This is a genomic window from Mesorhizobium sp. A623, assembly GCF_054489405.1.
On the sequence record NZ_JBTMXB010000018.1, the window covers coordinates 1 to 54385 of the forward strand.

Sequence of the window (54385 nt, forward strand, 5' to 3'; positions counted from 1 at the left end):
AATGGCGCTGGAAAAGCAGGCCGCATGACGCCACAAATCAATCTCCGGATTCTCCAATAGGCTGGAGGAAACACGGGACTCAGGTCACACTGGCCCACCAAGCCGGTGGGCTTTATGTTTGGCGTTATGGTAACGAACAGTATACCTAGCAAAATCAACTACTTAACAGGCCAGAACGGCGCCACAAGGGCGCCGTTGGCAGGAAAAGCGAACCGGGCTCAATACCAGCGGCGGCTGCTGGAACCCGAAGATTGCGCGACAAGCATGCCGAGAACAAACCCGATAGCGCCGCCAAGCGCCAAAGCCGTCGAGACCGTGCCGGGGTTTTCCTGAACCGTCTCGGAAACCGTCTGGGCCTTGGCCCGCAACTGGCTGGCGGCGCGCGACGCGCCATCGGATGCGCTGTCGTACCAGCCCGAGGCCTGTTCCGCGACGTCTTCGGCACGCGCTGCCAGCGTCTTGTTGATCTTGTTCATCTCGCGGCGAAGATCGGCAATCTGCTTCTTCATCGCATCCTGGATGTCTTCTGCCTTGGGAGTATCAGCCATGGGTAATTCCTTATGTATGAGATTGTGGCAGACATAATGCTGCTATGCCCGCGATCCGCTGTCCGAAGGCCTAGAAAACAGAGAGGTATTTCAGCAGCGAAATGATGCCGATGATGATGATGACCACCTGCACGATCTGGCGCGTGCGCCCGTCGATCGGCAGTCTCTGGACGAGATAGAGTACGAGAACGATTACAAGAAACGTAATGAGAATACTGATCAGAAGACTTGCAGCCATGTGTCCCTCCTTGATGGTGCTTCAATCAAGGCGGGTAACGGCTGGGTCCGTCAAAAAGTTCCGAACGTGTTTCTCCGAAGCCTCAGCCGCGGGCGGTTCGACGCAACGAGCCTAGCCGGCCCGTTCGATGCGGATGACCTGCGGCTTCGAGGTCAAGTGACCGTCCCTGGTGACACCGTCAACGGCCTTCCGCACCGCAGACTCCGTCGTTTCGTGGGTGACGAGGATGACGGTCTTTTGCTGCGGCGTCTGCAAACCCGTGGCGTGCTGGACGATGGATTCCAGCGAAATGTCGCTGTCGGCCATGCGCTTGGCGATTGCCGCGAAGACGCCGATGCGATCGTGCACCGTCAGCCGGATGAAATATCCGCCCGCATGGGCCCGCATCTGCGCCTTTTTATACGGCGTCAATTCCTTTGCCGGACGGCCGAATACTGGCCCGTGCTGGAAGCCAGGGCGGCTTTTGGCAATATCGGCGATGTCGCCGATGACTGCCGATGCGGTAGCGTTTCCACCCGCGCCGGGGCCAGATAGCAGCAATTCGCCTAGAATGTCGGTCTCGATGGCGACAGCGTTGGTGACGCCGTTGACCTGCGCGATCACGGATGCGGTCGGCACCATGGTTGGATGGACACGCTGCTCGATACCGCTTTCCGTGCGCTGGGCGACGCCGAGCAGCTTTATCCGATAGCCCAGTTCGCCTGCCGCGCGGATGTCAGCCTGCGTGATATTGGATATGCCCTCAAGATAGATGCTGTCGGCGGCAATCTTCGTACCGAAGGCAAGACTGGTCAGGATGGCCAGCTTGTGCGCCGTGTCGTTCCCCTCGATGTCGAAGGTTGGATCGGATTCGGCATAGCCGAGCCGCTGCGCGTCTTTCAGGCAGTCCTCGAAGGACAGGCCTTCGGCCTCCATGCGCGTCAGGATATAGTTGCATGTGCCATTGAGGATGCCGAACACACGCGAGACGCTGTTGCCTGCCATTGCCTCGCGCATGGTCTTGATGACGGGAATTCCACCGGCGACGGCAGCTTCGTAATTGAGCAGCACGCCTTTCTTTTCCGCAATTTCGGCTAGCGCCACACCATGCTTGGCAAGCAGCGCCTTGTTGGCGGTAACGACGTGCCGGCCGGCTTCCAGCGCCGCCCTGACGCACGCACGCGCAGGTCCCTCTTCCCCGCCGATCAATTCGACAAACACGTCGATATCGGCCTTTTCCGCCAATTCGACCGGATCGTCGAACCACTTGACGGCGCTGAGGTCCACGCCCCGGTCGCGCTTGGCGTCGCGGGCCGATATCGCCGAAATGACAATATCGCGGCCGCATTGACGCGTCAGCTCCGCCGCCTTGTCGCGCAGCACGCGCGCTACGGAGGCGCCAACAGTGCCCAGACCGGCAATTCCCACACGCAATGCTTCAGCCATGGTCTGCGGCGCCCCTCGAAATCAATTGATGCTATGCTTTACGATGCGACATTCAGCGATGGGCCGAAAGCGAAACGACGTTGTCCGGCTCGCCTGCCCTGGTCGACAGGAAACGCTTGATGCTTCGTGCCGCCTGCCGGATACGGTGCTCGTTTTCGACCAGCGCCAGACGCACGAAGTCGTCGCCGTGCTCGCCGAAGCCGATGCCGGGCGCAACCGCGACATCGGCGTGCTCGATCAGGAGTTTGGAGAACTCCAGCGAGCCGAGATGGCGGAACGCCTCGGGTATCGGCGCCCAGGCGAACATTGAAGCGGCAGGTGCTGGAATGGTCCAGCCGGCACGGCCGAACGCATCGACCATGACATCGCGGCGCTTGTGATAGACGGTGCGTACTTCCTCGATATCGGTACCGTCACCATTAAGTGCTGCCGACGCGGCAACCTGGATCGGCGTAAACGCACCGTAATCCAGATAGGATTTGACGCGGGTAAGAGCCGAGATGAGGCGCTCGTTGCCGACAGCAAAACCCATCCGCCAACCCGGCATGGAGAAGGTCTTCGACATGGAGGTGAATTCGACCGCCACATCGACGGCGCCCGGCACCTGCAGCACGGAAGGCGGCGGATTGCCGTCGAAATAGATTTCCGAATAGGCGAGATCGGACAGGATGATGAGGTCGTTCTTCCTCGCGAACGCCACCACGTCCTTGTAGAAATCAAGCGAGGCAACCTGCGCCGTCGGGTTCGAAGGGTAGTTGAGGATGAGCGCCAAGGGTTTTGGGATGGAATGGCGCATGCCGCGCTCGAGCGCCGGGATGAAATTGTTGTCCGGCTCGACCTGCATCGACCGGATGACGCCGCCCGACATGATGAAACCGAAGGCATGGATCGGATAGGTCGGGTTCGGGCACAAGATCACGTCGCCCGGCGCGGTGATCGCCTGCGCCATGTTGGCGAATCCCTCTTTGGAGCCCAGTGTCGCGACGATTTGCGTGTCGGGGTCGAGTTTTACGCCGAAGCGCCGGGCATAATAGCCAGCCTGTGCACGACGCAGGCCCGGAATCCCCCGCGACGACGAATAGCGGTGCGTGCGCGGATCACGCACGACCTCACATAATTTGTCGACAATGGCCTTGGGCGTCGGCAGGTCCGGATTGCCCATGCCGAGATCGATGATATCGGCGCCTTTGGCGCGGGCGCTCGCCTTCAGCCGGTTGACCTGCTCGAAGACGTAGGGCGGCAGGCGGCGAACCTTATGAAATTCTTCCATGACAAATCCCGGCGAACGCAAGCGGCTTTTCGGTGCGCGCTATAAGCTTATTTGCATGTCGGGTCGAGTGCGGGGTCGCACTTCCCTTCGATTTGCTTCAGCGTATCGGTCCCATGGGTTGCGGCCAGATGGTCGAGTGTCGCAGCATCTGACGCTTCGGTGGTCGTTCCGGGAAGGGCCGCCGCATTCGCCCGATCCGCCTGCAACTGGCTGAGCTTGGCCGTCTTTTCGGCATCGGTGAATTGTTGTGCCGCGACCTCCGGCTTGATGTTCAAATTGGGATAGGTGCCCGTGTCGCGTGCGCCCTGAGAAATTGGAGCGGCACTTTCGACGGGCGAACTGGTGCCGCAGCCGCCCAGCGCCAGCAGCGCTGCCATCATGGCAACGATGCAAACGCCCGAAGCGCCGGAAAAACCGGATTGCGCGATAGTATTTGTCATATTCGTTCCTTGGCGATCGAGCTAAAGCGCATTGGACCGGGGCATTCGTCTCGTGATAATATGTCAGCAAAATGCCTCGGGAGGAACTGCTCAAGCCTATGGCCAAAGCAAACGAGCCGCACAAGACGACCGAAACCGAGACATCGCCCGTCGAGCAGTATCTGGTCAAGGACCCGGAGCGCTTTGCGCTGAACATGGCGCGTATGATCGAGCAGGCCGGAAAGGCCGCCGCCGCTTGGGCCGAACCGCGTGAAAAAGGAGAGGTGCGCGACCAGGGGGCCGAGCCTGCGGTCGATATGATCAAGACCTTTTCCAAGCTTAGCGAATACTGGCTGTCCGACCCGCAACGCGCCCTGGAAGCACAAACGCGTCTTTTTGCCGGCTACATGAACGTCTGGGCGAATGCAGTCCAGCGCGCCAGTTCCGGCGAAGAGGATCAAGGCGCGGAGATACAGCCCGATCGGGGAGACAAGCGATTCCAGGACCCCGAATGGGGCCGCAACGCGTTTTTCGATTTTCTCAAGCAGGCTTATCTCGTCACCTCGCGTTGGGCGGCAGATCTCGTCGAGCATGCCGACGGCCTCGACGAACATGCGCGCCACAAGGCAGGCTTCTACGTCAAGCAACTTACCAACGCCATCTCGCCGTCGAATTTCATCCTCACCAATCCCGAACTGTTTCGCGAGACCATTGCATCGAACGGTGCAAACCTGGTTCGCGGCATGAAGATGCTGGCCGAGGACATAACCGCGGGCAAAGGCGACCTCAAACTACGGCAGGCGGACTATTCGACCTTCGAGATCGGCCGGAACCTTGCCATGACACCGGGCAAGGTGATCGGCCGCAGCGATGTGGCCGAGATCATCCAGTACACGCCCTCCACCGAAACCGTGCTCAAGCGTCCGCTGCTGATCTGTCCGCCCTGGATCAACAAATTCTACATTCTCGATCTCAACCCGCAGAAATCCTTCATCCGCTGGGCGATCGAGCAGGGCCATACCGTATTCGTCGTCTCCTGGATCAACCCGGACGAGCGCCACGGCGCCAAGGACTGGGAGGCCTACATTCGCGAGGGGCTTCAGTACGGCCTCGATATCGTGGAGAAAGCGTCGGGTGAGCGGGAGGTCAATGCCATCGGCTATTGCGTCGGCGGCACGCTGCTGGCGGCGGCGCTGGCGCTTCTGGCGGAGGAAGGCGATCACCGTATCCGTTCCGCCACCCTGTTTACCACGCAAGTCGACTTCACCTATGCGGGCGACCTCAAGGTGTTCGTCGACGAGGACCAGGTGGCCGCGGTCGAACGTTCGATGAACGAGAAGGGCTATCTCGACGGCACCAAGATGGCCACGGCGTTCAACATGCTGCGCTCCGGCGACCTGATCTGGCCCTATGTCGTCAACAACTACATGCGCGGCAAGGAGCCCCTGCCCTTCGACCTGCTTTACTGGAATGCGGATTCGACGCGTATGGCGGCGGCCAATCACTCCTTCTACCTGCGCAATTGCTATCTCGAAAACAACCTGTCGCAGGATCGGATGGAGTTGGCGGGGCACATGATTTCACTCTCGAACGTCACCATTCCGATCTACAATCTGGCTGCCAAAGAAGATCATATCGCGCCGGCGCGTTCGGTCTTTCTCGGGTGCCAGTATTTTGGTGGAGACGTCGAATATGTGATGGCTGGCTCAGGCCACATTGCCGGGGTCATCAACCCGCCTGCGGCCAACAAGTACCAGCATTTCGTCGGCGGCAAGCCGGTTGGCGATTTCGATGAATGGGTCGCAAAAGCCACGGAAATCCCCGGTTCGTGGTGGCCGCACTGGCAAAAATGGATCGAAGAGAAAGAAAATACGCGTGTTCCGGCGCGTGCGCCCGGCCGGAATGTCCCGACGCTGGGCGACGCACCCGGCACCTATGTCCGGGTGCGCGTGTAACACACTGTAATGTGCGGTGAGTTGACGGCTGGCCAAAAGCTGTCGAAATGGGCACGTCAACTGGCAAATACCCCAATCGGGCCGTCCGGCATCAATAATTTTCCGGGGTTGCTAATTTGGCACAGAAGCTCTCTCAAGCTTCGCCGTTCAATTGCGTGGGAACTTCGCTTCAATAGTTGAGCACGCGCCGCAAAGCGGCACCGAGTGGGGAATTATGGTTTGAAATCAGGTGGATCGCACATTGCGAGGAAAGGCGCTTATGCCCTCGCGGCCGCGCTGTTTTCCGCTTTCCTGGCGTCCTGCACTTCTGCCGGAGATCCCTCCGCTTCGTTTACCATGCCCGGATACGCGGAAGGCGTTGCCGGTTCTGTCGATCCGTCGGGCGTAACGGCCGATTCGGCTGCAACGCAGACCCTTAGCCCGCAGACGCTCATGACTGCCGAGGGCGATGCCGAATTACCCGCCCAGGTCGCTTATCTGCCGACCACGAACCCCAGCGCCGGGTTCCCGGTAGTCGCACCGGCGAGCGCGGTGGAGATCGCGGGGAGCACGCCGCAGGCGTTGGAAGCCGACGCCAAGGCCCCCGCCGCAACGACGAGCGCAGACATTGCCGCCTCGCAACCCGTGCCGCAAGAGCCAAAGCCTGCTGCGGCGACGGACGATCCGGTCTATGCAACAGCAAGCGAGATGCCCAAGCCGGAAACTTCAGCGCCGAAGAAGAAAGGGTTTTTCGCATCGCTGTTTGGTACTTCGCAAGCGCATGCCAAGCCGGCACCGATCGTCGAAACGAGCCCTGCTCGAGAAGCCGTCAAGCCGGTCATCACGCTGGCCTCGGCCGATGCCGGCGACGAGCCAATCGTGAATACCAATGAAATCGTTCACGCTTCCATGAACGGCGCCCTGCCCGGCGTGCGCCAAACCGCGCTGTTCGAGATAAAGCGCAAATCGGGCATCGACGATGAAAGCGACGTTGACCTCAATGAAGACGAGGGCACCGGCCTGTACCATCTGGCGTCCGCAGCCGGCTTGGCGCGCCTGGCGCCGAATGGCCTTCTGAAGCAGACGGAGGGCGTCGACGTCGCGTGTCTCAAGCCATCGCTGGTGCGCGTCCTGAAAACGATCGAACGCCACTACGGCAAGAAGATGATCGTTACTTCGGGCTATCGCGATCCGAGCCGGAATCGCCGGGCCAACGGCGCCAGAAACTCCCTGCACATGTATTGCGCGGCTGCGGATATCCAGATTCCGGGCGTCAGCAAGTGGGAACTTGCCAATTATGCGCGCGCCATGCCCGGCCGCGGCGGCGTCGGAACCTATTGCCACACCAAATCGGTGCATGTGGATGTCGGCCCGGAGCGCGACTGGAACTGGCGCTGCCGTCGCCGCAACTAGGCGGGGTAATGCTGTTTCGTCGGATTCGGCCTACACGGCCGAAGGCAATTGGCCGAAATCGTTCCGTCATTTCGCCGGGCATCTCGGCGATGAAGAAAAAAATCCATTCAAGCTTGCCTGATGGCTTGCCCGTTTGCATTCACGTCACTATAAGCCGATCTCAACTGAGCGCGCCCATCGTCTAGCGGTCAGGACACCGCCCTTTCACGGCGGTAACAGGGGTTCGATTCCCCTTGGGCGTACCAGTTTCATAAAGAACCTCTTGTTTTTCAGTGGTTTAGGTGGGTGTTCCGCTTAACCAATAACATGGGTTAAGCAGTTTTCCTATTCTCTCATCGATGCAATAGCATCGACAGCCATGGCTTTTTGCTCGACGGCGCGGGTGTATGTCATGACCTCCTCCAGATTCCGATGCCCGGTGATCGACATTATCTGGTGAGGGCTACAGCCCGCCTCTGCGAGTCGCCGGCACGCCGCTTTCCTTAATCCGTGCGCAGATGCCTGTTCTTCGATCCCAGCTTTTGTGGATGCCTCGCCAAGCCAGTTTGTAAAAGCCTTCTCTGATCGAGGCTTGTTGTAGATCGTCCTGATGAACGTCACCCCGTCTTTGGGGCAGTCTTTCAGTAGCTCCCATAGATAAGGATGGACCGGAAACGAGACCTCCGTCTCATGGCCCGACTTCTGTGTGGTGATGGTGATGACACGATCATCGGAGACGTGATCCCATGAGATGCGACAAGCGTCCGACCGCCGAAGGCCGGTAAAGAGCAGGATCTCCATCGCAAGGCGCTGCGGCGTGCCCAGGGTCCAGAACTCGCGATATGCGGCGATGTCCTTCTCTGACCATGTTCGGAAGCCCTTCGCCCGATATTTTACCTTTCTGGACTTCTTGACCGGGTTCTCGGCCATGAGGCCGATAGAGACCGAATGCTCGAATAGCTGGTTCAACCGCTTCCGAAGATGCGCAGCCGCGCCGGGACGATCCGCCATCGTTTCCATGATGCGGTTGATGTCCACTGGCAGGAGCCCCGCGAGTTTGCCGGGGCCGTACTTCAGCACGAAACGATCGAGCGTGCCGCTGTAGGACGTCTGTGTCGTCTTCGCCAGCGCCTTGAATTCGAGCGACTGATAGAAACGATGCACCGCGTCCTTGACGGTCCCGGCCTGGATGTTGCCGGTCCCGATCTCCTTCGGCTTTCCGTCCTTCGCGGCATGGTAAGCCGTCCAGAACGCCTCGCAATAGAGAGGCCCAGGCAGCGGAACGCGAGACTGACCGGCACGGCGGAAATATATCCGATCCTTGCCGTGCCGGTCTTTGATCGTCTCTACGTATTTTGGTTTGCGGTGTCGCAGCATCGATCCCAGAATTCTCGGTTATCGTTATTCGCCACGATGGCCTTCCCGTCGAAGAGAGAGTCTAGATCGTATCGGTCATAAAGCTCAACTCCGAACATCGGGCGAGGAGCCGGGATTGCCCCGGTCCTGCGCTGCGAGTCGAAATGGCTTGGACTGATCCCGAGATAGGCGGCCGCAGCCGCCCGTCTCAGGCCACGAGGTTGAACCGTCAAAGGCCGGCCCTTTCCATCGTCTCCGCGATGGCATCGACGCCAAGGGTTCGGTGCAGGCCTTCCGCTGCCTCGTGGTCGTCGGCCACGTCAGCCGGCTCGACGGTCCACGTTGCCGGGAATGTCCGATGCCCGATCTCATCGAGCGGATCGGGTCCGATAGGCTTGCCGGTTACATGGTCCAGCCGGACAGGCTCGCCCTTTCCCTCATGGCCGCGTCGGTGTTCTGGAACCTTGCCTCCTACCGTCACGTAGGCGGCACCCATGGCCTCAGCCATAGCGCGGGCGAACTCTCCCGTTACGGTCCAGTCGACGCCGATGGCGTTGCCCACGCGGCCGGGCGGATAGGCAACGAAGCTTTTCCGAGACCAGTTCCAAGCCAACTGCACGCCCTTGAACGTCACTCCAAGGGCCGGAACGGCCGCGTCGGCTTCTGCAATTACCGGTGCTTTCCGTGACCAGTCGGCGTCAGGACGAAACCCAATTTTGTAAATTTTGATGTTCATGTCACTGTTTCCTCCACCAGCAGATCGACCCATGCTTTCCGCTCGTCGGTCGTCGCTGCTTTGATCTCGTAGGTTGCCCCGCTGCGGGCGTTCAAGGCTTTCCAGGCCGGTGTGATTTCCGCAGCGGCGGGTTGCCATCGGATGGTCAAGACCAGCGTGGCAGTACCGGCAAGCCGGCTGGCGATGATTGTCTCGCCAGCCTTCAAGGTGCGGATGCGGCACGGGGCGGTGAAGATCGTGGCGAACTCCAGTTTCGTACCGCCGAAACCGTCGTCGACCTCGATGTAGTTTTGGAAGTCGGCGACTTCACGTAGATCGGAAGCCGTGGTCAATGCAGCCATTTCGGTTCCTCCTCCTCATCAACGAGCTTGTCGCGAAGACCTCGATATTCGCGCAAGAATTTTGGATGCTCGTCGTCCCGCATATACCGGAGCCAGCCGGGGCCTGTGTCATCCATGCCGATCATTGCCCATCCGGTTTCGTCCATCGCGGAAAGCTGGCGTTTCAGTTCGAGGGCGCTACTCATGCCGCGTCCTCGATCTTCGACCTGTTATCGTTCGCTCCGAGAAGGCCCATGTTGAGCGGCTCGACGTAGCTGTCGCCCCCGTCGATTTTGCTCATATTCTCGAAGCCCCTGATCTCGTTGCTGGAGAGCCAGCCGCCCTCACGCCCGACCCGATAGGCCGTGTAACGGTCGGCCAGCGAGCCCCGAAGCAACCCGTTGAGGTCATGCTCGACAAAGAACGTCTTCCGGGCTTCTGGCGATAGCAGGGCCACGTTCATCGACTGTTCGACCCGCTTCGCCCATGGTGCGAGGCATCGGACCACGAGCGCCCGCGATTCCTGTTCCGCGTTGGAATAGGTCGAGTTGTCCGTGATGCCGGCGACCGATGGCGGCACTCCGAACACACGGCAGATATCGAGGTTTGACAGCTTCCGGGATTCCAAGAATTCATTGTCCTTGGCGTTGAAGCTGAACTGCTCGAATTTCGCCCCACCGTCGAGGACCAGGACTTCATTGGCCTTCAGGGAACCGATGAAGCGTTCCTTGAACTTGGCGATCACGTCTTCCTTGCCAGTCCCTGCCAGCTTGTCCGGGAACACGAGCGCCCCCGCTGGCCTGAAGCTGTTCTCGGCCGCCGCGCCAGCCGTGTCCTGCTGCGCCAGCGCCAGCCCGAAAGCCGCCGCTGCGATCTGGATTGGAGATTGACCGAGAATGCCGTCCTTCGTCCGGTAACGGAGGTGCAGACATTCCTCTTGCAGTAGCGTTTCGGTCCCGCCATCGGGCAAGGCGTGCTTGTAGCGGAGCCTGCCCGTCTTCAGCATCTCGACCGTAACCGATCCGGCCACGAGGGGATGGAGGGCGATAACCTGGCCGCGTCCGTTCCGCTCGATACGGGCGTAACCATTGCCGTAGGTCAGGATCGAGGCGATCAACCATTCCCTTGCCTCAAAGGCGGTCAGCGAGGGCGAGGTCTGGGTCTGAAGCACATCATATAGAGGATGCTCCGATGCCGCCTCACGGCCGCCGCTGTCCGTCTTGCGATAGACCTTGAGCGGTACGCCGGCCAAGCTTTCCGATATTGCCGCGATGCATCGAGCGGCAACGGCATGGCCGCTGGCCTTCTCAATGTCAGCACGTCCTACCCATCGCGAGCCAAGGAACTCCCCCAGAAAAGGATCTGACGATGCGATGCGGGTTTCGGCCTTCTTTCCAAATGGCCAGATCATCGTGCAGCCTCCAGGTCGAGCAGAGCGATGCGACGGGCGGCTGCGGTCCTGTTCTGACGCGAACGCGCCGAAACGGACGTGCCGGAATATGCCGGGAACGACTGGACCACCGACACCTCGTGGAGCTTCACGCTGCGCAGTTCGCGCTTGTCGCCGCTCCATGCCTCGCCGCCTTCCGGGACGGAGAATGAAAAACTGGCCCCGCCAAGATCGCCACGAGATGCCATTGCAAGCAGATCGCGACCGAGTGTGGTTTCCGGCATGTCGATCTCGAACCGCAGGCCGCGCTCGTCTTCCTGTAGGCGAAGCGTGCCTGATTTCGTGCGGGCCAGCACCTTGCCGGTGTCATGGTCCACAAGGGCCAGCTTGTCGTCGCCGGCCGCCAGACTGGCAGAGAATGCGCCCTTGCGGATCACCTCGGAGAAATCCGCGATCCGGGTTTCTTGATTGAAGACGGCGGCATAGCCGACGAGCTTCCTTCCTTCTGCGCGGGCTTCTGTCGCCGCGCGTTTTTCAATGGTCATAGATTGATCTCCCGATAGGGGGCCAAGAGTGCATCGACACCAAAAGCGATGGCATGGCTCGGCGTATCGCCGGCTGCTTCGCGCGCGTTGTACCAATGCGAAATAAGGAGGAGCGTGGCGTGACGGACTGGCGCCGGAACCGGGGAGGCCGAAGCCACCCCGATCTCGTTGATGTACGCCGAAGCCGCCTCGATCAGCGAAGTGATGTACGCATCGTCAGTGTCGAACGTGACACGCAAATGCGACTTCGCCTCTACAAGGCTGACCGTCATTGTTAGATGGCCTTCCAGGCGAACGACTCGTCGTGACGGATGGCGATATCCGCGTCGAGGAACGCATGGAGCCGGAGCCCGCCCTTGTTGGCATCGCTGTAGGGATTGGCGAGAATATCGACGCCGCTCCAATATCCGACGATCAGGTCCGACCAGTGCCCGAAGATGATCGGGTTGGTGTCGGGCGTACCGGTGATGGTCGCCACCTGATTGGTCGCCACGACCGCCTGCTGGTGGAAGATGTCGGCCACAGAGATATTGCGGTCGGTAGTATCCTTGAGCTTGCGGACAGCCGCCATAACCTTCGGATTGGTCAGGAAGGCTGCCGTGCCGGTCACGTCATCGATCTCCAGCGCGGCGATCAGATCGGCGGCAATGTCGGTGATCTCCGTCTCTGCCGTAGCATCCTGCGCCAGCTTATTGGTGATGCCCTTCGGCTCGTTGACGCCACCGCCCTTGATCGCGGCAGAGTCGAGAGCCTGTGCCAGCACAAAGCCCAGATCGCGGCGAAGCACGTCTTCGAGCGCGACACTGTTCTGAAGCACCAGGCGGCGAGAAAGATACATTTCGCCGGTGACGGTCTTCGGGCTCATGCTGATCTTGTCGAAGGTCGCGTCGGAAGCGGTCGACGTACCATCTTCAGCGATCCATGAGGACGAGGGTCCGCCAGTCAAGCGGGGCAGATCGAGGTTGCCTACAAGACCGCCGATAACGGTTGCGCCAAGCCCCTGAATCGCCATTGCCGGACGAAGCCGGTCGATCATGCCGCCCAGGTTGGTGGCAACGGTATAACCGCCTGCGCTGGGCGTGCCGACCGTCTGGGCACGAGTTTCGAGGATCATCGAGGTTGGCACCATTACGCCCCTCGACTCCCTGCCACGCGAAAGCTCGTCATGCTGTTCGCGTTCGACGCCGGTCAGATTGCCGGCAGCGGATTCCCGGATGGCCTTCGCGACACTATAAGAGCGCAGTTCCTTTTCGACATTGGCGTCCGGCTCGGCTTCCGCCTGGCGCTCGAATTCCGCCAACGTGGCGGCGCGCTTGATCTGGACGTCGAGTGCTCGGACTTCAGTTTCCAACGCATCGAACTTCGTTGCGTCAGGGGTATTGCCAAGCGCCTGCATTTCTGCAATTTTGGAAGCGCGCTGTTCTTTGATGTGATGAACGTTCAAGGTTTGTCCTTTCTGGACGGTTGTGGAAATGAGACCAGCGTCGTTTCTCAGGCGGTATGCCGGTCCCGTTAATACCCTCGCCAATTGGTCGAGGGGTTTCCCGCAAGACTGCGGAAACACGAATGGCCCGCACGGCAGATGCCGGCAGGCTCAAAAATCCTAAATTGTGATGCCACCCCCCAGGATGACGGCCATTGTGGCCTTATGCATTCCGGCCCCTCTGGTTGCCGGTTTCTTTAGTCCGCCCTTCGGGCGCTCAGTGCTCGGGCAATTCGCCCGCGAATCGATCAGAAAACCCGATCTAACAATAGGATAGCAAATCAATGTGTCTTATTTATGTCGAAAACACAAGATGTAGCGATTGACGGATCGATAGTTTCGTGCAGGTCAGGTTACTGGCACTAGATGTAGTGTCTGGCCACAAGGAAAGGCGACTCGGAAATCGAAGTCAACGCCTAATTGTCGGTGCTGCCACGAGGTTGCCGAAGCCGCCTCGTGGCGCTATTTTATTCGCGGCGATCCGCCTCTTCCGTGAGCGCCGCAATCGCGATCTGCACGTTCGCAAGTTCAGCGGTTATCTGGTCTAACCTTGCCGGGTCCTTGTCCTTAACATCCCGACCAATCTGCGCCCGAGATTCATAGAGCAGTTCGTCCACAAGATTTGCCCTGCTAGCCTCCATTCTCGGGATGAACGCCAGTATATCGGTTTTGCTCGCTTCCATTTTCCAAGCCCCCTAAGCCGCCATTAAACACGCCGGCAATGTTTCCGGCTCGAACCGAGCCGCAATCGACTGTGCCATTGCGAGCGCGACCAGTCCATCAATCCTGCCCGCAGCTTTCGCCTTGTCCAGTTTCCGACCTCCAGCCGGGTCTTTTGTTATGACCGCGTTCGCAGCGCACATCGTCAGGACCGGATTGCCGCCATGCCGCAGCTTGGCTTCCGCGACCGACCGCTCCAGCACGTCGACCGCTGGCGACATATCTTTGAAACCTTGCCCATGAGGAACAAGGTTCATTTCCGCGCCGATGCCGGAAAGCTCGCGTTTCAGGTCTTCGATGCGCCAGCGGTCATAAGCGACGGCCTGTATATCGAACCGGGCAGCGTCTTCCGCCATCGCCTCCGCAACGAAACCGGGATCGATGGTCGAGCCGGGGATCAGCGTGATAAGCGCCTGCCGCGCCCATACGTCATAAGGAACTCGATCCGCGTCCGACTTATCGGCAATACCGTTCTCCGGCAGAAAGAACCGCGGCAAGACGTGCATGGTCCCGTCATCCATCGGGAAGATCAGCACCCAGGCTGTCAGATCGCGCGCGGCGCTGAGGTCCAGACCACCGAAACAGGGCCGACCTTTCAGGGCCAATAGGTCCACCTCACCATTGCAGGCGTCCCATTCGGCTTTGGCGATGAACCGGACGTGAGCGGCGACTCGCTGGTTCAATATCTTATTGCGGAAATCCTGCATCTTCGACGGAATGCGTTCGGCCTGTTGTGCTTGCCGGGCCACGTCTTCCTCGGATCGGAAGTCGCCCAGCGCGGGATTGGCCTTCAGCCACGTTTCGCGCGCCATCGGATCGTCGCCTTCCGGTGCCGCAAACAAGGTTAGGTGGAAGGACGGATCGACCACCTCGCCAGCGTTCACCTTCAGCCCGTAATCGATCAGCGTAGAAAAGACATGGTTGTCGTCGGGCGCTTGCGTGGAGATGGCCACGAGGAGGGGATTGTCGCGGGCACCCATCGCACTGTCCAGCGCGTCGTATAGATCGCGTTTCGGTGCATAGCCCAATTCATCGACCACGGTAAACGATGGCGACAAGCCTAACTTGGTCGTGGCGTCCGATGACAGAGCGGCGAAGATCGAGCCTTTGCCAGCGCCTTCCAGCACTTCGATCTCTTTTCGGAACCGGATGACATTGCAGCGCGCCTCCAGTTCCGGGTGCTGGCCTATGATGGCGACCATTTCCGCGAACATTTTACCGGCCTGGAAACGGTCATTCGCGGCCGCATAGCATTCCCCGCGCGGTTCGGCTTCAGGGCCGGCGAGGTGACAGAGAGCCAGACCCGCCGCGATTCCAGTTTTTCCGTTTTTCCGAGCCATCGACAAAACGGCCGTCCGAACCGGACGATTTCCGTTTTCGTCTTCTTTATATACCGCCTCCAGAAACTCACGCTGCCAATCCCGGACAACCATCTTCGTGCCGGCCATCTTTCCCGCCGTAACGGGTAGGTCTTCGAGGAAGGCGATGACACGCTCGACGCGAGACAGGCCTTTCTTTTCCCATGGCAGACGCTTGCGCAGCTTTGGCGACAGGATGCCGCTTTTTCCCTTGGGCTTTGCGCCCGGTCCCCTTAAACCCATTGTTCAATTTCCTTGATGTTTTCAGCTTCATTGTTCAATAAAAATGAAACTAAGTCTTTTCTCGACTCCCACGCCGGTCCATAGCCCGTCGATCCTGGTCCTGCGAAGGCCCCGGTGTCGCTCGATGCCGCTGGCGGGCCACAGCGCCCCGCTGGTGCGTCCCAGCCTTCCGGGTCGATAGGGTTGCCCTCCGTATCAAAGCCCTTGAGTGCCCGCCTGAAGCCCGACGCGTTAGGATGATCGACGGCGTTGGTCTTGCTGTTGTGACAAGGCAGGCACATGCTCATCAGATCGGAGAGCGGCGGGAATGGTTCCCCGCCTTTCTCGATGGCCTCGATATGGTCGACCGCGATGGCAGGCTCGACCACTTCCCTCCGCAGACACGCCTCGCAAAGGGGTTGGTCGGAAAGCTTGGCACGGCGCAAGGCCTGCCATGTGCCGGTGTTATAGGGCCACGCGCTCATGCTGCACCCCGCTTGAGGAAGGTCAGCGTCGATGGATCGAAGTCGTCGTCACTATCCACCGTGGATAGTGGGCCACGAGGGGAAGGGTGATCGTCGTTACCGACCATCCCGACATGATGGCGATCTCCCCCGACCGGAACTTCGCCATCCCGCGCGGCCAGATAGGAGTTGGAGGCTGAAACGGGCGAATGTAACAGGCTCTCAACCCCCTCATTACTTTCGTTACTTTCGTTACTTTCATCATCGGGGGATTCGGGTTGTGACGTTTGTAACGAAAGTAACGGGGGGTTAGAGGGCGCTGTTACTTTCCCGGCGATCACCCACAATCCCCGGCCTTCCTTCTCGATCTTGCCTTCCTTGGCGAGGCGGGGAAGATGCTGGCGCACGGTCACGGCCTTGATGCCGGTATCGGTAGCGATGGCGGTCGGCCCCATTGGCTCGTCTGCTTCCCTCATGGCCCTGACGATCTTTGCGGCGGTGTCGGACATGCTGACCTCCGCTGCATCGCCGCGCACGCTCCATGTGCAGGTGGCCTTGTCGAATGAAACGGCAGTCTCGATTTCTTCGATATCGCGCCCTCGACCGTATAGCTCGATCAAGCCCGCTTCGTTCCGTTCCAGCGTCAAGGTGGCGTCAGCCGCGCCGCTGATACCGCCAGTGCCGCTCACGCGGTCGAACGGGTCAGCGGTATGAGCGCCCTTGTTGGTGTGGTGGACTATGATGATCGCGACCTTGTAGATACCGGCGAGCCGGGTCAGCGGTCGGATATCCTCATAGTCGAGGTCGTAGGCATTCTTGTTGCCCTTGCGAGCGGCGCGAAACATCTTCAGCACGTCGATGATGACGAGCTTCGCATTCGAATGCGCCTTCAGCCATTCCTCGATCTTGGCAATGCCCCCTCGATCAGCCTGCGGCCATTCGGTCTCGAACTGAAGGCAAGCGGGCATTTTCAGGCCGAGCATCCTGTCCAGCGGGTTCTGCATGATAAGGCGCTCTTTCAGGCGGCGCGGGTTATCCTCCAGCGCCAGATAGAGAACATCGCCCTGCTCGCATGTGCCGCCTAGACAGTTGGTGCCACGCGCAACCGCCATAGCGGCTTGCAGGACCAGCCAGCTTTTCCCTAGCTTCGGTGCGCCCGCAAGGATGGTGCAGCCTTCGGAAACGTAGCCGGGAACAACGTAGCGGACAGGCGCGAACTCCATCCCCATGAGGTCGAGGGCGTTGAAGCTGGTCAGGCGTGCGGGCTCTACCTCCACAATATTTTGGGGAAGTTCGACATAGGCCAGAAGCTCGGCCTTGGCGTTCCCCATGTCGAGCCAGTCGGACACATCGCCCTTTTCCGGCAGCATGGGGAAGTGAACCGACCGGACCGACGCGGCATTCCCCCGCAAGGCCCCCTCTACTTGATCGGCGTGTTTCTGGCCGGGTTCGTCGTTGTCAGCGAGGATCACCACGGTCTTGCCGGTGAACCAGTGATTCAACTCGTCACGCCATTTCCCGGCACCTTCCGGCGCGGACGTTGCGACCAGTCCGAGACCGGCGAGACGGTCGGCGTCCTTTTCGCCCTCGACAATATAGATGGTGTCGGCCGCGATCACTTCCGGCAGGCGATAAGGAATGCGGACCTGTTGCGCGCCCTTGACCCATGCCGTTCCGTTCCACGAGTGCTGATAGAACGACTTTTTGCCGTCGCGATAGACCTTGGTCACGCGGAGATACGGCTCTCCGTTCTGGTCGCGATAGACGAACTGCGGATCGGCAGGACGTTCCTTCCTCGTGGGTTCCCATGCGGGCAGGCCAGCGGCTTCGCGTACATAATCACGGCACGCGGTCGGATCGTCTTCGGCGAAGCTGTTGACGACGAAGCCTTCCGCATTCGCCGGATCGTTCTTCACGGACAGCGAGCGATCATCTTTCCCATGGCTGGGACCGGGAACGAGGCAGGCGTTATTTCCCGCCAACATAGATTTCAGGTCGCCCGTGAGGGCGAGGCAGACAGTCTGTGCGATGTTCATTGCGCACCGACGACCGCTGCGCTATATTGGGTTGTGAAGACCCTATCAAAGCCGTTCGCGATGCCAGTCGCGGCGGCTTTTCCTTTTGGTGATTCGTCCATTCGGTTAAGCGAAGACGGAAAAACATCAAACGACTCAATGGAGCGTTTTGCGTAGGTTAAGCACGCTATGCTCTTGATTTCATTGAATGATTGCCCTTCCCTTGGGCGTACCAGTTCTTTCCAAGCACATCGAGACCTGATCAATCAGCGCGGCTGAGGCGTGTCGCCCGCAAGCGGTAACCGGTTTCGCTGCAATGGCGAGCATCACACAGCGGTTTAGATCACACCGTGTAAAGAGCCGTTCAAATCGTGCAGCGCACTTCTATGTGGAAGGCGGCTTGTATCGGTCTCATGTCGCATTATCCCCGTGCGGTCGCCCCTGACCTCAAGTCACCACCTTGAGAGCGATTATCTCCGCCCAACAAAAAGGGCGCCGTTGAGCGCCCTTTTCATCTTTGTGCTCAGGCGTGCCGCTTATTGCGGAAGCTTGTCGTCGACGCCCTTGACGTAGAAATTCATGCCGAGCAGCGTGGCATCGTCGGCAACTTCGCCGTCCTTCAGCCACGGCGTGCCGTCCTGCTTGGCAATCGGGCCGGTGAAGGGGTTCCAGCCGTCGGCGATCTTCTTTTCGGTCGCCACCGCCATTGCCTTCGTCTCGTCGGACATGTTGGTGAACGGGGAAAGATGGACGGCGTCGTCCTTGATGCCCAGCCAGACATTATCCGACTTCCAGGTGCCATCCAGAACAGCCTTGACGCGCGAGACGTAGTACGGCCCCCAATTGTCCGTGTTGGCGGTAAGCTGCGCTTTCGGCGCGAACTTGATCATGTCGGACGACTGGCCGAAGCCATGCAGGCCGCGTTCTTCCGCGACCTGAAGGGCTGCGGTCGAATCGGTGTGCTGGGTGATGATGTCGGCACCCTGGTCGAACAGCGCCTTGGCGGCATCGGCTTCCTTGCCCGGATCGAACCAGGAGTTCACCCACACGATCTTCGCCTTGAATTCCGGATTGATGGAATGCGCACCGAGCATGAAAGCATTGATGCCCATCACCACTTCGGGGATCGGGAAGGACACGATGTAACCGGCAACACCGGTTTTCGATTCCTTGGCCGCGATCTGGCCCATCACGTAGCGGCCTTCATAGAAACGGGCGTTGTAGATACCGAGATTGTCGGCGGTCTTGTAGCCGGTGGCGTGCTCGAACTTGATGTCGGGGAACTTCTTGGCAACCTTCACTTCCGGGTCCATGAAGCCGAAGGAAGTGCCGAAGATGATCTTGCAACCCTCGCGAGCCAGACGCTCGAAAGCGCGTTCGGCGTCCGGACCTTCCGCGACGTTTTCCAGATAGGCCGTCTCGACCTTGTCACCCAATTCCTTCTCGACCTCGAGACGCCCCTGATCGTGCTGGTAGGAATAGCCGAAGTCGCCGATCGGGCCGACATAGACCCAGCAGGCTTTCAGCTTTTCCTGGGCTTGTGCGCTCACCGCCATTGAAACGGCAGCGGTGGTCGTCATCAACGCAACGAGTAGTTTTTTCATTAGGTTACCTCTCCGTATTAATCTCTACGCCTGTGGTTCGTCTATCGTCGTCAGCGGTCCGGGACGAATGGCTGCCCTAGCGAAGCAGGCGTGTTCATCATCGTCAGGCGCTTGTTACGCGAGATTAGAACGAGAACCACCACGGTTGCCAGATAGGGCAGCGAAGAAAGAAGCTGCGGGGGGAAGGATTTTATGATTTCCATCAACTTGTAGGCGATCCAGGGCGCGCCGACAAAGTCGGCAAGGTCGATTGCCTGGATATGCAATTGGCCGATCCAGATGGCGCCGAAAATATAGGCGCCGGCCAGAACCCGCCAAGGCCGCCAGGAGGCGAAAACCACCAGCGCCAAAGCGATCCAGCCGCGTCCCGAACTCATGTTTTCCACCCATTGCGGCGTGTATACCAGAGACAGATGGCCACCAGCCAATCCGGCGCATGCGCCACCGAAGATGACGGCCAGATAGCGGTAGCGGATAACCTTGATACCAAGCGCATGGGCGGAGCCGTGGCTGTCGCCGATGGAACGCAAGGTCAGGCCGCTGCGCGTGCGAAACAGGAACCACATGACGGCTGCGGTCAGCGCGATCGAGATGTAGAAGATCGGGTCCTGGCCGAACAGCAGCCGGCCGATGACGGGGATCGAGGTCAGGCCAGGAATGTCGAGATTGGGCAGCCTTTCTCCGGGCAGGCCGACAAAGCCCGTGCCCATCATGCCGGAGAGGCCGAGGCCAAGAATGGTCAGCGACAAGCCCGTCGCCACCTGATTGGTCGCGAGCGTCAGTGTCATCACGGCAAAAAGCAGCGAGAATGCTGCACCCAAGGCAATGGCTGCCAGCATGCCGATCCAGGGCGATCCGGTGTAGTAGGCCGCACCGAAGCCACCGACGGCCCCCATGATCATCATACCCTCGACGCCGAGATTGAGAACGCCGGAGCGCTCGACCACCAGTTCGCCGATTGCCGCGATCAACAGCGGCGTGGCTGCCGTGACAATGGTCATCAGGATATTGACGGTGATGTCCATCAGCGTGCCTCCTCAACGGTTGGTGAAGCCGTCAGGCCAACCAGCCGAATGCGATAATGGATGAGTGTGTCGCAGCCCAGAACAAAGAACAAAAGCATGCCCTGAAATACGCGCGCCACCTTGTCGGAAACGCCCAAGGCGGTCTGTGCGGCTTCACCGCCGAGATAGGTCAGCCCCAGCACCAGACCAGCCGCCACGATGCCGAGCGGATTAAGGCGGCCAAGGAACGCCACGATGATTGCGGCAAAGCCATATCCGGGTGAAATCGAAGGCTGCAACTGACCGATCGCGCCGGAAACTTCGGAAATTCCGGCCAGACCTGCCAATGCGCCTGAGAGCATGAAGGCGAAAAACACCATCTTGTTGAAGCCGAAGCCGGCGAAGCGCCCTGCCCTGGGGCTCGACCCAAGCACGCGAATTTCAAAGCCCTTGAGCGTCTTGCTCATCAGGATCCACACCAGCACGGCTGCCACCAGAGCGAAGACGAAGCCCCAATTGGCGCGGCCGGCGGCCGGGAAAATCTCCGGCAAGGTCGCGGAATCGCTGAACAGCACGGTCTGGGGGAAGTTGAAGCCCTTCGGATCGCGCCACGGCCCACGCACCATCCAGTCAAGCAAAAGCTGCGCGACATAGACCAGCATGAGGCTGGTCAGGATTTCGTTGGTGTTGAAGCGAGCTTTCAGGAAGGCCGGGATGGCGGCATAGGCGGCACCGCCCACCATACCTAGCAGCAACATCAGCGGCAGGACCAGCGGGCCTTGGAAATCGGGGTACATCACCGGGATGATCGATCCGACAATGCCGCCAAGGATGAACTGGCCTTCGGCGCCGATGTTCCAGATATTGGCCTTGTAGCAGACGGACAGGCCGACCGCGATCAGGATCAGCGGAGCCGCCTTGATGGCCAGTTCATGCAACTGCCAGACTTCCGTCACCGGCGAGATAAAGTAGGTGTACAGCCCCTTGACGGGGTTGACGCCGAGAAATGCGAACAGGATTCCGCCCACTATCATCGTCAGCAAAAAGGCGATGAATGGCGACAGCATTGAAAACAGCATCGAGCGCTGCGGGCGTTTGACGAGTTCGAGGCGCATCATGCCGTCTCCAGCGCGTGTTCGGAATGGCCAGGTTCGGCGCCACCCATCAGCAATCCGATTTTTTCGAATGTCGCTTCGGCAACCGGCATCGGCTTCGACAGGGAGCCGTCGTGCATGACGGCGATTGCATCGGATATCTCGAACAATTCGTCGAGGTCCTGGCTGATGACCAGTACGGCCGATCCTTTTCGCGCCAGTTCGATAAGCGCCTGCCGGATATGAGCGGCGGCACCGGCATCGACGCCCCATGTCGGCTGGTTCACCACCATGACAGCGGGGGCGCGGTCGAGTTCGCGGCCAACGATGAATTTTTGTAGATTACCGCCGGACAGGGCTGCCGCTTCAGGGTCCGGCGCGCTCTTGCGCACGTCCATTTCCTTGATGATGCGCTGCGCCGATCCATAGACCGCGTCCGCCTTGATCAATCCGGCAGCGCCGACGAAAGCCTTTGCGTCTGTGGCATGGCGCGACAGGAGCAGGTTTTCGGAGAGCTTCATGTTGGGGGCCGTGCCATGACCCAGCCGTTCCTCCGGCACAAAAGCCGCACCCAGAAGCCGCCGGCCCGTGATGTTCAGGTCGCCGGCATCCTTGCCCCGAATGCGCACCGAAGCGCGATCCGCCTGCCGCACCTCGCCAGAAATCGTTTCGAAAAATTCGCCCTGGCCGTTGCCTGCGACGCCTGCGATGCCGATCACCTCGCCGGCGCGGACACTCAGGTTGATGTTACGCAAGGGAATGGAGAAAGGCGTTGCCGGCTTGCGGCTGAGATTTTTGATTTCCAGCAGGGTTTGCGCCTGGTCGATCCCTTCGGCCGGCGCACGCACGATCGCCTGAACCTCGTTGCCGACCATCATGCGCGCCAGGGACGATGCCGTTTCCTCACGCGGATTGCAGTGACCGACCACCTTGCCGTGGCGTAGCACGGTAGCGCGGTCGCAGATGCGCTTCACCTCTTCCAGCCGGTGCGAAATGTAGAGGATCGACTTGCCCTCAGCCCGCAGACGCTCGAGCGTTTCGAACAATTTGTCCGCTTCCTGCGGTGTCAGCACCGAAGTCGGCTCGTCCAGAATGATGAGTTGCGGCGTCTGCAACAGGCAGCGGATGATCTCGATGCGCTGGCGCTCGCCGACCGACAGGTCGCCAACCAGCGAGTCCGGGTCGAGCGGCAGGCCATAGCTGTAGGAAAGCGCCCTCGCCTTGGCCGCAATACTGCCGATGGGCGAGCCGTCATCCAGCGACAGCGCGATGTTCTCGGCAGCCGTCAGCGCTTCGAACAGCGAAAAATGCTGGAACACCATGCCGATGCCCAGTTTTTTCGCAGCGCCGGGGTTGGCGATCCGCACCGCTTCGCCGTTCCAGAATATCTCGCCGGAATGCGGTTCGAGCGATCCGAACAGCATTTTGACAAGCGTGGATTTGCCGGCGCCGTTTTCGCCGAGAAGCGCGTGAATCTCACCTTTGGCGATGTCGAGATTGATATGATCGCAAGCGGTAAGCGTACCGAATATCTTCGTCAGCCCACGAACCTCAAGGAGGTTGGCGGCGTCATGTTGTGCACTCACAGTGCCTCCCATCTGTTACCAGACATGTTCTGCGTTCCCGGAAGCATCGTAGGCGCGGCTTTGCATTTAGGCAAAGTGGGACACGGGTTGAAAGAGCTTCAAGATTTTCAGCGAAAACTCAAGCGTCAGGGACGGTGTTCCGCCGCTGTTTTCATGGTGAAGCCGCGCTCAGTTTTTTTTGGCGCCGAGGTTCGGGAAAAACTGCATGATGCCGCCGATGCAGAAGAGGTAGAGGCCCGTTGCAGCTATCCCTATCTTCGTGAAAAGGCTGACGTTTTCTGCAAGCACCCCGATCTGGCTGTAGAACTGCGCCAGCGCTGATTCAGCCAGCGCCAGGACACCGAACCCGCACCAGAGCAGGGTGATGGTCAGGTTGACCGGCCGCAGCCGCTTGACCCGGACCGGGTGCAGGAAGTTGATCGGAACGAACGTCAAGAGACCGGCGATCACCACCACGGCGAAGGAAGGCCATTCGCCCGGCCCGATGACAAAGAGCGTAAACACCACCATGTTCCAGACCACGGGGAAGCCCTTGAAGAAGTTCTCCTTGGTCTTCATGCCGGTATCGGCATAGTAGATCGCGCTCGAAACGACGATGATCGCGGCGGACAGGAACGAGAGTTTTTCGCCCATCAGGCCGAACTGGTAGAGCGCGAAAGCCGGGATGAGCACGTAGGTCACATAGTCGATAATGTTGTCGAGCAACTCACCCGACCATGTCGGCAGAATCTCCTTCACCTCCAGCTTGCGCGCGATCGGCCCGTCGATGCCGTCGACGAACAGTGCAAGGCCAAGCCACCAGAACATGGCCGTCCAGCGCTCTTCGCTGGCCGCGACCAGCGACAGGAATGCCAGAAACGAACCCGACGCGGTAAGAAGATGGACCGAAAAGGCCTTCGCCTGCGGCCATGTCACTTTCTTCTTGGGCCGAGGAATCCGGTCGGCGATCTTCTTGCTGCGTGTTGTCTTGCGCACGGTCACCGCCAATTTGCCTGTTCGTCCCTTAGCAGGAAGACTAAACAGCAGCCCCCGTGCCCGGACAAGGGGAATAGCTCTCGCAAACCCGATTAGGCACGGATCATTGCGCCAGATTTAACCGCCCGTCCACGTTGATCAAGCCTCGGCAAACACCCTATATGCAAAGGCATAGGGTTCGGTGACCAGACCGTACCTGCAACGCAATGCGGATGATCGACCTTGGCTAGCCACAAGACAGCGCAAATTCTGGTTGCAGGGACCGGCCCGGCGGGCCTGATCGCCGCCCTTGGCCTGGCCCACGCCGACTTTTCCATCACGCTGATCGGCCCGGAAGCGGCTGTTGCCGATGGCCGCACGACCGCACTGATGAACCCGGCGCTTTCCGTCCTCGATTCCATCGGCGTGCTCGATCGATTGGTTGATCAGGCAGCGCCGCTGAAAATCATGCGGATCGTCGATGCGACCGGCAGGCTTATCCGCAGCCCGGTCGTCACTTTTCGGGCCAGCGAGATCGGTGAAGAACGGTTCGGGCTGAATTTGCCGAACAGCGCTCTTGTGCCGGCGCTGGCCGCCGCGGTATCCGCGCATCCTGCAATCCATTGGCAAAAGTCCCTCGTTGCCTCATGGCGCCTTGAAGCCGAGCAGGCCGTCGCCGTGCTGCCGGATGGCAGCGAGGTTTCCGCCCAACTGGCGGTCGCGGCGGATGGGCGGCTGTCGCCTGCCCGCCAGGCCGCCGGTATCGGCACTTCGATCCGCACCTACCCGCAGGCGGCGCTTGTGCTCAACTTCGGCCATGGCCGTGAGCACGCCTTTACCTCGACCGAATTCCATACCGAAACCGGCCCTTTCACGCAGGTTCCCCTGCCCGGCAACCGCTCCAGCCTTGTCTGGGTCGTAGAGCCCGAGACGGCCAAGGATCTCGCCGCACTGGACGATGCGACCCTTTCAATTCGGGTCGAAGAGAAAATGCAGTCCATGCTCGGCCGCGTGACGATAGAGCCTGGACGGCAGATTTACCCGCTTTCGGCGGTCACACCCAGGTGCTTTGCACAAAACCGCGTGGCTCTGGTCGGCGAGGCCGCGCATGTGTTCCCCCCGATCGGCGCACAGGGCCTGAACCTTGGCATAAGAGACATCGACGATCTCATTGGGATTGCTTGTCAAAATCGTACCGACCCAGGTGCAGCCAAGGCACTTGCTTTCTACGACCGGAAGCGTCGCCCCGACATTCTGGCGCGTTCCAGCGCGGTCAACCTGCTCAACCGGTCGCTGCTGTCCGATATGCTGCCTGCCCAGTTGGCCCGCAGCGCCGGCCTCGGCGTTCTAGGTGCCCTGACGCCGCTTCGCGCTTTCTTCATGCGCGAAGGGTTGCGGCCAGGAAGCGGCTTTGCCGCCATGACCGGCAGGCTACGGAAATAGGTCCGGCGGCAAGATGCCGTGCGTGATGGCGTAAAGCAGGCCTGTTACCGTTACGACCGACAAGCACGTCGTGATAAGCACGCTGGCGGAGGCACGCTGCTCCCAGACCTGATATTGCTGGGCCATCACAAAGACATTCGTCGCCGTCGGCAGCGCTGCCAGAAGCACCGCCGAAAACAGCCAGGTTTGCGAAAAATCGCCGATTGCGCTCAAAACGACGTAGCAAAGCAGCGGATGCACGATGAGTTTCAAGATGGCGAGCGGGGCCATTTCGTGCGGCACCCTTTTCAGCGGCCTCAGCGCCAGCGTAACGCCCATGGCAAACAGGGCACAGGGTGCTGCCGCGCTCGAAAGGTAAACGAGCAGGCGCTCAATCGCCACCGGCGGCTTGAGGGCAAAGAATGCCGCTGCAACGCCGAATGCGGTGGCGATGATGAAGGGATGCAGCACTATCCTTTTCAGAACCGATGCCACCAGTTGTGTCGGCGAACTCTTGTCGTCGCCGGACAGCGCCATCATCATCGGCAAAATGGTGAAGTGCATGATGTTTTCGAAGCAGAAGATCAGCGCCACCGGCACAGCTGCCGCGTCCCCGAATGCCAGAATTGCAAGCCCCGGCCCCATATAGCCGATATTGCCATAGGCCGCGGCCAACCCCTTGATGGTCGATTCCGCTATTTCGCCTCGCGAAACCAGCAACGAGCCGGCAAACATCATCATAAATATCGCAAAGGTGGAAAGGACCGAACCGGCGATGAAGCGCCATTCCGTCAATTGTTCGAACGGCGTCTTGGCGAGCAATTGGAAGAACAAGGCAGGCAGCGCCAGATAGATGACGAAGGTATTCATCCAGCCGAGCGCTTCCAGCGGCTGGCGCGTAATGCGTGCCACGAGGAAGCCGAGGAAGATCAGGCCGAAGAATGGAAGAACGAGGCCGATGACTTCCGACATGGCGTTTCCTGACGATGCGAGGTATCGCGGCTAACCCGAGGGTCGAACCCGCGTCAAGCCCGGACAGCATTGAAAAGCCGCGATGTCTGCGCCAAATAGAATTGGTTAGTAGGATGAGTATGATGAAAACGGCCAAATTTTCGATCGGGCAGGTAGTGCGCCACCGGCTGTTTGCGTTTCGGGGCGTGGTTTTTGACGTCGACCCGGAGTTTGCGAACACGCAGGAATGGTACGACGCCATCCCCGCCGATGTTCGGCCGCGCAAGGATCAGCCATTCTATCACTTGCTGGCCGAGAACTCGGAAACGGAATACGTCGCCTATGTTTCCGAACAGAACCTGCTGGAGGACGACACGGGCGAGCCCGTGCGCCATCCGCAGATCAGGGAAATGTTCGAGAAGACGCCGGACGGCCGCTATGCGCCAAGAGGCCAGTTGCGGCACTGACCGAACTTTCAGCGCCAGCACATAGCCGGCGCGCTGAAAAAAATCAGGCTTCCTTCTTGGTGACGGCGACACGCAGCGAAAGATCGCGAAGCTGCTGCGGCGTTGCCTCGGCCGGCGCGCTCATCAACAGGTCGTAGGCTTGCTGGTTCATCGGGAACATGGTGATCTCGCGCAGGTTCTTTGCGCCCAGCAACAGCATGACCACCCGGTCCACGCCCGCCGCCATGCCACCATGCGGCGGCGCGCCATACTGGAAAGCGCGGTAGAGGCCGCCAAAACGATCCTCGACCGTCTGCCGATCCAGTCCGACAATTTCGAACGCCTTGACCATGGTTTCCGGCAGATGGTTGCGGATGCCTCCGGACGCGATCTCGAAACCGTTGCAGACCATGTCGTATTGGAATGCCTTGAGGCTGAGCGGGTCCTGCCCGTTCAACGCGTCGAGACCGCCCTGCGGCATCGAGAACGGGTTGTGGGCAAAGTCAACGCGCTTCTCGTCCTCGTTCCATTCGTAGAACGGGAAATCGATGATCCAGCACAGTTCGAAACGCTCACGGTCAACGAGGTTCAACTCCTCGCCGGCGCGCGTACGTGCGGCACCCGCGAATGCCACGAATTTTTTCGGATCGCCGGCAACGAAGAAGGCAGCGTCGCCTTCGGCCAGTCCAAGCTGCTGACGAATGGCTTCCGTGCGCTCTTCGCCGATGTTTTTGGCAAGCGGGCCGGCCCCTTCGATCTTCTCGCCTTCCTTGCGCCAGAAGATGTAGCCGAGCCCCGGCTGGCCTTCGCCCTGCGCCCAAGAATTCATGCGGTCGCAAAAGGCTCTGCTGCCGCCGGTCTTGGCCGGAATGGCCCATACTTCGGCCTTGGCGTCATTCGCCAGGATGTTTGCGAACACCTTGAACCCCGAGTCGCGAAAATGATCGGAAACGGCTTCCATCTCGATGGGGTTGCGCAAATCCGGCTTGTCGGAGCCGTATTTACGCATGGCAACGTCGTAAGGAATACGGCGGAAGGTCTGCGTCACCGGCTTGCCGTCCGCGAAAGCCTCGAACACGCCGCGCATCACCGGTTCCATCGTGCCTAGCACGTCGTCCTGCTCGACAAAGCTCATTTCGAGGTCGAGCTGGTAGAATTCACCCGGCAGGCGGTCGGCGCGCGGATCTTCGTCGCGGAAGCAGGGCGCGATCTGGAAATAGCGGTCGAAGCCCGACACCATGATCAACTGCTTGTACTGCTGCGGGGCCTGCGGCAGTGCGTAGAACGTGCCCGGATGGATACGCGACGGCACCAGGAAGTCGCGCGCGCCTTCCGGCGAGGATGCCGTCAGGATCGGTGTCGAGAATTCGGTGAAGCCGGCGCTTTCCATGCGCTTGCGCATTTCGGAGATGATCTTGGTGCGCTGGACGATATTTTTGTGCAGCGTATCGCGGCGCAGATCGATAAATCGGTACTTTAGGCGGATATCTTCCGGATAATCCGGTTCGCCGAATACCGGCAGCGGCAATTCCTTCGAAGCGGACAGCACTTCGATCTCGCGTGCGAAAATCTCGATCTGGCCGGTCGGCAGGTTGGCGTTGGCAGTTTCGGCAAGCCGCGCCTTAACCTCGCCATCGACACGGATCACCCATTCGCCGCGCACCGTCTCGGCGATCTTGAACGCTGGCGAGTCGGGATCGGCGACGATCTGCGTCAGGCCGTAATGGTCACGCAGATCGATGAACAGCAAGCCGCCATGATCGCGCACCCGGTGGACCCAGCCTGAAAGGCGAACGGACGAGCCGACATCTTCCTTTCTCAATTGAGCGCAGGTGTGACTACGGTAGCGATGCATTGTCATGGGGAAAATCCGGGCGTTAAGTGCGAGCCATGGCCTTGCGGCGTGGTTCCAAATTGGGCGGAAAAGCGCATGAGAGACCTTATTTGTCAAGGTAATGCGGTCCGCTTGTCACCAGTATGGTCACAAAGCTTGACGAAAGCGCCATCGACTGAAATGGAAAGAGACCTCTCCATTATGAAAAAAGCGATTTGATGCACGTCATCACTACACAAAGAGAGCTGGAAACCGTTCTCTCCGCGTTCGAGAAATCCGAATTCGTTACCGTCGATACCGAATTCATTCGCGAAACCACATTCTGGCCGATTCTGTGCCTGATCCAGATGGCCGCGCCCGGCGTCACCGCCCTTATCGATCCGCTGTCGCCCGAGATCGACCTAAAACCGTTTTTCGAGCTGATGGCGAATGAAAAGGTCGTCAAGGTTTTCCATGCCGCAAGGCAGGACATCGAAATCATCGTCCATCTTGGCGACCTGGTTCCCCATCCGGTCTTCGACACGCAGGTCGCGGCCATGGTCTGTGGTTTCGGCGATAGCGTTTCCTACGACCAGCTTGTCCATAAAATCACCAAGACGCAGCTCGACAAGTCGTCGCGCTTCACCGACTGGCGTCATCGGCCCCTGTCCGAAAAGCAACTGGATTATGCGCTGGCCGATGTCACGCATCTGATCGACGTCTACCAGCACTTGATCGCCCAGCTGGAGCGCGAGGACCGCGCGCATTGGCTGAACGAGGAGATGGTGGTTCTGACCTCGCGCGATACCTACGATCCCAAGCCCGAGGATGCCTGGAAGCGGCTGAAGATGCGCCTGCGCAAGCCGCAGGAATTGGCGGTGGTGCAGGCCGTTGCCGCATGGCGCGAGCGCGAGGCGCGCGAACGCGACGTGCCGCGCGGGCGCGTGCTGAAGGACGACGCCATCTACGAAATCGCGCAGCAGGGGCCGCGTGATGTCACCGCGCTTGCCAGGCTTCGCACCATCCCCAAAGGCTGGGAGCGGTCGTCTACAGCGGCGGCTCTGCTTGAGGCCGTCAATTCAGCGCTCGACCTGCCCAAGGAAGAGATGCCGAAGCTGCCGAAGCCCTTCCAGCCACCGGAAGGCTCCAACGCCGCTGCCGAGTTGCTCAAGGTGCTGTTGCGTCTCATCGCCGACAAGGAGGGCGTCGCGGCCAAGGTTCTGGCCAGCAGCGACGACATCGATCATATCGCAGCCGAAGGTGAAAAGGCCGACGTGCCAGCTCTGCAGGGCTGGCGACGCGCCGTTTTCGGCGAGGCAGCGTTGCGGTTGGTGCGCGGCGAGGTCGGCATCAAGTTCGACAACCGCAAGATCGCGGTGTTCGATCTCTGACGGCTCAGACTGCACCGGCCAGGTGCAGCGCAAACCACAGCCACATAGCGGCCAGGATCAGGAACCCGGCGGCAAAAGCCGGGCTGCGGTAGCGTAGATTGTTGCTGCCGACGTGGATGAACGCATGGACATAGCGCGCCACCACGAACAGCCAGGCGAGCGTGACTGCCACGTAGGAAACGCCGTTGGTCGCAAAGAAGGCCAGGCACGCGACATGAAACAGCACCGGCAATTCGAACTGGTTCATCAAATTGGCCGCGACTGTCGCGCTGATGTCCGGCTCGCTTGAACGCGTCTTGAACTGCCCTGCCCGCACCGCACCGCTGACGATCGCAATGCGCCGCCGCCAGCCGAGCAGGCAATAGACCAGGCAAACCAGAAGGACATGCGCGACCATTGGCCAGAAAATAGCTATCGGGTTCATCCGCGCCGCTCCTGTCGGGTCTTACTCACATGCCGCCGGGGTAATTGGGGCTTTCGCGCGTGATCGTAACATCATGCGTATGGCTCTCGCGCAGACCTGCATTCGTTATGCGAACGAAAGTGGCGCGCTCGCGGAAATCGGCAAGGTCATGACCGCCGACATAGCCCATCGCCGCCTTGAGACCACCGGCCAGTTGGTGCAGCACGCCCGACACCGGCCCCTTGTAAGGCACCTGCCCTTCGATGCCTTCCGGCACCAGTTTCAGCGTGTCGCGGACCTCGGCCTGGAAATAGCGATCAGCCGAGCCGCGCGCCATGGCGCCGACGGAACCCATGCCGCGATAGGCCTTGAACGAGCGACCCTGGTGCAGATAGACCTCGCCGGGCGTTTCGTCGGTTCCGGCGAGCAGCGAGCCGATCATGGCGGCACTCGCGCCGGCAGCAAGCGCCTTGGCAAGATCGCCGGAAAACTTCATGCCCCCATCGGCAATGACGGAAATATCGGATTTCTGGGCGACTTCCACCGCCGACATGATCGCCGACAATTGTGGCACGCCGACACCGGCGACGATGCGAGTCGTGCAGATCGATCCCGGACCGATGCCGACCTTGACGGCGTCGGCGCCGGCATCGATGAGCGCCTGCGCGCCTTCGGCGGTGGCGATGTTGCCAGCCAGGATGCGTACGGAGTTGGAGATCTTTTTCGCCCGCGTTACCGCTTCCAGAACACGCTGCGAGTGCCCATGTGCGGTGTCGATGACCAGAAGGTCCACGCCCGCGTCGATCAGGCGCTCGGCACGCTCAAAGCCATCGTCGCCGACGCTGGTGGCCGCTGCGGCGCGCAGGCGTCCCTGCGCATCCTTGCTGGCGTTGGGATTGAGCTGCGATTTCTCGATGTCCTTGACGGTGATGAGACCGACGCAATTGCCTTGCTTGTCGACCACCACCAGCTTTTCGATGCGGTGCTGGTGCAACAGGCGCTTGGCTTCGTCCTGATCGACGTTCTCCTTGACCGTGATCAGGTTCTCGCGGGTCATCAGTTCGTAGACTTTTTGCGCCGGATCCGACGCGAAGCGCACGTCGCGGTTGGTTAGGATGCCGACGAGGCGGCCCGATTTGTGACCGCCGGTGCCGCCGTTCTCGACCACAGGAATGCCCGAAATGCTGTAGCTACGCATCAGGCCAAGCGCATCGGCCAGGGTCGCGTCCGGTCCGATGGTCACCGGGTTTATGACCATGCCCGATTCGAACTTCTTAACCTGGCGAACCTGTTCGGCCTGCTCTTCCGGCGTAAAGTTGCGGTGAATGACGCCAATGCCACCAGCCTGCGCCATGGCGATGGCGAGGCGCGATTCGGTCACCGTATCCATGGCGGCGGACAGGATCGGGATGTTGAGATCGATATCGCGGGCGATGCGCGTGCTGATATTGGTCTCGCCGGGCATCACTTCGGAATGGCCGGGCTGCAAGAGCACATCGTCAAAGGTAAGCGCCAGCGCGCCGGTGGACGTTTCAATGATTTTTGCCATGGCCAGTCCCAATGCACGAAACGCGCTGCAACCAGAATTACAGCGCCGACTCGTCGTTTTTCCCTATCAGGGTTGGCGCTGGCTGGTACCACTTCTTTCCGGCGATGAAAAGCGATCACCGTGCCAAGAAGTCAATCGCGGCAACATTCATTTTCGCGCGTTCGACCGGCGCGTGCGATCGTGCCCTCGCGCAAAATACCTCAATCGAAGCATTTCAAAGACTTAAGTGGAGTGGTTGCAGGATGTCTGCAGTCGCTGCAATACGCCGGAAAATCAGGCGCCGCGGGCCACGCGCTCGATTTCTTCCCGCACCAGCCGTTCGACAAGCGTTGGAAGATTGTTATCGAGCCAATCCTGCAGCATGGGCCGCAACATCTCTTCGGCCATTTCATCGAAGGATTTCTTGCTGCGGCTGGCAAAGGCTTCGGAAAGCTCGCCAAAAGCGGCGGCAACCTGACGGCCGGTATGTTCCGAAACGATCGCCGGCCGTGCCGTTGCCTCGACCTTGACCGGCATGTCGACCGACGCCTCATCGGACGATTGTGACAGCAGCGAAAAATCGTCTGCCAGTTCGCCTTCGAAAATTTCGACTTCCGGTTCTGGATACGCCGCCTCGGGATTTTGCACCGGCTGGCCGGCCGTGGCGATGTCGCGGCGCCAGTCTGCTACCAGCACATCCGCGCTTTTGGTGTCAGGCACTGTGCTGGCGGCCGATGCCTCGACATGCGCGCCCCCGCTTGCCTCCGCTTCGACGGACGCCAAGGAAGCGCTGTCCGTGGACCCGGTCTGTTCAGAAGCATGCGCTTCAGCCGTCATCCTGGCTTGCACGTCTGCCAGGGTGAAAGGCTTCCGGGCCTCCGACCCGGCCCTGAGTTCGGCGCGGAATGACGTGATTTCGGCTTCCGCTCGCTCCCCGGCAACCGGCTCGAAATCCTGTTTCAACTCAGCGCCATCTTCAGGCTGCTTCCGGCCGGGGTCGCTATCCTCGATGATCCTGCGAATGGAAGCCAGTATTTCTTCCATCGAAGGTTCGCGCTGTGCGCTGCTTGCCGTTGCCATTGTCACGTTTGTCGCCCTTGTGACCATTTTCACGCTCGCAGTGCAGGGCGAACGCGTTCGAATCATCTACGCGAGCGTACTCGACAGACGGCGATACGAGAATCCCCAATCTGGATTCATGGCGGATTTCAACAGATTGGGGTTTTGGTTCGGCAAGCCGTCAGCAAGCTACCGCATACGCCGCCTGCGGATTGCTATCGATCTTCATGAGGCAAACAGGCCGCGCGTCAGCGACCGTCAGGCGTACGCAGACCGATCCATTTATCCTTGACGGCGTTGTAGTGTTCCTCGGGCTTGTACTTCGCCACCTGCAGGCCGAGCCTTTCCGTCGAAAGGCGACCGGTCGCCGACAGGATCGCGTAACTGGCCACCACCACGTCGCGTTCGGAACTGACCAGATTGATCTGGGCGGAGATGACGGTGTTTTGCGCATTGAGCACGTCAAGCGTGGTGCGCTGGCCGACATTGCGCTCTTCGACGACGCCGTCGAGGGCTAGCTGCGCCGCCGCCACCAGCGCGCGGTTGGCGTCGACGCCTTCCCTGGCCGCAGTGTACTGCGTCCAGGCCGACGTAACCGCCGCGCGGACATTGTCGCGGCTCACATCGACCTCGATCCGGGCCTGGCCGAGTTGTTCCTTGGACTGGCGTACCTGTGCCGATGCGCGGCCGCCCTGATAGATCGGAACCGTCAGCGTCGCGCCGATGCTGGCGGAATTCGTGTAGCCATCGGAAGTGCCGGCAAGCGTCGAACCCTCCGTATTGCGATAGTCGCGCGAAACGCCAGCCGAGGCGGACAGTTGCGGCAACAGGGCGCCCTCTGCCGATTTGACCGAGAAGGAGGCCGCGTCAACGAGATGCTCCGTCGCCAGGATCGCCGGATGCTCGTTGGAGGCGATCGCGATTGCCGAAGTGAGGCTGGACGGCAGCAATTTGCTTACCGGAGAGGCGGCCTTGAGCTTGCCCGGCTCCTCGCCGACGATCTGGTGGTAGATCGCGGCGCTGGACAGTGCCTGTGCGCGCGCGGCACTCAGATTGGCAATGGCGGATGAACGCGAAGCGTCTGCCTGGGCGACGTCTGTCCGTGTCCCCTCGCCGACCTCGAAGCGCGAACGGGCGGCCCGGACCTGCTCGGTCAGGAATTTCAGGTTCTGCTCGGTCAGAACAGCGATCTTGCGATCCTTGATGACGTCCATATAGGAAGTCGCTGCATTCAGCAGGATATTTTCCTCGGTGTTACGCAGGCTTTCAACCGAGGCCGACACGCGCGCGTCAGCTGCCGCCACGTTGTTCTTGGTCTGAAAACCGTCGAACAGGGTCTGGTTGATCTGCACACCGAAGCCGCCCGTCGTCAGGCGCGTGCTGGCGTTATTGCGCGATGCACTCGAATAACCGATATCGGCCGTTCCATTGATCCTTGGACGGTAGCCCGATTTCGCGATGGCCACGCCTTCGTCCGTGACGCGCACACCGGCGCGGGCCGAATTCAGTTGGGAGTTGTTCTGATAGGCCTTGGACAATGCCCCGAGGATGCTTTCGGCCGAAGCTGAAATCGGAGACAGGGCGGTTGCCGACGCCAGAAAGACGCCAAGTGCTATTTTGCTTATACGCGACACAACGTATCCCTCATTCATTTCCACGGGAACCACGCCACGACCGCTGCCCAACTACAGTCGACGCGACATTTTTTCCCTGCTGTTTACGCACGGCCCCCGACGTCTGGATCAGGCAATGATTCCAAAAGATAAGGCCAACACGCCAACGCGCCGGCCGCAAGAAGAAACCATTCAGAAATTAAACGCTTGCGCACGTTCGAAACCGGGTAGTGGCTTAATTGCCGCATTAAATGTGCGCCTGCCGGTAACAACGCCGTCCGTTTTTAGGAATAACCGGGCAAGCCCGGCATTGCCCCTGCCCTCCACCGCAACCAGCCGACCGCCCTCACCGAGTTGTTCAGTCAGGCCTTCGGGCACCTCGTCTATGCTGCCGTCCAGGAAAATGACGTTGTAGGGAGACTTGGCGGCGTAACCCTCGCGAAGCGGCCCTTTCACCACGGTAACATTCTCATAGCCCAGGCCCGACAGGGTGGACGCCGCCGATTCCGCCAGGCCAAGATCACTCTCCAGCGCCACGACCGACATTGCCAGGCTGGACAGGATGGCGGCCGTATAGCCGGTCGCGCAGCCGATCACCAGGACATGGTCGGTCTGCGAAACATCGGCAATTTGCAAAAGCTTGGCCAGCGGCGACGGTTCCATCAGATAGCGCGTGCCTTCTGGCCCGTCGGCGACGCGGATGTCTTCGTCGATATAGGCGATGGCGCGCTGGCTCTCGGGCACGAACGCTTCGCGCGGCACCGACAGCAGCGCTGCCAGCAATGGGGCACTGGTAACGTCTGTCGTGCGAATCTGGCCGTCGACCATTTTTGTACGAAGTTCGGAGAAATCAGCGTTCATGATGCCGTCCCGCGCCCGGCGCCGAGACGCTCGGTTTCTTTTCCCATGGACCCCGCTCCCGCGCATTCGCGCGGGAGGCCGGGGATTGGAGGCCTCGCCCGGAATCGAACCGGGGTGCAAGGATTTGCAGTCCTCTGCGTAACCACTCCGCCACGAGGCCTCATCACTCCGGCGTTCCGTCCGGTTCCAATAGGTTGCCCGAAATTTTGCGTCAAGCCATGCAGCTTCATTGTGAACGCTTTCCCGCCCGCCGTCTTTCCCACCAGACGACGAAACGGCGTCTGGCGCGGCGCACGTAAGCAAACTCATAGGACAAAATGAGCAGCCCGAGCGGGACCATCCAGAAACCGAGAATCGGAAGGAAGCCGAAAATTCCCAGGATCACCAGCACCGTGCCGATGGCGATTCGCGCGCCGCGCGATCGTGGCATCCTGAAGTCCCGCCCAAAGACCGAAATCTTGCGGATCGGTGGGGCTGGGTTATCGCCATCTGCGGCCATGGTGAACTTGTTGTCCGTCTTGCGTGTGGGTTGCGCTTGATGCCGCAGTCCGCGGCAGAGTGCCTATATAGGGCGTGTCAAATGGGGATTACGACAGCGGCGAGGCAAAAGAGCGAGAAAAATGCGAAATGCTTCTTTGCAAAGCTGAAAAGGGTTTGCTATAGGCTGCCCCGGTCACATAGAGAGCCCCCGTTCCCCGGTAGCTCAGTGGTAGAGCAACCGGCTGTTAACCGGTTGGTCGCTGGTTCGAATCCGGCCCGGGGAGCCAATCTTTTCAAGCACTTAGTGATCTTCCAAAGAGGTACGAAAAGCCGATAGGTACGGCATAGGTACGGAAACGGCTTTTGCTTGCCCTGCCCCGCCTCGTTCCAGACAGGAACGATGTTGCCCTGACCTCAGCCCGGTCGCATAGTGGTGGCGGGTATTGGAGGGGACATGAGAAAATCAGCCATCAGATGCGCTATCGCAGCCATTGCAATGTCGGCCGCAATCAGCCTTGGGCATGCACAAGCCACGTCCGATCGAGATGCGGCGCTGACGGCGTTTGCACAGGATTTGGCTCGCCTTCAAAATCAGATGCCCACGAGCCCGCAGGCATATATGGCTATGAAAGGCGGCATGCTTGACGATTGGTGGGAAAGCCTCATCAAAGAAGCCCAGGAAATGAAACAGCGATGGAGCGAAAATCCTTATGTAAGCGTCACGGGATTTTCGATTTCGCTCAGCTCTCCGCCCTCAATCGATGTAGACTTCGAGTTTAAATGAAACCCGCCCCCGGTGAGGAGCGGGCAATGTTTGCCAACTCGGCAAACTTTCAGGCGGCCACCGGAAGCACCGTAGCCTCGAGCCTCGCCAGGGCAGCGGTCAAGATCGTGTCGATCTCGTGGAACGCCTCGAACAGCCCATCATCTTTGACGTCGTAGGCATTGGCCGCGGCAAGGCGCTGGGCGGCGCTGATCATTTCGGCAAGGTCTTTCGCAACTGGTTTGGTCATCTCGATTTCCCTTTGATGTTGGTCACCGGGGAATCATCGCAGAAACTTCAATACGGTTGGGATTGATGCGAAAGAAAATGACAAGCTGCTGATATCGCTTTCCGAATTCGTCGAATGGCGGCCGGCATTAGTACGGATCGTATTTACCAGGCCCAGCGAAAGCGCGGCAGAATTCCCGGTGACGAAGCTCAGCGAGCATAAATCGTGTTGACGCCCGCGTGCTGCCGGCGCGATGGTGCGCTTGGGATAGGGGGATGTAGTGGCTACAGAAAGTAAGATCGGTACGAAATTAAAAGCATACTGCTCAAATTGCCGAGGCAAGCGGAATTGTGATGTTGCAGGACACCATGCAGAGCGAGGAGGCGACCGGGAGGGAAATTACTCGTGGCATGTCGATTGGTATCTTCTCGTTTGCTGCGGATGTGAGCATGTCTTTGCACAAAGCGTCAGCACGGACTCGGAAAGCTACTACCACTATTACGACGAGAACGGCGAAGCTCAAACAGAGCATGATGAGACGATAGCGACGTGGCCCGCTAAATTCAAAAGGGACCGGCCAGATTGGTTCCAATCCAACGCCATCGATACTGACACTGAAAAAGTCAGCCCGCTAAATGACTCTCTCCGTGAACTTTACGGATCGCTAGATAGCGATCTAAAGACCCTTGCCGCGATTGGAGTGAGAACGTCATTCGATATTGCCGCCGAAATTCTTGGTATAGACGCCGATAAGACTTTCCAGGAAAAGCTCGATGACATGGTCACAAAAAAGCTGATCAAAGATTCCGAGCGAGAACATCTCGACGTGTTGGTTGATGCTGGAAGTGCTTCTGCTCACCGTGGGTGGAAACCGTCTGTTGAAGACCTTGACATCCTAATGGATACGCTTGAGGGCTTCATCTACGAATGGTTTGTGGTACCCACGAGAAAAAAGGTAGCCGCTGCTAAGATCGCGAAAATGAAGGCGAAAGTTCCTCCACGTCCCAAAAGACAAAAAAAATCAGTCTCTAAGCCGCCTGCTTGACCTCCTCGCAGACAAAGGCGCTGGCCTCAGCTTTCATAGCCTTGCGCCGATAATATGCCCGGTCCTTGCATCTCTTCGAACAAAGTGAGTTCCGCATGGAGCCCGGCTCAAACATCTCATCACATTCTCGGCACTTCCTCGGCTCCAGCCGGGCGGCGCGTTCGGCTTTCCCTTTCTTGGCTTCAGCCTCGATCTTGCATTCCAGGCAGCAAAATTTCTGAAAGGGCTTGCTCGGCCTGAATGCTTCCTCACAGTTCGCACAGTCACGATGCTTCAGCTTCGCGCGCGTAAGGTTCTCCCGGCAGGATGGTGAACAGGCTTCCGCCTCGATGCGATATGGCTTGAACGGCGTGCGGCACCACGCACAAGGCCGCTCGGAGATGCCTTCCTTGCGTGCCACCTCGTAGGCCCAGCGGGCGCGATCAGCCATGGCGTAGTGATAATTCCTGTTCTGCCAAGTCTGCATGATCCGGCGGCATTCCTCGCAGCAGAAGCGATCATGGTTCGCGATCGCTTCATCATCGAGCGGTCCACGACACTGCGCACAGTTCTCCTTTGCGATCACATATTCGGGTTGCCCCTGTATCCATGACGGTCGGACAGCGCCCAGAAGGTGAAGGGCCTCGCGGACGAGCAAGGTGGCCTCCAGATCGGATGCGCCCCACGGATGGCCGTCAAGGATCATCGCGACACGAATGCCTGTGTGCGCGCTGCCCTCGAACTCGAACGGCGACAGGCTCCAGCCTCGGAGCACGTCCATAACCTTGCGCACCATCACCTTGCGCGCTTCGTCACGGAAAATGCGCTGCGCAACTGCCCGCTTCGGTTGCGGTCCCGCAAGCCTGATGCGCCGACGCCTGCTCATGCTCAAAAACTCCAGAAGTTCGAGTTATCGGCTTGCGGGCTGTCGTAGAAGGTGCCGCCCATGTCGCCCATGGATGCACGCTGTATGGCCATGAGGCACGCGCTGGCACCGTCGATCCGGTCTCGGCTGGTCGACTTGGAAAACAGCCTGTTGCCGTTCCTGTCGGGCGGTGTCAGGGCGATGTTTTCGAAACACCAGCGGAGCACGGGATTGCCGCCATGCAGCATCCGGCCTTCGAGGATCACCTCTTGCAGGGTATCGATCGCCGGGACCAGCATCCGCCAGGATTGATCAAATTTGAAGACCGGGAGATGGTCCTCGGCAAGGGCGTTCATGATGTCGAGCGCGCGGTTCGGATCGAAGCAGATTTCCTGCACGTCATAGGTCTCGCAGAGACGGCGGATATGGTCAGCAACCGCTTTGTGATTGATCACCGGGCCAGGTGTCGTCTCGATGAAACCGGCGTCACGCCAGCCGGCGTAATCAACCTTGTCGCGTTCGCTCTTGGCGAGAAGGTTTTCCTCCGGGGTGAAGAACCATGGGATTACCTTGAACTTGTCGCCGTCTCGGAAGGCGGCAACGATGGCGCAAAGATCGTGCCGAATGGCCATGTCGACGCCGATCCAGCACTGTTTTCCCTCCAGCGCGGTGATATCGAAAGGTTCGGCGCCGCGGTCATAAACCTCTATTTCGATGAACGGCGCGACGCTGTGTTCCTGCCACTGGTTGAGGTTGTATTGCAGGAAGTCGCGGCGTTCGGCCGGCAGACTCTCGCCAAGCTTCGCCAGGCCGCGCAAGCCCTCGATATCGGGGAAGCCCTCGGCAAGGCCGGGGTTGACGAAATGCCATAGCTTCTCCGATCGCCAGTCGGCACCGGGCAGCGTTTCGAACAGGACCGGCAGGAAGGACGGGTTGACCTCTTCGCCGCTGTCCACCTTCCGGGCATATTCCAGCATCTTGTATGCGAGGTTTTCGGACCCGGCACCGGCCTGGGTGATGACGATCATCAACGAGCCGGGCACCTTCACCAAGCCGGTTTGCAGCGCCGCCCATAGGTCGCGCTTCTTCCACGCGATCAATTCGTCGGCCACAACCATGGTCGGCGTCTTGCCAAGCTGGGCACCGCCATCGCTACTGATCGCGCGGAAGACGGATTTCAGTTTCGGATAGGTGATCCGGAACTCGCTCGATAGGTCTTTCGCATGACTGGCCAGCCATGGGGTTTCCGCCACGATGCCGGCCGCTTCCTCATAGGCGATGCGCGCCTGATCCTCGGACGATGCCGCAGCAAGCGCCTGTCCACCATGAACACGGGCACCGCCGAAGGTGTGATGCAACGCCAGTGCTGCCGATATCGTCGTCTTGCGGGCACCACGCGGCAACAAGCAGAACACGGTGCGCACCTCGCGGTTGCCGTGCTGGTCGGTCGGGCCATAGACGCGGCGAATGATCCGCTCCCAGAAAGAGGGCAATTGGAAACCCTTGTCTGGAAGCGGTGACTTCGGATGCTTCAGGGCTTGGATAAACTCGACCGCGCGTTGGCCGTGGCCGAACGGGTCGGGGATTTCCGAGCGATCAAAGATCCAGCCAGGACGGCGCGCCTTCATCGGCTTTGCTCCCTTGCTGCATTCCCTTGCGGTGACGGCCGGCCGGCGTGAGACCAAGCTCAGCGGCAAAGCGCAGGGCAAGTGTCAGGTATTTGGCCAGCATGACGTGGGCCGGGTGCTGCTTCACGGCACCGGATTTCTCATTGCTGATGATCGGCGGCGACTTCGACGCTATGGCCTGAAGCTGCTTCACCATGCCGGCAGCGATGGCATATTGCTCGAGCGCCTGAAGATCGCTCTTGGTCAGGATTTTCAGGTCGATCAGTTCCTTTGCAGCACGACGCCATTCCTCGCGCGCGTCGGGCGCAAGGTCACGCGGTGCCGGCGGCACCTTGGCAAGGCCGCCCTCGATGGACTTCAAGATAGGCTTGACGCCGGCAACCATTACGCACCACCGGGATCGAATGCCGTGGCCTTGATCTCCAGCCCGTCGCGGTTGCCGATCTCCTTCAGACCGGCGATTTCGTACTCGACGCCCATGCAGGTGACACGATCGAGCGCGGTCAGATCGCTGGTGAACCGGATCGTGAAGGTGACGACGCGGACGGCATAGGTTTGATCGGCCGCGAATTGCTCGTCGGCGCTGTCATAGGCCATGGCTGCCCAGACCGTGCGCAGATCGGCCCAGGCGAAGGTGTCGCCCCATTGCGGATCGTGTGTCACGGTATAGCGCCGCAGGGTCAGGCGGCGGTTTAGCGTGGCGGGGTCGATGGTCATGGCGCGCGCCTCCAGTGGATTCGGACGTCGACAATCGAGCGCTGGGCAGTCGCGCCGTCTTGGTAATCCGATGTCGTCATGACCTTTTCGACAAGCTGAACGTCGGCACCGTTCACCGTGCCGCGATAGCCGTTCAAGGCGATGTCGATTGCGATGCCAAGTTCGGCGGCTTCCTTTGCAGTCTTCCCGCGTGCCCAGATGCGGACACGCTCCTGAAGCAGCCCAGACGGCCCCTGATGCGATAGCCCTTCCTCGCCTCCCACAGACATAAGGACGACGTTCGGCAGCGGATCAGCCGCAGGCGCGGCGTTGTGGTGGATGCCACCGACACGCTTGGCGGTGACGCCGGCAGTGGTTGCGAGGATCGAGCGGATAAGCGGGAGCGATTCCATTACTTGCCCCCGTATTTGCGGGCGAGCTTGGCCGCTTGCTTTTCGAGTGCGGGACCGATCTTCTCCCCAAAGCGCGTGATAGCCTCGGCTCCATGCGCCTCATAGGCCGGGGTGAGGAATGGTTGGGCAGTCGTGCCGGGATGGTTCACCTCGTGCGCTTCCGTCCCGAACTCCAGCAAATGCAGCAAGCGGTAATCCGGGTTTTTCGGATCGCCGCCGACAAGATGCGTCGGGTTGGTCTTCGGAGCCTTGGCGTCCTTCTTCAGGACAAGCGCCTTCTTGACGCTGGCGTGCTTCGTGTTCGCCTTCGCGCCCTTCAAGATCGGCTGCAAAGCGAACCGGGACGCCTGCCCGATAGGCGTGTTGTACAGCCTCGCCATCTCGCGAAACGCCTCCGACACGCCCTTGGCGCCATATACTCCCGCACGCCGCGCCATCACGCCCATGTCCTTCGGAAATTCATGCAGGCGCGGCGGGCATCGGCAGGCAGCGGCGAAAGGCTGGTCGTGGCGACATTGCCACCGAACCGCATCCAGTCGGCAACCGTCTGCATGACGGCCATGCGCAGTTCTGCCGGTACGCTGTCGGCCGCGTCACCATAGCCAGCGTCGAAGATCACGGTCACGACGCCGGGGAATGCCCGCACCTCAGGCCAGGTTGTGCCGTAGGCAGCGAACAATGCCGGGTCTTCCAGCCTGTCCACCAGCACATAAGCGCCGCTGTCGAGCGTCTGCGAAGCGCCGGCAGGGTCGATATAGGCCACGCTGGCAACGCTCAGCACCGGGCTTGCCGGTATCGCCAGGGCAGTGCCGAAGGCATCGGCGGTGAACGTCATCGTGCGCTTGAACAGAAGCCGGCCGGACGCGCTTTCGACCTTGCCGATTGCTGCCTCGATATAGGCAGCGATCAGATCGCCGTATGCGGTCTCTTCGTCACCGGCTTCGACCTTGCAATGGTCCAGCACCAGATCGGTGAAGGCTTCCGGCACTACAGGTGGCGTGGTGATCTCGATCATTTCCGGCCCCTATTTTTTGCCGTTGAATTTGAAAAAACCGCAGAGTCAGGAGCCCAAACCGGTCCTACGTTGACCCCTAAAACCTTGGACCTACCCCCCGCCTTGCCATCGTTCGCGGCCTGGATGGCGTTGCAGCGGACGCAACCGGGCTTCCAGTTGGCTCGGTTCATCTTCAGGTCAGGCCGATCACGAATGCTGATCTTGTGCATGACGACGGTTGCAGGGGCACCACAGGCGCAACGCTCATGGCCGGGCTCACGAAGGAACGCAGCGGCCACCTTCTGCCATGCCGTGTCATAGCCACGCTTGCGGGCTGATGGTCTGGCCTTGTCCATCTCGGCACGCTTCGCCTTCTGGCACGCGCAAGGCTGGCCATAGGGCACGCGGTGGCCACAAGGACATATGCGAGGAATGCCCATGTTCAGCACCTCACGTTGGAAGGGATGGCCGCCAGCGCAAAGGATAAACGCCGGCGGCCTGTGGTGACGCGCAATGACCACGCCACCGCATGGTCGAACCACTCCGCTTTGCCCTCGCGAGGCTCGAAAGGAAGTCCGACCATGATCTCAACTCATGCCACCGGGCGCTGAGCAGCGTCGGATAGGACAGCGACGGCACCGGCCACGATGGACGTACCGCCTGCCGTGGTGAGGCTGAGGCGCACATACCGCTTGAAGCCGGTATATCCGAGCTTGTAGGCGCTATCCGCTGCCAGCGTGGCTGGTGCGTTGGACTGCACCACATCAGCCGCGGCATCGGTGAAGTCGCCGCTGTTCGCGGTGTCCGACTCCTGCACCTTGACGCCGAAGTCACCGGCACCGGCAACGGCTCCCGTGTTCACCACGAAGGCCACACGGTTGAAGCCATGGGTATCGATGGCAGCGCCAACGCCGGCAGCGGTCTTCACCGCTGGGGACAGCGCCAAGGCTGCCCCTATGTTCGAATACAGATCACGCATGATCGTAGTTCCTTTCTGCCCTCAGGCTCAGGAGGTTTTGCAGGTGATCTTGCGGATCGCCTTGGGTTGCACGACGGCCGCGCCGACGCGCCGGGTGGCGTGAATGCGGGTGATGCCGTTCGTGGCCTGGATGTATGGATTGACCAGGATCGACAGGTTCAGGCGGTCCACGATCCGATAGGCCGTGGCGATGTCACCGAAGAGGATCGGCGTGGCACCGGAGCCGATATCATCCATGTCCGGCACTTCGATCACCGGACGGCCAAGGATCGTTTCCGGCTGGCCTGCCTGATAGCTGGGCTGCCAGAGATAGACGCCCGTGGTCCCGTCCTTCAGCTTGCGGATGCTGGCCAACGTGGAACCGTTCATCAGCCATGTGCCACGCGACCGATATGCGGCAGGCAGGGCGTACATGTGCGAGATGAGCAGATCGGCAGGAGCCGAGCCAAGCGTCGCGGCGGTGCCCGTAGGCGTCACCAGAACGTCCGCATTGACCATCATGCCCTCGGGCTCAAGGGTGCCGGCACCGGAAACAAAGGCAAGCCCTTCCTTCTGGCCGAAGTCTTCAGCGAGTGCGAGACGGACTTCCGCTTCAGCCGCGCCGCCACTGTCGGCGAGAAGCTGGTTGGAGATGTCGACGAAGGTGTTGATCTCGCGGATCGGCACCTCAACCTGTCCGAAGCTGGGCTCCGAACCTTCCTGTGCCTGAGCCTCGCCCTTCCACTTCGCATTGGTGATGCCATTGCGGCGGGGATAGGAGACAGACGGCGCGGCGGTGGTGCGCACCGTTGCCAGTGGACGGATCGGAGAGAACTCGACCAGATCACGGATGAATTCGGTCGACAGTTCGGCCGGCGCCAGATAGCCGCCCTGAGGATCACCGGAGACGGTGAGCGCCTTCAGTTCCTCGGCCGGCGCACGGTCGGCCATGCGCAGATAGGTGCCGAACGCTTTGCGCTCTTCGGTCGGCTCGGCCTTCTTGTCCTTGTCGGGTGCCGGTCGGTTTGCCTTGGTTTCGACCGCAGCAAGCCGTTCCTCGATCTTGGTCATATCGGGCGCGGACTTCGTTTCGACGGCCTTCAGGCGATCGTCCACCGTCTTCTGGAAATCTTCCAGCGCCTTGGTGACGATGTTTGCCGGGTCGTCTTCCTCGCCCTTTCGGACAAAGGTCGCGCTGGCAAGCAGCGCCGTCTTGTCAACGTGACGCGTCATTTCATTTGCCTTTCATGTGGGCCGTGGCCCGGTTGATTGCCTCCGCCATGCGGAAAGCTTCGACTACCGACTTTGCGCTGGTAACGCGCGCGCCGGGATGCATCGGAATGCTGACAAGGCTACCCTCCAGCCATTCCCATTGTTTGATGAGGCGGCCGACGACGCGGCCCTCGGCTCGACGCTCGACCGATTTCAGGATGTTGAAGCCCATGCTGAAGCCGCGCACGGCACCGGCCTTGCTCAACGCCCAAACCTGAGCGGCGCGGGGAACATCCGCGATGAGAAGCCGAGCCTTGAAATGCAGCTTGCCGCCCTTTTCGGTGGCGCTGTCGATTGTGCCGAGCGGGTCGGTTGTGTCGTGGCCAAACAGAAGTGGAAGCGGGAAAACGCTTTTCATGCCGCCCGGCTCGATCATGTCGCCTATGCGATCAGGCGTGCCGAAGTCCCACGCGGTGCCCTCGATGACGCCCTCGTCACCGGCATCCATCTTCGTTTCAAAGATGATCCTTTCCATTATGCCGGCTCCTCAGGGTCTTCGCGCTTCGCCGGCACAGTTGGTTTCACGGTGATGTTGGGATTTTCGTAGGTGCCGCCCTTGCCGTCGGCGCGCGGTGCAAGGTCCAGCCAGGCACGGGCCTCATCAGCGGAAAGCACTTCCGACGCGCGCAGCGAGTTGATCGCGGTGGCACGGGTCTGAAGATCGGCACGGCTCAAATCGTCCCGGTCGAAGAGGATGCGATATTCGCCGCGCTCGTCGTCGGTGAACAGCGCTCGATTGAGCGCGGACTCCAGCGCGCGGAGCCAAGGCTCAATGCAGTATGAGAGAAATTCGCGCGATTTCTGCCAGACGTTGTTGAACGTGGATTTCTCCATATCGCCCAGCATCGACGGCGGAACGTTGAACGCCCTCGCGATCTCGAGGATCTGGAACTTGCGAAGCTCGAGGAATTGAGCGTCCGTGCTCTTGAATTCGAGCTGATTGAACTTGCCGCCGTTGTACAGGATGGCGGTCTTGCCGCTTCCCTCGGGCGAACCGTGAGCATCCTGCCAGCTCTTTTTCATGCGGGCGAAAGCTTCTTCGTCCATGTGTTCCGGGAACTCGATGACGCCACCGGGTCGTGCCGCGTTCTGAAACAGCTTGCCGGCGCGATCTTCCATGATCTTGGCAATGCCTATCGCTTCGCGCGCCAGCGTCAGCGGGCAGTTCGCAAACAGGCCGCGAAGGTGGATCACGTCGGAAGCGGCAAGGCGACGGCTGCCCAGCGTGTAAACCGGTTCCCCTGTGTCTGTGTCGAGTTGGGCGGAGAGGCTGGTCGAATAGCGGACGATTTCCCGGACCTCGCCATTCACGCGATTGATCCAGGCGAGGCCACCGGTGTCAGCGGTCAGGGCAGCAGCGACAAGATCGCGGACAAGCTCGAATCCGCTGGTCCATTCGTTGACGTCACCATGCAGCAGCTTGGCAACGGGATGATCGGGCGCGTCGACGGGATGGCCGCCCTCGGTTCGCACCACGCGGATGTCCAGGGTAGCGCAGGCTTCCGAAATGACGCGGACGGCATTGGCGACGGCAGGGACGCGCAAGGCTTCCTGAGCGGACACGGCGAACGAACCCGGCAGTGTGCCGCCTGTGAATAAGCGCAATTCCGTGTCGGACGGGTGAGACAAGCTCTTCCGTTCGGCCGCGCCAAAAATCTTCCGCATACGCGAAAACATAAGCCACCAGATTGTTACGTTGCCGAAATGATACACTAGATGTTGTGCCTTCTCAACATTTTTGCACAACGGTGATATGTTGATATCGATATTATGCACATCAATACGAGAAAGCCGCCCTGCCAGCGTGAAAAGAGGAACAATTTCAAATGGTTGCTACAGTCGGCTCAATCCAAGTCGCATTCCGCAGCGATATGACCGCCTACGAAGCAAGTCTTCGGAAGGGCGAGAAATCGACGGACCGCTTCGAGCGCAATGCTAACAAAGCCACGCAAGGCGTCGGCAGCGCGTTCATCAAAATGGGCGGCTTGGCGAAGGCCGGGCTTGCTGGGCTGGCTGCCGGTTTTGTTGCGGGCGGGATCACCGGCATCATTTCCAAATTCGGCGAGGTGGCCAAGAATATCGCCTCGATCGGTGACGAAGCGAAGCGGGCCGGCGTGTCTCTTCGAGCATTCCAGGAGTGGAAATTCGTTGCCGAACAAAACCGCATCGGCATCGATCAGATGACGGACGGCCTGAAAGAATTAAATCTGAGGGCCGACGAATTCGTGCAGACCGGCAAGGGCAGCGCTGCCGAATCGTTCATGCGGCTCGGCTACAGCGCAAAAGACCTTGAAACAAAGCTGAAGGACCCGTCCCGGCTTCTTCTGGAAATCATTGATCGGCTGGGCAAGTTCGACCGGGCGGCTCAGATACGGATCAGCGATGAACTGTTCGGCGGCTCCGCTGGCGAGCGCTTCGTTGAGTTGCTGGCCCAGGGCGAGGATGGCATTCGCGATACGATCAATCGTGCCCATGAACTCGGCGCCGTCATGGATGATGACGTTATCGCGAAGGCGGCCGAACTGGATCGTCAATTCAACGCGATCACCACGACGGTAGGCACCGGCCTGAAAACCGCCATCGTGGAAGCAGCCGGAGCCTTGCAGGACTTCATCAATTCCTTTCAAGGGCAGATGGCGAAGTTCGAAGAGCGCAAGGCCGCTGCCGACCTTGGCCGTCTCGCAGGCTCCCTTGCCGGAACACCGCTCGGGCCTGAGCCCATCAACCATACCACGCCGAAGACGGATCGGCTGCCGAAGGCGGTATGGACGCCTCCAACGCCACCGGCAGGCGGGTTCGGCTCGGGAAGCTCTAAGAAGGGCAGCAGCGGTTCCTCCTCGCGGGACAGGGCGGCGTCCCAGGCCGCGCGCGAAGCGGAATCTGTGCGCAAGCTGATCGACGATCTTGAGCACGAAAAATCCTTGATCGGTGCCACTGATCTTGAGCGCGATATCTCCAACGAGCTTCGCCGGGCTGGTGCAGCCGCAACAGCGGACCAGCAAGCGAAAATCGTCGGGCTGGTAACGTCCCTGCACGCTGAGGCGGAAGCGCAGCGGCAGGCAGCGGACGCGGCGGAACTGTATCGCGATGTCGCCGGCGGTGTGATGGACGATCTTCGCAGCGCGCTCGATGACGGCAAACTGTCATGGGAAGAGCTTGGCGACGTGGCAATCAACGCCCTCAACCGGATCGTTGACAAGCTTTTGAACGACGTCCTGGACGCGCTTTTCAAGGTCGGGAGCGCCGGCTCCGGTGGTGGCGGCGACTTCCTGGGCTCAATCTACACTCTCAACCTGAAAGGATTCTGACATGAGCGCCTTCATGACTGTGAACTACGGCGACCGGATCGAGATGCTGACCGATGGTGCCGTTTACGAACCGGACGGCACGCTGCTCGATATCCGGGAAAAGGTCTATAGGCTGACCGCTGTCCCGGCCGCATTGACTTCGCGTGGCGAAATCGGTGCGCTGGATGCTGTCGGACTATACCTCGATACCGTGGCGATGGTTGCCGGCTTCGACGGTGCAATGGAGCGCCTGCCCTCGCTTATCGACAAGATGAAGGAATCTGGTGCTCCGGCATTTGAAGCCATCATCGCGGGCATCTCGGAACAGGATGGCCCGGTCGTGGCCTACTTCAGCACGGTAAAGGCTTACCCTGAGTTTGAGCCGTTCATGCTGTATCGCATCTACATGCCGGACTTCGGCGGCGGCGCGGAACTGACTCCGAAAGAAATGATCGCTGCCGGGTTGACGCCGGGTGACTTCAAGGACGGCCTTGCCGGGCGCGGTGCCGACGTGATGGAACTGATGCGCAAGAAGAAGGGCGGCAATCCGACCGCGCCCGACCTGCCGGAAATCCATGGCATCGGCGGGCATGTCGACCTCACGGTGATCCGCGCCGATGGTGTCACCACGACAAGGCTCAGGACGTGGCCGGATCAGATCGGGCAGAAGATCAATCCGTTCACAGATGCAGCGGCCATGGTAGCCGCCGCGTGATCTCGTATTTCGTATTTTGGGCGGCCGTGGCGATTGTCGCGGCCGTCACGCTGTCTTAGCGGTGCCTTCCTGCCAATCCTTCCGAGCGGCGGCGACAGCGGCTTCACGCGCGGCCGTGGCCTCGGCAATCATCTCGTCGTAGCTTTTGCCAAACGTGAGGTAGGCCAGAACGTTCAAGATCGGCGTCACGGCGTCGGTGATCGAAAAGCCGGGATCGTCCAGATCGATACCTGTCGCCGGGACAGGCTTGCCGTCTGGGCCGTCAACCTTCAGGCAGGCATCGAGGCAATGGCGCAAGACCTGGACGTCGCCATTGAGAAGCAGCCGCTCGACCGTGCCGAACCACGATTCGTCGGGCCGGGCCTTTGCCTCAGTCACTTCCTCGATCTTTCCGGCACCGGCCAATGTGCAGTGGATAAAGACGCCTTCACCGGCCTCAGGGAACGGGATACGGGTCATGCGCTGGTAGCGCTCCCGCTTTTCGGCGGCGGTGCGCGCCTCGCTGATCGTGTCGGGCGTGTCGGTCATTTCTTGATCCTTTCAAAAGGGTGTTTTTTGCGCCGGGGAAAATATCGGGCTCAGGCAGCGGGCCGCGCAGTGGCTCGCAAGAGGAGGTCAAGGGGATCATCCCCTTGCGGGGTGTGGGGCAGCGCCCCGCATTGCAACGTTGGATCACCGGGACGCTCGAAGGAGCCGGGAGGATAGGCATTCCGCGCGAACGGCCAGCGTGTAATCATGAATCTCGTGATCGGCACCAGTGCCGCGCAATCCTTCGGCTCGAAGCTCGCGTCGAAGTTCCTTGATATGAGCAATCCAGAACTTGCGGCCGGCACGCTCCTCGCGCGAAAGAAGATCGGCAGTAATCTTCCGGATCAGATCAGCGCGGCGGCAAAGCGGGAAGCGGTACACGGTCGCTGCCTTCCGTGCCTCTTTCGGAAAGGTGAAAAGATCAAGCTGCATCGCCGCCGCTCCTCTTCATGGGTTCTTCAAGAGTAACCGGTCCACAGTGGTCCGTATGATTTGGACCACTGTGGACCGTATGATTATCGGCTTCGGGTTGGGCGTCATCCAGACCACTGTGGTCCGTATGATCCTCGATCACCGGCAGGTCGATCGTGCCTTTCAGATCGACCGGCACACTCGGAATCAGTGTGCGAGTTTTGACCAATTTCCCGCTTCGATTCTTCCTAGATCCGTGTTTCACTCGAAGGATTCCGAGCGTTTCATATTGGCCGATGTCGCGCGAAACACTCTTCTCGGAACTGCCTGTGACAAACGCGAGAGTCGGGTCGGTCGGCCACATGGTCCCCGAATCGTTGTTGATGAAGCGCCACAGAACAGCCATCGTTCTGAAGCTAGCGCGGTTCTCGGCAATCACCCTCATCGCCAGCGCGTGCCAGGTCTCGAAATAGTCCCTCTGCTCTTTGAAGGTCTTCGGCCATCTGAAAGGCAGGCTGGCTACCTTCGGCAATTCGCGCCGTTGGCCTTTCTGCCATCCGTTCTCGGCTGCGTCGTCAGCGTCGGGGACAAACGTTCCAGCGCCGACCACGGCTTCCGGCTTCTTGAGCGGAGCATTCATGCAGTACCGCCTAACCTTGTTCCGGTCAGGAACGAGGTTGCCGCCCGCTGCCGGTTGGCCTCGCGGATCGCTTCGATGGCCTCCATCGTGGTCAGGCCGAAACGCTGGCGAAGCTCGGGAACGATCGCTTGGCCTGTGCGATCGGCGGCAACGAGCCAAACCGCTGCGGCGTCGATTGTTGCCGATGTTTCGTGGCAAAGGCCGGTCGTGCCGCCAATGGGAAGGTCGGGCGCGGTCATTAAGCGACCTCGCGAGCAGCCGCGGCCTTATCGAGGATGGCGATAAGCTCGCGCTTCAGCCACCTATTCGTACCCGCTCCGATTTTCAGCGGCTTCGGAAACCGCCCGGCATTGATGCCGCGCCACAGGGTCGAGCGATGTATCGGAGTATTTTCCCCGCCGATGATGTGGCAGGCCATGGTCTCATCGACCAAATCTGCAAGCGCTACTTGGTGCATCTCTGTTCCTCACGTTTCAATTTGACGTGAGGAACATCGTGCAGTTGCGGAAAGCCGTCACCGTGGACTTTTTCAGTCGAATGGAATGGGAAGCAGGTCCACCCTTTTGAAACGGCGACGCTCTTCCTCTCTCACACTTTCGGCGTCAGCCTCGCGGATCGCGGGGCGAATGCGTTTCACCACAAAATCGAGAACAGATTTCTTCGGAGGTCGCTGATCTCCAAGAGGCACAACGAGGCACGCGTCGATGAAGCGGAGCAACGGATTGTCGGGGTTTGGATCCTTCCGAGGCAACCCAAGCTGCTCGTCAACATGATCGTGCCAGATTTGGCAAAGGTCGTGTATCAGTTCCTGGAGATCGCTCGGCAAGTTTGCCGTGGTTTCAGGCGCCCGCGTCCAGTGGAGTTTCCAGCGCGCCTTGTCCCACGCGACTAAGTCCCAATATTGCGTTTCGACTTCCTTTCGGACGTTCCACAAGCTTCGCACGGTCCAATTGCTTTCCCGCTCGAAATAGCCTCCAGGCTCTCCCACATCAGGATTCTCGCCCTTGCCGGATAACCATGCAAAGGCGCTAGCCTCGTCATGGAACGGGGCATAGCCATCGTCAGGGTCGAAAGTCCATTCGTCAGTGATGATCGCAGCAAGCGCCCGATCCAGATTTTCGATTACGCCGCTAAGGCGGGTGCTCTCGCGCCCGAAAGTCTCATCCCAATTCTCAAGGTAGCGGCCAAGCGACTCCCTGACCAGATCGCAAATGGTGACTTCGGCAGTCCTGGTCAGTGTTGCCACCTTGCCCGCATGGCATAAAAAGCTCTCAGGATCGAACGGTGCGTGTGCGGGGCGGGTCATGTCGCGGCCTCGCGCCGCAGCGGAACAACGTTGGTCTTCCCCGCGATAATGCCCGCAAGCCTGTCCGCCCAAAGTTCCAGCGCCTCCCGCTTCTCTCTCGCATAGTCGTACCGAGCATAGACGCGGCTGGTGATGCTGGCCTTGGTTGAAGAGACGTGGTTCAGCACATGCCCGATGATGAACGGCGAAATACCAATTTCCTCCATATGGGTTGCGGCCGTGCGGCGAAGATCGTGCGGCGTCCAAGGCGTAATGCCCATGATGGTTGCCGCCCCGCGCTTAATCACTTCCTCGCGTTTGACTGCCTTCGGGACCGACGCGCCGGTGACGGCGGCACGGCTTCCGGGTCCTGGGAAAATGAAAGGCGTTGCCGTTCTGTCCTTTCGATCGTCCAGCGCCTCGATGGCGGCAAGCTGTTCGCGAAGAATGGCAACTGCCATGTCGGACAGCGGCACAACATGCTCGCGCTTGTTCTTCGATCTTGCTGGAGGGATCGTCCATAGACGCTGATCGAAGTCGATTTCGTCGCGCACCATGCCGGCAACTTCCCCGACGCGCTGCCCGGTGACAAGGCAAAGGCGAAGAATGCGCCGGGTTGATTCGCGCATATCGGCGTCGGGCAACGCCTTCCACATGGTTTTGATTTCATCGGCAGAAAGAACGCGGTCGCGCTCGGTCGTCTCCGTCGGCCGCTTCATGCCTTCGACAAGGTTTTCGTCAAGGTCGCCGCGCCCGCGCGCCCAACGAACCATCGCCCGCATATCCTCAAATATCCGGTTTGCCTCGACATGCGCGCCCCTGTCCTTCACGGCGTCTATGCAACGGGTCAGGTCGCGGCGGTGCAATTCGGACAGTTTGATTGTGCCGATAGCCTCGGAAACATTCTTACGCAGACGGCGGGCGATCTCATCGCCGGAGCGCTTGGTCGAGGCGTGGCGGGCGATATAGTTATCCACCATGTCGGAAACGGTCTGCGAAGCGGCCAGCTCCTTTTTTTCGACAATAGGGTCGGTGCCCTCCCCAATGTCGCCGCGCGCGTCCCTCGCCTTCTCTCGTGCCTTTCCCAGCTTCATTTCGGGATAGCGCCCCAGCTTCATGCGCGCGCGTTTGCCGTCGCCGGGCTTCGTATAGACAAGGTTCCAGGATCGGGTGCCGGCTGGCGAAACTCGAAGGCAAAGGCCCTTTGTGTTCACGTCGAAATAGTCGGTTTGCTTGCCGTCAATCGGCTTCGCAGACAGGCAAAAGCGGTCGGTCAATTCGATGGTCGGCATGCCCCGTACCTTTTTCCAGAAAACCGGTCGTGGGACCGGTTTCTCCAATTAGGTACGGAAATAGGTACGCCAGAACTTGCGCTTTGTCGATACAGATTGCGACGAACCGAAACACCATGAAGTGGAAATCTCCTTGATACGCAAGGGGTGCGGCGCTTCACGCTGTCGCACGGTGACGCCAAACATTGCGCCGACAAGCCTCTGTTAACCGGTTGGTCGCTGGTTCGAATCCGGCCCGGGGAGCCAGTTTTTTCAAATATTTAGCGAAAACTCGGATTGCGGAACGGTCTGATCGGCCTTCGGCCATCAGAACGCGCGATAGCGGCTCGTTTTTGGCGAGGCGACGCGCTGCGGATTGATCAACCGAATCTCGGCAGCTCGCACGCCTGCGGCGCGCGGCGCGGCGAATCAGATGTCGGCCTTGATGTCGGCTGAAAACCGCAGCTCGCGCATCGGCTTAACCTTTGCAGTCGTGTCGGCATAAAGGGGATGCGCCTTGAAAGCGGCAAGCGCGGCCTCGTCCTCGAATTCGGCATAGACGACGAGGTCAATCTGATCGCAGAAAGGGTCTACCTTGGTGTTGTAGGCAACATCGAAGTGGCTCGAATGTGGAATCTTGCCCAGCGACATCAGGCCGGATCGTACCGCCTCGATTTCATCTTTCCGTTTCACGCTGAAGAAAACGATGTGGCGAATCAATGCAGTCTCCTTTGCCAGAGCATCGGGTCGAAAAACGGTTGCCGACTTCCGGATTATTCCGCCGCTCAATCAAAATGTCTGAGCGTCCTTTGCGCCCAGTTGGACGCACGGCGCTCAAACTGGCGCGTGACGGAAATCCGATGAGCAGGAGGTCTTTTGTTTCAGCAATCCCGCCACGTCAATCGGCAGGATGTCGCGCCGGCAACGCCCACGCTTCAAGAGGCAATCGCGTTCAACCGGTGACGGAATGGACGACAGCCGTAACTCCCTTGACCGATTGATCAAGGTAGCGGCCACCATTGTACAGCCCGTCCCAGATGATGAACGCCGCGATGCTGGCGATGATGATGACATAGCGCATGGCCGATCATGCCATGCCTGTCGGGTTTGTCATAGGCGATCGACGCCCGCGGACCGTGTGCCCCCAGGAATTTTAACGTACAGGGCGTCGAAACGGAACTGGCGGCAAAAAATTACGCCATTTCCGACTTCAGCCCCATGGCCGTCCGATCGACGATCTCGCGCAAAGCGAAGGACGAGTTGATCTTGGTGACATGCGGCATAGCCGACAGCCATTCCTTGTGGATGCGTTCGTAGTCGGCGAGATCCCGCGACGCGATACGCAGCACATAGTCGTATTCG

62 protein-coding genes and 3 tRNA genes (1 of these 65 cut by a window edge) are annotated in these 54385 nt (G+C 60.0%); 12 read left to right on the forward strand and 53 right to left on the reverse strand.

The annotated features are described in order from the left end of the window. Positions 1-218: 218 nt before the first annotated feature. The 5 genes from ACX3P1_RS17830 to ACX3P1_RS17850 all read right to left on the reverse strand — a co-directional run bounded on the left by ACX3P1_RS17830 (position 219) and on the right by ACX3P1_RS17850 (position 3921). A complete protein-coding gene (locus ACX3P1_RS17830; RefSeq protein WP_459080950.1) occupies positions 219-548 on the reverse strand; it encodes a hypothetical protein in 330 nt (109 codons plus the stop codon). 70 nt (positions 549-618) lie between these two features. After that, a complete protein-coding gene (locus ACX3P1_RS17835; protein ID WP_459080951.1) occupies positions 619-786 on the reverse strand; it encodes a Thivi_2564 family membrane protein in 168 nt (55 codons plus the stop codon). A gap of 111 nt (positions 787-897) precedes the next feature. Beyond that, on the reverse strand, positions 898-2211 hold the full coding sequence (locus ACX3P1_RS17840) for a homoserine dehydrogenase (protein ID WP_459080952.1): 1314 nt from the start codon (positions 2209-2211) through the stop codon (positions 898-900). 52 nt (positions 2212-2263) lie between these two features. Beyond that, the gene (locus ACX3P1_RS17845; protein ID WP_459080953.1) at positions 2264-3481 is read right to left on the reverse strand and encodes an LL-diaminopimelate aminotransferase; all 1218 of its coding nucleotides are present in this window, start codon (positions 3479-3481) and stop codon (positions 2264-2266) included. Positions 3482-3528: 47 nt separating this feature from the next. Beyond that, positions 3529-3921, reverse strand: a complete 393-nt coding sequence (locus tag ACX3P1_RS17850) for a hypothetical protein (protein ID WP_459080954.1) — start codon at positions 3919-3921, stop codon at positions 3529-3531. 98 nt (positions 3922-4019) lie between these two features. On the opposite strand from ACX3P1_RS17850, the gene ACX3P1_RS17855 reads away from it, so the two are divergent. From ACX3P1_RS17855 to ACX3P1_RS17865, 3 genes are all read left to right on the forward strand, one after another. Next, on the forward strand, positions 4020-5855 hold the full coding sequence (locus tag ACX3P1_RS17855) for a PHA/PHB synthase family protein (RefSeq protein WP_459080955.1): 1836 nt from the start codon (positions 4020-4022) through the stop codon (positions 5853-5855). Between the two features lie 219 nt (positions 5856-6074). Further along, complete coding sequence (locus tag ACX3P1_RS17860) at positions 6075-7247, forward strand: YcbK family protein (RefSeq protein ID WP_459080956.1); 1173 nt, start codon at positions 6075-6077, stop codon at positions 7245-7247. A 170-nt stretch (positions 7248-7417) separates the two neighbouring features. Next, positions 7418-7492, forward strand: a tRNA-Glu gene (locus ACX3P1_RS17865). Between the two features lie 79 nt (positions 7493-7571). On the opposite strand, the gene ACX3P1_RS17870 is transcribed toward ACX3P1_RS17865, so the two are convergent. From ACX3P1_RS17870 to pcsA, 17 genes are all read right to left on the reverse strand, one after another. Next, a complete protein-coding gene (locus ACX3P1_RS17870; RefSeq protein WP_459080957.1) occupies positions 7572-8390 on the reverse strand; it encodes a tyrosine-type recombinase/integrase in 819 nt (272 codons plus the stop codon). Between the two features lie 421 nt (positions 8391-8811). Then, positions 8812-9318, reverse strand: coding sequence for a hypothetical protein (locus tag ACX3P1_RS17875; RefSeq protein ID WP_459080958.1), 507 nt, complete (start codon positions 9316-9318; stop codon positions 8812-8814). Beyond that, entirely contained in the window at positions 9315-9659 is a 345-nt protein-coding gene (locus tag ACX3P1_RS17880) for a head-tail adaptor protein (RefSeq protein ID WP_459080960.1), read from the reverse strand. The genes ACX3P1_RS17875 and ACX3P1_RS17880 overlap by 4 nt, the downstream gene beginning before the upstream one ends. Then, positions 9647-9844, reverse strand: a complete 198-nt coding sequence (locus ACX3P1_RS17885) for a hypothetical protein (RefSeq protein ID WP_459080961.1) — start codon at positions 9842-9844, stop codon at positions 9647-9649. Before ACX3P1_RS17885 ends, ACX3P1_RS17880 begins: the two co-directional genes overlap by 13 nt. Next, on the reverse strand, positions 9841-11049 hold the full coding sequence (locus ACX3P1_RS17890; RefSeq protein WP_459080962.1) for a phage portal protein: 1209 nt from the start codon (positions 11047-11049) through the stop codon (positions 9841-9843). The genes ACX3P1_RS17885 and ACX3P1_RS17890 overlap by 4 nt, the downstream gene beginning before the upstream one ends. Next, the gene (locus ACX3P1_RS17895) at positions 11046-11573 is read right to left on the reverse strand and encodes an HK97 family phage prohead protease (RefSeq protein WP_459080963.1); all 528 of its coding nucleotides are present in this window, start codon (positions 11571-11573) and stop codon (positions 11046-11048) included. Before ACX3P1_RS17895 ends, ACX3P1_RS17890 begins: the two co-directional genes overlap by 4 nt. Beyond that, positions 11570-11845, reverse strand: a complete 276-nt coding sequence (locus ACX3P1_RS17900; protein ID WP_459080964.1) for a head-tail connector protein — start codon at positions 11843-11845, stop codon at positions 11570-11572. The genes ACX3P1_RS17895 and ACX3P1_RS17900 overlap by 4 nt, the downstream gene beginning before the upstream one ends. A 2-nt stretch (positions 11846-11847) precedes the next feature. Continuing rightward, the gene (locus ACX3P1_RS17905; protein ID WP_459080965.1) at positions 11848-13017 is read right to left on the reverse strand and encodes a phage major capsid protein; all 1170 of its coding nucleotides are present in this window, start codon (positions 13015-13017) and stop codon (positions 11848-11850) included. 506 nt (positions 13018-13523) lie between these two features. Then, positions 13524-13739 (reverse strand): hypothetical protein, encoded by a 216-nt coding sequence (locus ACX3P1_RS17910; RefSeq protein WP_459080966.1) that lies wholly within the window; start codon positions 13737-13739, stop codon positions 13524-13526. Positions 13740-13751: 12 nt separating this feature from the next. Then, complete coding sequence (locus ACX3P1_RS17915) at positions 13752-15377, reverse strand: terminase large subunit (protein ID WP_459080967.1); 1626 nt, start codon at positions 15375-15377, stop codon at positions 13752-13754. Next, entirely contained in the window at positions 15368-15841 is a 474-nt protein-coding gene (locus ACX3P1_RS17920) for an HNH endonuclease signature motif containing protein (protein ID WP_459080968.1), read from the reverse strand. The genes ACX3P1_RS17915 and ACX3P1_RS17920 overlap by 10 nt, the downstream gene beginning before the upstream one ends. Next, positions 15838-17856, reverse strand: a complete 2019-nt coding sequence (locus tag ACX3P1_RS17925; RefSeq protein WP_459080969.1) for an AAA family ATPase — start codon at positions 17854-17856, stop codon at positions 15838-15840. Before ACX3P1_RS17925 ends, ACX3P1_RS17920 begins: the two co-directional genes overlap by 4 nt. Before the next feature lie 515 nt (positions 17857-18371). Beyond that, positions 18372-19439: a BMP family ABC transporter substrate-binding protein gene (locus ACX3P1_RS17930; RefSeq protein WP_459080970.1), complete on the reverse strand. Its 1068-nt coding sequence runs from the start codon at positions 19437-19439 to the stop codon at positions 18372-18374. A 50-nt stretch (positions 19440-19489) separates the two neighbouring features. Then, complete coding sequence (locus ACX3P1_RS17935; protein WP_459080971.1) at positions 19490-20464, reverse strand: ABC transporter permease; 975 nt, start codon at positions 20462-20464, stop codon at positions 19490-19492. After that, positions 20464-21561, reverse strand: coding sequence for an ABC transporter permease (locus ACX3P1_RS17940; protein ID WP_459080972.1), 1098 nt, complete (start codon positions 21559-21561; stop codon positions 20464-20466). The genes ACX3P1_RS17935 and ACX3P1_RS17940 overlap by 1 nt, the downstream gene beginning before the upstream one ends. After that, entirely contained in the window at positions 21558-23135 is a 1578-nt protein-coding gene (locus tag ACX3P1_RS17945) for an ABC transporter ATP-binding protein (RefSeq protein ID WP_459080973.1), read from the reverse strand. Before ACX3P1_RS17945 ends, ACX3P1_RS17940 begins: the two co-directional genes overlap by 4 nt. 156 nt (positions 23136-23291) lie before the next feature. Then, complete coding sequence (gene pcsA / locus ACX3P1_RS17950; RefSeq protein ID WP_459080974.1) at positions 23292-24098, reverse strand: phosphatidylcholine synthase; 807 nt, start codon at positions 24096-24098, stop codon at positions 23292-23294. 222 nt (positions 24099-24320) lie between these two features. On the opposite strand from pcsA, the gene ACX3P1_RS17955 reads away from it, so the two are divergent. Then, complete coding sequence (locus tag ACX3P1_RS17955; protein ID WP_459080975.1) at positions 24321-25520, forward strand: UbiH/UbiF family hydroxylase; 1200 nt, start codon at positions 24321-24323, stop codon at positions 25518-25520. Here the strand turns inward: ACX3P1_RS17955 and ACX3P1_RS17960 are convergent. Beyond that, the gene (locus ACX3P1_RS17960) at positions 25509-26471 is read right to left on the reverse strand and encodes an AEC family transporter (protein WP_459080976.1); all 963 of its coding nucleotides are present in this window, start codon (positions 26469-26471) and stop codon (positions 25509-25511) included. The two genes, ACX3P1_RS17955 and ACX3P1_RS17960, sit on opposite strands and share 12 nt — an antisense overlap. Before the next feature lie 122 nt (positions 26472-26593). Between ACX3P1_RS17960 and hspQ the strand changes: the two genes are divergently transcribed. Beyond that, positions 26594-26917: a heat shock protein HspQ gene (gene hspQ / locus ACX3P1_RS17965; RefSeq protein WP_459081040.1), complete on the forward strand. Its 324-nt coding sequence runs from the start codon at positions 26594-26596 to the stop codon at positions 26915-26917. A gap of 43 nt (positions 26918-26960) precedes the next feature. Here the strand turns inward: hspQ and aspS are convergent, their stop codons facing one another. After that, positions 26961-28757, reverse strand: coding sequence for an aspartate--tRNA ligase (aspS, locus tag ACX3P1_RS17970; RefSeq protein WP_459080977.1), 1797 nt, complete (start codon positions 28755-28757; stop codon positions 26961-26963). Between the two features lie 191 nt (positions 28758-28948). On the opposite strand from aspS, the gene rnd reads away from it, so the two are divergent. Further along, the gene (gene rnd, locus ACX3P1_RS17975; protein WP_459080978.1) at positions 28949-30100 is read left to right on the forward strand and encodes a ribonuclease D; all 1152 of its coding nucleotides are present in this window, start codon (positions 28949-28951) and stop codon (positions 30098-30100) included. Between the two features lie 4 nt (positions 30101-30104). Here rnd and ACX3P1_RS17980 read toward each other — a convergent pair whose 3' ends face one another. The 3 genes from ACX3P1_RS17980 to ACX3P1_RS17990 form a co-directional block, all read right to left on the reverse strand. Beyond that, complete coding sequence (locus ACX3P1_RS17980) at positions 30105-30524, reverse strand: MAPEG family protein (protein WP_459080979.1); 420 nt, start codon at positions 30522-30524, stop codon at positions 30105-30107. Between the two features lie 25 nt (positions 30525-30549). Continuing rightward, positions 30550-32052: an IMP dehydrogenase gene (gene guaB, locus ACX3P1_RS17985; protein ID WP_459080980.1), complete on the reverse strand. Its 1503-nt coding sequence runs from the start codon at positions 32050-32052 to the stop codon at positions 30550-30552. A 273-nt stretch (positions 32053-32325) separates the two neighbouring features. Then, positions 32326-33075, reverse strand: a complete 750-nt coding sequence (locus ACX3P1_RS17990) for a PopZ family protein (RefSeq protein ID WP_459080981.1) — start codon at positions 33073-33075, stop codon at positions 32326-32328. Here ACX3P1_RS17990 and ACX3P1_RS17995 point away from each other — a divergent pair. After that, positions 33053-33382, forward strand: a complete 330-nt coding sequence (locus ACX3P1_RS17995) for a hypothetical protein (RefSeq protein ID WP_459080982.1) — start codon at positions 33053-33055, stop codon at positions 33380-33382. The two genes, ACX3P1_RS17990 and ACX3P1_RS17995, sit on opposite strands and share 23 nt — an antisense overlap. Here the strand turns inward: ACX3P1_RS17995 and ACX3P1_RS18000 are convergent. The 4 genes from ACX3P1_RS18000 to ACX3P1_RS18015 all read right to left on the reverse strand — a co-directional run bounded on the left by ACX3P1_RS18000 (position 33339) and on the right by ACX3P1_RS18015 (position 36063). Then, positions 33339-34724, reverse strand: a complete 1386-nt coding sequence (locus tag ACX3P1_RS18000) for a TolC family outer membrane protein (protein WP_459080983.1) — start codon at positions 34722-34724, stop codon at positions 33339-33341. The genes ACX3P1_RS17995 and ACX3P1_RS18000 overlap by 44 nt on opposite strands. Before the next feature lie 171 nt (positions 34725-34895). Then, the gene (locus ACX3P1_RS18005) at positions 34896-35564 is read right to left on the reverse strand and encodes a protein-L-isoaspartate O-methyltransferase family protein (RefSeq protein ID WP_459080984.1); all 669 of its coding nucleotides are present in this window, start codon (positions 35562-35564) and stop codon (positions 34896-34898) included. A gap of 86 nt (positions 35565-35650) precedes the next feature. After that, positions 35651-35724 (reverse strand) — tRNA-Cys (locus ACX3P1_RS18010). A 66-nt stretch (positions 35725-35790) separates the two neighbouring features. Beyond that, positions 35791-36063, reverse strand: a complete 273-nt coding sequence (locus ACX3P1_RS18015; RefSeq protein ID WP_459080985.1) for a PGPGW domain-containing protein — start codon at positions 36061-36063, stop codon at positions 35791-35793. Positions 36064-36256: 193 nt separating this feature from the next. Between ACX3P1_RS18015 and ACX3P1_RS18020 the strand changes: the two genes are divergently transcribed. Then, positions 36257-36331: transfer RNA gene (locus ACX3P1_RS18020), tRNA-Asn, on the forward strand. A 167-nt stretch (positions 36332-36498) separates the two neighbouring features. Further along, positions 36499-36828, forward strand: coding sequence for a hypothetical protein (locus tag ACX3P1_RS18025; protein WP_459080986.1), 330 nt, complete (start codon positions 36499-36501; stop codon positions 36826-36828). A 49-nt stretch (positions 36829-36877) separates the two neighbouring features. Here the strand turns inward: ACX3P1_RS18025 and ACX3P1_RS18030 are convergent, their stop codons facing one another. Further along, positions 36878-37057: a hypothetical protein gene (locus ACX3P1_RS18030; RefSeq protein ID WP_459080987.1), complete on the reverse strand. Its 180-nt coding sequence runs from the start codon at positions 37055-37057 to the stop codon at positions 36878-36880. 259 nt (positions 37058-37316) lie between these two features. On the opposite strand from ACX3P1_RS18030, the gene ACX3P1_RS18035 reads away from it, so the two are divergent. Next, entirely contained in the window at positions 37317-38081 is a 765-nt protein-coding gene (locus ACX3P1_RS18035) for a DUF4145 domain-containing protein (protein ID WP_459080988.1), read from the forward strand. On the opposite strand, the gene ACX3P1_RS18040 is transcribed toward ACX3P1_RS18035, so the two are convergent. From ACX3P1_RS18040 to ACX3P1_RS18090, 11 genes are all read right to left on the reverse strand, one after another. After that, positions 38065-38946, reverse strand: coding sequence for a hypothetical protein (locus ACX3P1_RS18040; RefSeq protein WP_459080989.1), 882 nt, complete (start codon positions 38944-38946; stop codon positions 38065-38067). The genes ACX3P1_RS18035 and ACX3P1_RS18040 overlap by 17 nt on opposite strands. Positions 38947-38948: 2 nt before the next feature. Further along, on the reverse strand, positions 38949-40553 hold the full coding sequence (locus tag ACX3P1_RS18045) for a terminase large subunit (RefSeq protein ID WP_459080990.1): 1605 nt from the start codon (positions 40551-40553) through the stop codon (positions 38949-38951). Next, on the reverse strand, positions 40522-40938 hold the full coding sequence (locus tag ACX3P1_RS18050; RefSeq protein WP_459080991.1) for a phage terminase small subunit P27 family: 417 nt from the start codon (positions 40936-40938) through the stop codon (positions 40522-40524). Before ACX3P1_RS18050 ends, ACX3P1_RS18045 begins: the two co-directional genes overlap by 32 nt. After that, complete coding sequence (locus tag ACX3P1_RS18055; protein WP_459080992.1) at positions 40938-41270, reverse strand: phage head closure protein; 333 nt, start codon at positions 41268-41270, stop codon at positions 40938-40940. The genes ACX3P1_RS18050 and ACX3P1_RS18055 overlap by 1 nt, the downstream gene beginning before the upstream one ends. Then, positions 41267-41662: a tail completion protein gp17 gene (gp17, locus tag ACX3P1_RS18060; RefSeq protein ID WP_459080993.1), complete on the reverse strand. Its 396-nt coding sequence runs from the start codon at positions 41660-41662 to the stop codon at positions 41267-41269. The genes ACX3P1_RS18055 and gp17 overlap by 4 nt, the downstream gene beginning before the upstream one ends. Further along, the gene (locus tag ACX3P1_RS18065) at positions 41662-42102 is read right to left on the reverse strand and encodes an HK97-gp10 family putative phage morphogenesis protein (protein WP_459080994.1); all 441 of its coding nucleotides are present in this window, start codon (positions 42100-42102) and stop codon (positions 41662-41664) included. Before ACX3P1_RS18065 ends, gp17 begins: the two co-directional genes overlap by 1 nt. Continuing rightward, complete coding sequence (locus ACX3P1_RS18070; protein ID WP_459080995.1) at positions 42099-42677, reverse strand: head-tail connector protein; 579 nt, start codon at positions 42675-42677, stop codon at positions 42099-42101. The genes ACX3P1_RS18065 and ACX3P1_RS18070 overlap by 4 nt, the downstream gene beginning before the upstream one ends. 571 nt (positions 42678-43248) lie before the next feature. Continuing rightward, a complete protein-coding gene (locus ACX3P1_RS18075; protein ID WP_459080996.1) occupies positions 43249-43635 on the reverse strand; it encodes a hypothetical protein in 387 nt (128 codons plus the stop codon). 27 nt (positions 43636-43662) lie between these two features. Continuing rightward, positions 43663-44847, reverse strand: coding sequence for a phage major capsid protein (locus tag ACX3P1_RS18080; RefSeq protein ID WP_459080997.1), 1185 nt, complete (start codon positions 44845-44847; stop codon positions 43663-43665). A gap of 1 nt (position 44848) precedes the next feature. Then, positions 44849-45361, reverse strand: a complete 513-nt coding sequence (locus tag ACX3P1_RS18085) for an HK97 family phage prohead protease (protein ID WP_459080998.1) — start codon at positions 45359-45361, stop codon at positions 44849-44851. After that, a complete protein-coding gene (locus ACX3P1_RS18090) occupies positions 45361-46491 on the reverse strand; it encodes a phage portal protein (protein WP_459080999.1) in 1131 nt (376 codons plus the stop codon). The genes ACX3P1_RS18085 and ACX3P1_RS18090 overlap by 1 nt, the downstream gene beginning before the upstream one ends. 221 nt (positions 46492-46712) lie before the next feature. Between ACX3P1_RS18090 and ACX3P1_RS18095 the strand changes: the two genes are divergently transcribed. Both ACX3P1_RS18095 and ACX3P1_RS18100 read left to right on the forward strand, forming a co-directional pair. Further along, positions 46713-48194, forward strand: a complete 1482-nt coding sequence (locus ACX3P1_RS18095) for a hypothetical protein (RefSeq protein ID WP_459081000.1) — start codon at positions 46713-46715, stop codon at positions 48192-48194. A 1-nt stretch (position 48195) separates the two neighbouring features. Next, positions 48196-48888, forward strand: coding sequence for a hypothetical protein (locus ACX3P1_RS18100; protein WP_459081001.1), 693 nt, complete (start codon positions 48196-48198; stop codon positions 48886-48888). A gap of 45 nt (positions 48889-48933) precedes the next feature. Here ACX3P1_RS18100 and ACX3P1_RS18105 read toward each other — a convergent pair whose 3' ends face one another. The 10 genes from ACX3P1_RS18105 to ACX3P1_RS18150 form a co-directional block, all read right to left on the reverse strand. Beyond that, positions 48934-49416, reverse strand: a complete 483-nt coding sequence (locus ACX3P1_RS18105) for a hypothetical protein (protein ID WP_459081002.1) — start codon at positions 49414-49416, stop codon at positions 48934-48936. Positions 49417-49560: 144 nt separating this feature from the next. Continuing rightward, the gene (locus ACX3P1_RS18110) at positions 49561-49848 is read right to left on the reverse strand and encodes a DUF6074 family protein (RefSeq protein ID WP_459081003.1); all 288 of its coding nucleotides are present in this window, start codon (positions 49846-49848) and stop codon (positions 49561-49563) included. Continuing rightward, positions 49838-50467, reverse strand: coding sequence for a hypothetical protein (locus tag ACX3P1_RS18115; protein WP_459081004.1), 630 nt, complete (start codon positions 50465-50467; stop codon positions 49838-49840). The genes ACX3P1_RS18110 and ACX3P1_RS18115 overlap by 11 nt, the downstream gene beginning before the upstream one ends. After that, positions 50464-50706, reverse strand: coding sequence for a hypothetical protein (locus tag ACX3P1_RS18120; protein ID WP_459081005.1), 243 nt, complete (start codon positions 50704-50706; stop codon positions 50464-50466). The genes ACX3P1_RS18115 and ACX3P1_RS18120 overlap by 4 nt, the downstream gene beginning before the upstream one ends. Next, positions 50706-50924: a helix-turn-helix transcriptional regulator gene (locus tag ACX3P1_RS18125; RefSeq protein ID WP_459081006.1), complete on the reverse strand. Its 219-nt coding sequence runs from the start codon at positions 50922-50924 to the stop codon at positions 50706-50708. The genes ACX3P1_RS18120 and ACX3P1_RS18125 overlap by 1 nt, the downstream gene beginning before the upstream one ends. A gap of 72 nt (positions 50925-50996) precedes the next feature. Next, positions 50997-51773, reverse strand: a complete 777-nt coding sequence (locus ACX3P1_RS18130) for a hypothetical protein (protein ID WP_459081007.1) — start codon at positions 51771-51773, stop codon at positions 50997-50999. Beyond that, positions 51770-53044, reverse strand: coding sequence for a tyrosine-type recombinase/integrase (locus ACX3P1_RS18135; protein WP_459081008.1), 1275 nt, complete (start codon positions 53042-53044; stop codon positions 51770-51772). Before ACX3P1_RS18135 ends, ACX3P1_RS18130 begins: the two co-directional genes overlap by 4 nt. Before the next feature lie 408 nt (positions 53045-53452). Then, positions 53453-53743, reverse strand: a complete 291-nt coding sequence (locus tag ACX3P1_RS18140; protein WP_459081010.1) for a Dabb family protein — start codon at positions 53741-53743, stop codon at positions 53453-53455. A 232-nt stretch (positions 53744-53975) separates the two neighbouring features. Next, entirely contained in the window at positions 53976-54104 is a 129-nt protein-coding gene (locus tag ACX3P1_RS18145) for a hypothetical protein (RefSeq protein ID WP_459081011.1), read from the reverse strand. Between the two features lie 112 nt (positions 54105-54216). Continuing rightward, positions 54217-54385 carry the end of an Lrp/AsnC family transcriptional regulator gene (locus ACX3P1_RS18150; protein WP_459081012.1) on the reverse strand. Its footprint extends 305 nt past the window's final position, so 169 of the gene's 474 nt are visible here — the last part of the coding sequence; its start codon lies beyond the right edge, outside the window — the gene reads right to left on this strand; it ends in the stop codon at positions 54217-54219.

What these genes read in the sequence shown, in the direction of transcription:
- ACX3P1_RS17830 (WP_459080950.1), bottom strand. Translation starts at nt 548, where the DNA reads ATGGCTGATACTCCCAAGGCAGAAGACATCCAGGATGCGATGAAGAAG.
- ACX3P1_RS17835 (WP_459080951.1), bottom strand. Translation starts at nt 786, where the DNA reads ATGGCTGCAAGTCTTCTGATCAGTATTCTCATTACGTTTCTTGTAATC.
- ACX3P1_RS17840 (WP_459080952.1), bottom strand. Translation starts at nt 2,211, where the DNA reads ATGGCTGAAGCATTGCGTGTGGGAATTGCCGGTCTGGGCACTGTTGGC.
- ACX3P1_RS17845 (WP_459080953.1), bottom strand. Translation starts at nt 3,481, where the DNA reads ATGGAAGAATTTCATAAGGTTCGCCGCCTGCCGCCCTACGTCTTCGAG.
- ACX3P1_RS17850 (WP_459080954.1), bottom strand. Translation starts at nt 3,921, where the DNA reads ATGACAAATACTATCGCGCAATCCGGTTTTTCCGGCGCTTCGGGCGTT.
- ACX3P1_RS17855 (WP_459080955.1), top strand. Translation starts at nt 4,020, where the DNA reads ATGGCCAAAGCAAACGAGCCGCACAAGACGACCGAAACCGAGACATCG.
- ACX3P1_RS17875 (WP_459080958.1), bottom strand. Translation starts at nt 9,318, where the DNA reads ATGAACATCAAAATTTACAAAATTGGGTTTCGTCCTGACGCCGACTGG.
- ACX3P1_RS17880 (WP_459080960.1), bottom strand. Translation starts at nt 9,659, where the DNA reads ATGGCTGCATTGACCACGGCTTCCGATCTACGTGAAGTCGCCGACTTC.
- ACX3P1_RS17885 (WP_459080961.1), bottom strand. Translation starts at nt 9,844, where the DNA reads ATGAGTAGCGCCCTCGAACTGAAACGCCAGCTTTCCGCGATGGACGAA.
- ACX3P1_RS17890 (WP_459080962.1), bottom strand. Translation starts at nt 11,049, where the DNA reads ATGATCTGGCCATTTGGAAAGAAGGCCGAAACCCGCATCGCATCGTCA.
- ACX3P1_RS17895 (WP_459080963.1), bottom strand. Translation starts at nt 11,573, where the DNA reads ATGACCATTGAAAAACGCGCGGCGACAGAAGCCCGCGCAGAAGGAAGG.
- ACX3P1_RS17900 (WP_459080964.1), bottom strand. Translation starts at nt 11,845, where the DNA reads ATGACGGTCAGCCTTGTAGAGGCGAAGTCGCATTTGCGTGTCACGTTC.
- ACX3P1_RS17910 (WP_459080966.1), bottom strand. Translation starts at nt 13,739, where the DNA reads ATGGAAGCGAGCAAAACCGATATACTGGCGTTCATCCCGAGAATGGAG.
- ACX3P1_RS17915 (WP_459080967.1), bottom strand. Translation starts at nt 15,377, where the DNA reads ATGGGTTTAAGGGGACCGGGCGCAAAGCCCAAGGGAAAAAGCGGCATC.
- ACX3P1_RS17920 (WP_459080968.1), bottom strand. Translation starts at nt 15,841, where the DNA reads ATGAGCGCGTGGCCCTATAACACCGGCACATGGCAGGCCTTGCGCCGT.
- ACX3P1_RS17925 (WP_459080969.1), bottom strand. Translation starts at nt 17,856, where the DNA reads ATGAACATCGCACAGACTGTCTGCCTCGCCCTCACGGGCGACCTGAAA.
- ACX3P1_RS17930 (WP_459080970.1), bottom strand. Translation starts at nt 19,439, where the DNA reads ATGAAAAAACTACTCGTTGCGTTGATGACGACCACCGCTGCCGTTTCA.
- ACX3P1_RS17935 (WP_459080971.1), bottom strand. Translation starts at nt 20,464, where the DNA reads ATGGACATCACCGTCAATATCCTGATGACCATTGTCACGGCAGCCACG.
- ACX3P1_RS17940 (WP_459080972.1), bottom strand. Translation starts at nt 21,561, where the DNA reads ATGATGCGCCTCGAACTCGTCAAACGCCCGCAGCGCTCGATGCTGTTT.
- ACX3P1_RS17945 (WP_459080973.1), bottom strand. Translation starts at nt 23,135, where the DNA reads ATGGGAGGCACTGTGAGTGCACAACATGACGCCGCCAACCTCCTTGAG.
- ACX3P1_RS17960 (WP_459080976.1), bottom strand. Translation starts at nt 26,471, where the DNA reads ATGTCGGAAGTCATCGGCCTCGTTCTTCCATTCTTCGGCCTGATCTTC.
- hspQ (WP_459081040.1), top strand. Translation starts at nt 26,594, where the DNA reads ATGAAAACGGCCAAATTTTCGATCGGGCAGGTAGTGCGCCACCGGCTG.
- aspS (WP_459080977.1), bottom strand. Translation starts at nt 28,757, where the DNA reads ATGACAATGCATCGCTACCGTAGTCACACCTGCGCTCAATTGAGAAAG.
- rnd (WP_459080978.1), top strand. Translation starts at nt 28,949, where the DNA reads ATGCACGTCATCACTACACAAAGAGAGCTGGAAACCGTTCTCTCCGCG.
- ACX3P1_RS17980 (WP_459080979.1), bottom strand. Translation starts at nt 30,524, where the DNA reads ATGAACCCGATAGCTATTTTCTGGCCAATGGTCGCGCATGTCCTTCTG.
- guaB (WP_459080980.1), bottom strand. Translation starts at nt 32,052, where the DNA reads ATGGCAAAAATCATTGAAACGTCCACCGGCGCGCTGGCGCTTACCTTT.
- ACX3P1_RS17995 (WP_459080982.1), top strand. Translation starts at nt 33,053, where the DNA reads ATGGAAGCCAGTATTTCTTCCATCGAAGGTTCGCGCTGTGCGCTGCTT.
- ACX3P1_RS17990 (WP_459080981.1), bottom strand. Translation starts at nt 33,075, where the DNA reads ATGGAAGAAATACTGGCTTCCATTCGCAGGATCATCGAGGATAGCGAC.
- ACX3P1_RS18005 (WP_459080984.1), bottom strand. Translation starts at nt 35,564, where the DNA reads ATGAACGCTGATTTCTCCGAACTTCGTACAAAAATGGTCGACGGCCAG.
- ACX3P1_RS18015 (WP_459080985.1), bottom strand. Translation starts at nt 36,063, where the DNA reads ATGGCCGCAGATGGCGATAACCCAGCCCCACCGATCCGCAAGATTTCG.
- ACX3P1_RS18025 (WP_459080986.1), top strand. Translation starts at nt 36,499, where the DNA reads ATGAGAAAATCAGCCATCAGATGCGCTATCGCAGCCATTGCAATGTCG.
- ACX3P1_RS18030 (WP_459080987.1), bottom strand. Translation starts at nt 37,057, where the DNA reads ATGACCAAACCAGTTGCGAAAGACCTTGCCGAAATGATCAGCGCCGCC.
- ACX3P1_RS18040 (WP_459080989.1), bottom strand. Translation starts at nt 38,946, where the DNA reads ATGAGCAGGCGTCGGCGCATCAGGCTTGCGGGACCGCAACCGAAGCGG.
- ACX3P1_RS18045 (WP_459080990.1), bottom strand. Translation starts at nt 40,553, where the DNA reads ATGAAGGCGCGCCGTCCTGGCTGGATCTTTGATCGCTCGGAAATCCCC.
- ACX3P1_RS18050 (WP_459080991.1), bottom strand. Translation starts at nt 40,938, where the DNA reads ATGGTTGCCGGCGTCAAGCCTATCTTGAAGTCCATCGAGGGCGGCCTT.
- ACX3P1_RS18055 (WP_459080992.1), bottom strand. Translation starts at nt 41,270, where the DNA reads ATGACCATCGACCCCGCCACGCTAAACCGCCGCCTGACCCTGCGGCGC.
- gp17 (WP_459080993.1), bottom strand. Translation starts at nt 41,662, where the DNA reads ATGGAATCGCTCCCGCTTATCCGCTCGATCCTCGCAACCACTGCCGGC.
- ACX3P1_RS18070 (WP_459080995.1), bottom strand. Translation starts at nt 42,677, where the DNA reads ATGATCGAGATCACCACGCCACCTGTAGTGCCGGAAGCCTTCACCGAT.
- ACX3P1_RS18075 (WP_459080996.1), bottom strand. Translation starts at nt 43,635, where the DNA reads ATGCGTGATCTGTATTCGAACATAGGGGCAGCCTTGGCGCTGTCCCCA.
- ACX3P1_RS18080 (WP_459080997.1), bottom strand. Translation starts at nt 44,847, where the DNA reads ATGACGCGTCACGTTGACAAGACGGCGCTGCTTGCCAGCGCGACCTTT.
- ACX3P1_RS18085 (WP_459080998.1), bottom strand. Translation starts at nt 45,361, where the DNA reads ATGGAAAGGATCATCTTTGAAACGAAGATGGATGCCGGTGACGAGGGC.
- ACX3P1_RS18095 (WP_459081000.1), top strand. Translation starts at nt 46,713, where the DNA reads ATGGTTGCTACAGTCGGCTCAATCCAAGTCGCATTCCGCAGCGATATG.
- ACX3P1_RS18100 (WP_459081001.1), top strand. Translation starts at nt 48,196, where the DNA reads ATGAGCGCCTTCATGACTGTGAACTACGGCGACCGGATCGAGATGCTG.
- ACX3P1_RS18105 (WP_459081002.1), bottom strand. Translation starts at nt 49,416, where the DNA reads ATGACCGACACGCCCGACACGATCAGCGAGGCGCGCACCGCCGCCGAA.
- ACX3P1_RS18110 (WP_459081003.1), bottom strand. Translation starts at nt 49,848, where the DNA reads ATGCAGCTTGATCTTTTCACCTTTCCGAAAGAGGCACGGAAGGCAGCG.
- ACX3P1_RS18115 (WP_459081004.1), bottom strand. Translation starts at nt 50,467, where the DNA reads ATGAATGCTCCGCTCAAGAAGCCGGAAGCCGTGGTCGGCGCTGGAACG.
- ACX3P1_RS18120 (WP_459081005.1), bottom strand. Translation starts at nt 50,706, where the DNA reads ATGACCGCGCCCGACCTTCCCATTGGCGGCACGACCGGCCTTTGCCAC.
- ACX3P1_RS18125 (WP_459081006.1), bottom strand. Translation starts at nt 50,924, where the DNA reads ATGCACCAAGTAGCGCTTGCAGATTTGGTCGATGAGACCATGGCCTGC.
- ACX3P1_RS18130 (WP_459081007.1), bottom strand. Translation starts at nt 51,773, where the DNA reads ATGACCCGCCCCGCACACGCACCGTTCGATCCTGAGAGCTTTTTATGC.
- ACX3P1_RS18135 (WP_459081008.1), bottom strand. Translation starts at nt 53,044, where the DNA reads ATGCCGACCATCGAATTGACCGACCGCTTTTGCCTGTCTGCGAAGCCG.
- ACX3P1_RS18145 (WP_459081011.1), bottom strand. Translation starts at nt 54,104, where the DNA reads ATGCGCTATGTCATCATCATCGCCAGCATCGCGGCGTTCATCATCTGG.